The sequence below is a fragment of the Pseudotabrizicola alkalilacus genome, assembly GCF_003443995.1.
GTDB lineage: Bacteria > Pseudomonadota > Alphaproteobacteria > Rhodobacterales > Rhodobacteraceae > Pseudotabrizicola > Pseudotabrizicola alkalilacus.
In genome coordinates this window covers 1-56761 of sequence record NZ_QWEY01000011.1, presented here as the reverse complement: position 1 = coordinate 56761, position 56761 = coordinate 1, and the positions used below count along the sequence as shown (strand labels likewise).

Sequence of the window (56761 nt, the reverse complement as noted above, 5' to 3'; positions counted from 1 at the left end):
GCCGAGGCGGCGGTGGCCGAGGCCGGGCGCGCTTTGGGCAAAAAGATCGTCACGCCGGTTCTGCCCGCGAGCACGTTCTGGAAGGCCGAGGCCTATCATCAGGATTACTACAAAAGCTCTGATATCATCCTGACCCGCGCCGGGCCGAAGCAGAAGAAAAACGCCTATACGTTTTACCGTCAGGCCTGTGGGCGCGATGCACGGGTCAAGCAGATCTGGGGCAAACAGGCAGCTTTTGCCAAGTGATCAAAGGCCCGCCGATCCGACGGGCCTGTTGTTTTACTGACCGATCTTGCAGGCGGTCATCACCGCCATGTTCAGGATATCGTTCACCGTCGAATTGGTCGAACAGATCTGAATCGGCTTTTTCACGCCGGTCAGGATCGGCCCGATCACCGTCGCCCCTGCCATTTCCTGCATCAGCTTGACCGAGATGCTGGCGGAATGACGCGCCGGGACCACAAGAATATTGGCCGGGCCGCTCAGGCGGCAGAACGGGTAATGCTTCATCTGCTCCATGTTCAGGGCGACATCGACGGTCATTTCACCTTCGTATTCGAAATCGACGCCCATACCGTCCAGCACACGAGGGGCTGCATGCATCTTTGTCGCCCGTTCCGAGACCGGATAGCCAAAGGTCGAGAACGAAACAAAAGCCACCCGCGGCTCCAGCCCCAGTGACCGCGCCACGCCTGCCGAGCGGATCGCGATCGTCGCCAGATCCTCTGGCTCCGGCCATTCCTGCACCAGCGTATCGGCAATCAGCAGAATGCGGCCCTTGTGCAGCAGCGCCGTCACGCCCACCGCCCCATCGGCGGCGGTCGCGTCAAACACATGGTTGATCAGCGACAGGATATGCGCCGATTTCCGCGTCACCCCGGTCACCAGCCCGTCACCATGGCCATGTTGCAGCATCAGGGCTGAAAATACATGCCGGTCACGGGCGGCAAGGCGGTGGATATCCTCACCGTCATGGCCGCTGCGCTGCAGGCGTTTGTAGAGAAAGTCCTTGTAGGTCTCCAGATGGCGGGTGTTGGCGGCATTCACCACCTCCAGCTCGCGCACCGCATCGCCAAGGCCTGCGGCCTCCAGCTTGTCGCGCACATCGGTTTCACGCCCGACGACGATGGCTTTGCCCAGACCGGCGCGCTGATAGGCGACGGCGGCGCGCAGCACGCGCGGGTCATCGCCCTCGGCAAAGATCATCCGGGCTTGCGCCTGTTTGGCGCGGGCATGAATGCCCTGCAGGATGCTGGCGGTCGGGTCCATCCGCGATTTCAGGCTCTGTTCATAGGCTTTCAGGTCGATGATCGGCCGCCGCGCCACGCCGGTATCCATCCCTGCCTTGGCCACCGCAGGCGGGATCACATAGATCAGCCGCGGGTCAAACGGGGTGGGGATGATGTAATCGCGGCCAAACGACAGCTTGCGCCCGTAGGCCATCGCCACCTCATCCGGCACATCTTCGCGGGCCAGTGCGGCCAGCGCCCGGGCGCAGGCGATCTTCATTTCGTCATTGATGGCGCGGGCATGAATATCCAAAGCGCCCCGGAACAGGTAGGGGAAGCCCAAGACGTTGTTGACCTGATTGGGGTAGTCCGACCGCCCGGTGGCCACGATGGCATCGGGCCGCACGGCATGCGCCTCTTCCGGCGTGATCTCGGGGTCAGGGTTGGCCATGGCAAAAATAACCGGGTTTTCCGCCATGCCAGACACCATTTCCGGCGTCACAGCACCCTTGGCCGAAACGCCCAGGAACACATCGGCGCCCTGCATCGCCTCTTCCAGCGTGCGCAGCGGGGTGTTGGCGGCATGGGCCGATTTCCACTGGTTCATACCTTCGGTGCGGCCCTGATAGATCACGCCCTTGGTGTCGCACATGATGCAGTTGTCATGCTTTGCGCCCATCGACTTGAGCAGCTCCAGACAGGCGATGCCCGCCGCACCCGCGCCGTTCAGCACGATCCGCACATCGCCGATCTTTTTACCGGAAATTTCCAGCGCATTGATCAGCCCTGCCGCACAGATCACCGCAGTGCCGTGCTGGTCGTCATGAAACACCGGAATGTCCATGATCTCTTTCAGCCGCTGTTCGATGATGAAACACTCGGGCGCCTTGATATCTTCAAGGTTGATGCCGCCGAATGTCGGCCCCATCAGCGAAACTGCCTTGATGATCTCCTCCGGGTCTTCGGTATCCAGCTCGATGTCGATGGCATTCACGTCGGCAAAGCGCTTGAACAGCACTGCCTTGCCCTCCATCACGGGCTTTGACGCCAGCGCGCCAAGGTTGCCCATGCCCAGAATGGCGGTACCGTTGGAAATAACCGCCACCATGTTGCCCTTGACCGTATAATCATAGGCCAGCGCCGGATTGTCGGCGATCGCCTGCACCGGCACAGCCACACCGGGGCTATAAGCGAGGCTCAGATCGCGCTGCGTCGCCATCGGGGTCGAGGCGATCACCTCATATTTGCCGGGACGCGGCTCCAGATGATAGGCAAGCGCTTCTTCAGGCGTAACACGATTTTTCGAGGACATGGGCCATATGTTCCTTGATGGGTTTGATCCGTCATAACGAGGTGCCGCGCACCGCACAATCCGCACGTAACGCGGCTACAACAGCTGCTGTACCCAGTCGCGACCTTTGGCCAATTCCGCAATGCGGTCGGGAAACTCTGCCTGCAACAGCCGGATCGCCCAGACCTGCACTTCGGTCTTGCCCAGACGGCGCGCGCACCACAACACCTGCGCCAAAGTCTGCCAGCGGGTCGGGTCCGCCTGCCGGGCGGCATATAGCGCGATCAGCTCGGCCCCCCACTCCTCGCGCGCCTTATGCAGATCGGCCTGCATCAGACACAGATCGGCACTGCCCGACACCAGATCGCGGTGCCGGTCCAGGACCGCCTCTGCCGGGGTCAAATGGCCACTGCGCAACAGTTGCCCGCCCAGTCGCGCCACGTCTTCGGCCCGGTTCAACCGGGGCACATGACCACAGAGCGCGGCGACGAAAGCCATGATCCGGCCCAATCCCCGCTCGGTCAGATGCACCGGTACGATGCCCTCGGTGACAAACTCCGGCAGCTCCTCGGGCGCATCGCTGTGGTGATCGGCGATGAACGAGACATAGCGACAGCCAGAGGCATGGGCGAGCGGCCAGAAATCCCCGCCCCTGATCTGCGCCGTCTGCAGCGTGCCGATCTCGATCACCGTGGCCTTTGGGTTGGCAAACAGCATGTTGGCAAACCCCGCGCCATGCGCCGACACCACCACCTCGGCCTGCGCCATCAGCGCGATCTGCTCCAGCGGTGTCAGATCCTCAAACGCCAGCCGCACAAAGCCGAACGCCTCCAGCAGCTCTACCAGAGCCGCCTCACCCTGCATCGCCCTTGCGCGGGCCTGCCCCGGCGCGCGGGCGATATAGACCCGCTTGGGCAGATGGCTGAAGTCACCCCCCGCCACCGCCCGCAGCGCCCGCGTGCGCAGCGCCAGCAGGCTGCTTTCGACCGAGTTCATCGCCAGCACCGCCCGCGTTGTCCGCGACCCGCCGTGCCCGTGCCAGGACAGATCCGAAGGGGCCAGCCCATCCAGCGAGCCAATCACCGAGGGCGGCATCTGGAAATAGGTCCACTGAAAGCTGTAGGCCGACAGCACCGACGCGTAGTCTTTCGGCGCGCGCTCCAGCACCAGCCGCGCGGCCAGTTCGGGAAACACCGCCTCGACGAACCCGCGCACAAAGGCGCGCGTCTTGTCGGGATGGTTGGGGAAATGCAGAAACACCCTGCCCCGGAAATCCATCTGGTCGAGCACGGTCAGCTGCGGCAGCGTTTCGGTCAGAAAGTGGAAGTAGTTGAAGGTGTTGCGGCACTCGACCGCAAAATCCACCCCCTGCGGCACCGCCACCAAAGGCAAGCGTGCCGCACCATTGGCCGCCCGGCACCCGGCAAAATACCGGGCCAGAACCGCCTCGGCATCTTCCCCTGCCCGCTCTTCATAGCCAAAGCGGTTCAGGAGCCGCGCTCCCGCCGCACCGTTCAGCAGGCACTTGCCCCCGGCCATCGCGAACGACTTGCGGAACGCCGCCCCGGTCAGCAGCACCGGCACCACGTTGAATTCGGCCACCTGCGCAAAGGTCCGGTGGCGTTTCACCTGCCGCAGATGCGCCTCGATCCGCGTGCTCATCGCGTCCGAGCCCGAGGCGGCAAAGCCCTCGATCACCGCCGCCGGGCGCAGCCGCCACCAGTACGCCGGGGCCGTGACAAAGCCCACGCCGGCATCGCGCGCCGGGTCCAGGAACAGCGCCTCTGGCGCTGTCGCGTGATCCACCTGATTGCGCACCCTGCCCTCCACCGTCAGTCGCACCCTAGCACGCGCGCGAGGCAGGTCCAGTCGGGATAGGCCTTTCCCCCACCGTCCCGGTTTTGTAGGGTCAGGCCCGCAGCAGGGGGGCCGTGCGTGTCGCAAGACGATCAAGTGACGCCGATGATGGCGCAATATCTGGAGATCCGGCAGGCCAATCCCGGGGCCCTGCTGTTCTATCGCATGGGCGATTTCTACGAGATGTTTTTCGACGACGCCCTCGCGGCAGCCCAGGCGCTCGACATCGCGCTGACCAAGCGCGGCTTTCATCAGGGTGAGTCGATCCCGATGTGTGGCGTGCCGGTGCATGCCGCCGAGGGCTATCTGCTGACGCTGATCCGCAAAGGCTTTCGCGTCGCCATCGCCGAACAGCTCGAAGACCCGGCCGAGGCGAAAAAGCGCGGGTCGAAGTCGGTGGTGAAACGCGATGTGGTGCGTTTGGTCACCCCCGGCACGCTGACCGAAGATGCGCTGCTGGATGCCCGCCGCCACAATTATCTGTGTGCGTGGTCCGAAGTGCGCGATCAGGCGGCGTTGGCGTGGGCCGATATTTCCACGGGTGAGCTGCGGGTTATCCCCTGCCCGCTGTCGCGACTGTCGCCCGAACTCGCCCGCCTCGCCCCGCGTGAGGTGCTGGTCAGCGATCAGCACGACCGCGACCTTGCCCCGATTGCAGCGGATATGGGGGCGGCGCTGACCCCCCTGTCACGCGGCAGTTTCGACTCTGTTTCGGCGGAAAAGCGGCTTTGTGCGCTGTTTGCCGTGTCGTCATTGGATGCGTTCGGCAGCTTTGACCGGGCCGAGGTTTCGGCCATGGGCGCACTGGTCGATTACCTTGACCTGACCCAGCGCGGCAAACTCCCGCTGCTGCGCCCGCCCGTCCGCGAAACAGCAGGCGGCGCGATGCAGATCGATTTCGCCACCCGCCGCAATCTTGAACTGACGCAAGCGCTGTCAGGCGGGCGCGAAGGTTCGCTTTTGCTCGCTGTCGATCACACCGTGACACCGGCAGGCGCGCGTCTGCTGGAGCGCCGCATTTCCGCCCCGTCCTGTGATCTGCCCACCATCCGCGCGCGGCACGAAACGGTGCGTTTTCTGCTGGAACAGGGTCGATTGCGCGAGGATCTGCGCTGCCATCTGCGCCGTGTGCCCGACATTGACCGCGCCCTGTCGCGCCTTGCCCTCGACCGGGGCGGCCCGCGCGATCTGGCATCAGTCCGCGCGGGGCTGGCGCAGGCCAGCGCGATGCACCATCTGCTGCAAAACGCGCCGGATCTGCTGACCGAAGCCGCGACGGCGCTGCTCGGTCATCAGGATCTGGTCGATCTGCTCGATGCCGCCTTGGTGGCCGAACCGCCGCTGATGGCCCGCGACGGCGGCTTTATTGCCACCGGCTACGACACCGAGTTGGATGAGACCCGCGCCCTGCGGGATGAGGGCCGGTCGGTCATTGGCAAGATGCAGGCGGATTATGCAGAGGCGTCCGGCGTATCTGGGCTTAAGATCAAGCACAACAACGTGTTGGGCTACTTTATTGAAGTAACCACCACACACGAAGACCGGATGCGCGCCAAGCCTGACCTGTTCATCCATCGCCAGACCACGGCGGGACAGGTCCGCTTTACCACGCTGGCGCTGAACGCGCTGGAAACCCGCATTCTGAATGCGGGCAACCACGCGCTCGAGATTGAAAAACGACACTATGACAGCCTGAAACAGGCCATTCTTGCCCAATCCGGCCCCATCGGGGCGACCGCGCGTGCGCTGGCCGAAATCGACCTCGCTAGTGCTTTCGCTGATCTGGCGATGGCCGAAGACTGGTCCGAACCCACCGTCGATGACAGTCACGCCTTTAGCATCACCGGTGGGCGGCATCCGGTCGTAGAGCGGGCATTGAAACGACAGGGTTCAGGCCCGTTTGTAGCAAATGACTGCGCGCTGACCGATTCCTCTACCCCCGCCATCTGGCTGCTGACCGGCCCGAACATGGCGGGTAAATCGACCTTCCTTCGCCAGAACGCGCTGATTGCGCTTCTGGCGCAAGCGGGCAGCTTTGTGCCCGCGCGCGCCGCCCATATCGGTCTTGTCAGCCAACTGTTCAGCCGCGTCGGCGCCGCCGATGATCTGGCGCGCGGGCGATCCACCTTTATGGTGGAGATGGTCGAAACCGCCGCCATCCTCAATCAGGCTGACGCGCGCGCGCTGGTCATCCTGGATGAAATCGGGCGGGGCACCGCGACTTATGACGGGTTGTCGATTGCCTGGGCCACGCTGGAGCACCTGCACGAGACCAACCGTTGCCGCGCCCTGTTTGCCACGCATTACCATGAGATGACCGCGCTTGCGGGCAAGTTGGCGGGGGTCGAGAATGCCACTGTCGCGGTCAAGGAATGGGAAGGCGACGTGATTTTCCTGCACGAGGTGCGCAAAGGCGCTGCCGACCGCAGCTATGGCGTGCAGGTCGCGCGCCTTGCCGGGCTGCCGCAATCGGTGGTGGACCGCGCCAAGACCGTGCTGGAGGCGCTGGAAAAAGGTGACCGCGACGGCGGCAAACAGGTGGCACTGATCGACGACCTGCCTCTGTTCCGCGCCGCGCCCGCACAAACCGCCCCGGCCAGACCCGCCGCCAAAGCCTCGGCGGTGGAGGCGCGGCTGCAGGACATCCGCCCCGACGAGCTGACCCCGATTGACGCGCTGCGGCTGGTCTATGATTTGAAACAGCTGCTGTAGCGCGCGCCAAGCGTGACGGATCAAGTGCTGGACCATCCACAGGATGCCTGTACACAGGTGCGGTGTCTCTTCTTTCTTGCAGGTGCGATCCATGCTGTTTGCCTATCGTGTGATTGATATGAAACTGGACAGGCTGCCAAATGGTGGCCCGTTGGAAACAGCGGTCTGGATTGATCTTTACCGACCATTGGACAGTCAGATTCAGGCCGTGCAGACTCTGGGCGTAGAAGTGCCGACGCTGGCCGATATGGAAGAGATCGAGATCTCAAACCGGCTGTATCGCGAAGACGGCGTCGACTACATGACAGTGGTGCTGCCCGGCATGTCCGAAAGCAATGAGCCGGTCTCGGGGCCCGTGACGTTCATCATGACGCCCGAGCGGCTGTTTACTGTGCGCCACCATGCGCCGCGCCCTTTTGTGACCTATCCAGAGCGGGCCAATAAGGTTGGGCCCGGCTGCACTGACAGCGCAAAACTGTTCCTGAGCCTGATCGAGGAAATTACGGGCCGGCTGGCTGATCTGCTGGAAGGCTCAGGGCGGGCACTGGATGGCTTGGCACGTGAGGTCTATAGCGACAATGGCACCACCGACAGCACGCAACTGCAGGCCGCCCTACGTCGGACGGGACGGGAGGGGGAGCAGATTGCTCGGGTGCGGCTGTCCTTGCTGACCATCGAGCGGGCGGTGAGTTATTTTGGTCAGAGTCTCATCGCAGAACATCGGGGTACGGCCCTGAAAACCACAGTTAAAGGGCTGATGCGCGACCTGCATGCACTGGAAGTTCATGCCGACCACCTGTCAGCGCGGGTAGCACTGGCCAGCGATTCGACGATGGGTATGATCAACCTGAGCCAGAACCAGACCATTAAGATCGTGTCGGTTGTGGCTGTCGTGTTTCTGCCCCCCACCGTCATTGCGAGTGCTTATGGCATGAACTTTGAGGTGATGCCTGAGCTGAAATGGGCGATGGGGTATCCGATGGCACTGGGCATGATGCTGGCCTCGGCTATCGGCACATATCTGTTCTTCAAATGGCGGCGCTGGTTATAGCCGCAGTGCGGCACGTATCGCCATGGCGAAGCGGGTGGCCCAATGAGCCGGCCACCCGATGCCGGAGCAGGTCAGTTTGAGGGCGTGGACGACACGCCAACCTGCGCCGGACGGAGCAGGCGGTCATGCAGCATGAAGCCTTCGGTCATCACCTGAATGATGTGCCCTGCCTTTGTACCAGGGACCGGCGCCTCGAACATGGCCTGATGCAGCTGCGGATCAAAGGCATCTCCCGGAGCGGGGGAAATCGGCGTTACGCCATGCTTTGTCATCACATGTGTCAACTCCCGCAGGGTGAGCTCTACGCCTTCGATCAGCGCCGAGGCCTGGCTGCGGGTTTCATCGGTTGTCGCGTCCAGCGCCCGTTTCAGATTGTCAAACACCGGCAAAAGATCGCGGGCAAGCCGGGTGCTGCCATACTGCTCAGCCTCGCGACGGTCGCGGTCGGCGCGCTTGCGCGAATTCTCGGCATCCGCAAGCGCGCGCATGAAACGATCCCGCAGTTCGTCGCGCTCGGCGCGCAGAGCGTCCAGCTCTTCTGCTTCGATGAACTCCTCGATCTGGTCGACCTCTGTATTCTCGGGGCTCGGGTTTTCCTGCGCCATTTTTCGTCTTCCTTACACAAACCTTCTGACGATCATCCCTTGCCGCGTTCGGACACCATCCGCCCGACAAGCTGTGCCGTGTAGTCTACAATCGGAACGATACGGCCATAATTCAGCCGTGTCGGACCAATGACGCCAACGGCACCGATGATCTTACGATCAGCGTTCATATAGGGAGAGACCACCAGAGAGGAACCCGAAAGTGAGAAAAGCTTGTTCTCGGAACCGATAAAAATGCGTACACCGTCGCCTGCCTCGGTCAGTTCGAGAAAGTCGACGATGTCACGCTTGCGTTCGAGGTCATCGAAGAGGCTGCGAATGCGGTCAACCTCAAACCCTTCTGTCGCCGCTTCGAGCAGATTGGAGCGGCCGCGAACAATAAGACGCTCGCCCCGCTCGCCACCATTTTCCCAGATCGCAATGCCGCTTTCGACCAGTTCGCGCGCGAGCACGTCGATTTCCTGACGATGGCGGGCGATATCCTGAGTCATGGTGCGGCGAAGGTCCGAAAGTGTACGACCCTCGGCTAAAGCGTTCAGGAAGTTCGCGGCCTCGCGCATGGAAGACGGCGTTTGTCCAGCGGGAGGTGTAAACAGACGGTTTTCCACATGGCCATCAGCGAACACCAGCACAACAAGGGCGCGCTCCGGCGAAAGGCTGACAAATTCGATGTGCTTGATCGGTGCTTCGTGCTTTGGCGACAACACCAGACTTGCGCCACGGGTAATGCCGGACAGGGCTGAGCCAACCTGATCAAGCAAGGATGCCACATCGCGGTCGGAGTCTCCCAAGGTAGCGTCAATTTTCTCGCGGTCCTCTTGTGCCACCGTCCCAACTTCGAGGAGGCCATCAACAAACATCCGCAGACCGCGTTGCGTCGGGATGCGACCGGCAGAGACATGCGGGCTGTCAAGCAGGCCCAGAAACTCCAGATCCTGCATGACGTTGCGGATGGTGGCGGCGGAGACCTTTTCTGTCATGCTGCGCGACAGGCTGCGCGAGCCGACAGGGTCGCCCGAACTCAGATAGCCTTCGACCACACGCCGGAACACTTCACGAGAGCGGTCATTCATCTCGGTGAGCAGTTTTGCGCCGTCGGTCATTTGTGGCTCCTTTTATCTCGCCAGAGTATTCCGATCAGCGCAATGGTCAATCGGGGTTGCATCGCCCCCTTTGCCACGCATATCTGATTCAAATCCATTGAAAGGAAATATCCATGCGCCCTTCTGGCCGTCAGCTTGACCAAATGCGGTCGATTTCGATTGAAACGGGTGTGATGCGCCACGCCGAGGGGTCTTGCCTGATCAAGATGGGCGATACGCATGTATTGTGCTCGGCAACGATCGAGGATAAGGCCCCTTCGTTTTTGAAGAACACAGGTCTGGGGTGGGTGACCGCAGAATATGGCATGTTGCCGCGCGCCACGAACAGCCGGACGCGACGTGAAGCAGCTGTAGGAAAGCAGGGCGGAAGAACGCAGGAAATTCAAAGACTTATAGGAAGATCCTTGCGGGCTGGTGTTGACCGGAGTGCATTGGGAGAACGGCAAATCGTGGTAGATTGTGATGTGCTACAGGCGGATGGCGGTACGCGCTGTGCGTCGATTACAGGTGGATGGGTGGCTCTGCGTCTGGCAATTAACCGGCTGTTGAAAGCTGGCACAATCACCAGCGATCCGATCATTGATCATGTAGCGGCCGTGTCTTGCGGCGTTTATGCGGGGCAGCCCCTGCTGGATTTAGACTATCCAGAAGATTCTGTCGCTGGCACGGATGGAAACTTTGTGATGACCGGGCGGGGTCGGCTGATTGAAGTTCAGATGTCGGCCGAGGGAGCCTCATTTTCGCGCGAGGAAATGCTGCAGTTGCTGGATCTGGCTGAGATCGGATCTGGACTGCTTGTTTCGGCACAAAAAGCAGCCGTCGAATGAGGGGTCAGATCGGTTCTAGGTTGGTGATTGCGACCCATAATAAGGGAAAACTGGAAGAAATTTCTGGCCTGTTGCGACCCTATGGCGTTGAAGTGATCTCGGCCTCCGCATATGGATTGCCTGAACCAGAAGAGACTGAGAGCACGTTTGTCGGAAATGCCCGGATCAAAGCACATGCCGCGGCCAAGACAACGGGGCTGACTGCGCTTTCAGATGATTCTGGTATTTGCGTCGACGCCCTCGGGGGCGCGCCGGGGGTTTACACCGCAGATTGGGCGGAAACTGAGGCTGGGCGAGATTTCAATATGGCAATGGCTCGAACATGGGAGGCGTGTGAGGCTATACGGGCGCCGCATCCACGTTCGGCGCAGTTTTGCTGTACGTTGGTTCTCGCCTTTCCGGACGGGCGGGATATAGTGTTTGAGGGCAGTGTTTCGGGAACCCTTGTCTGGCCCATGCGGGGCGGCCATGGCCACGGGTATGACCCGATGTTTCAGCCGGATGGTTACCGCGTGACCTTTGCAGAGATGGACATCCAAGAAAAGGGACGCATAAGTCACCGTGCCGATGCTTTCCGCAAGTTTGTCGCGGCGTGTTTCACGTGAAACACGTTGAGTCGTCCAACCGGCCCACAACTGAAGGAGATTGCGCACTGGAACGGTGGCAGTTTGCTGGATTTGGTCTTTACGTCCATTGGCCGTTTTGTCAGTCGAAATGCCCATACTGCGACTTCAACAGCCATGTTACGGGTCAGATTGATCAGGATGTGTGGCGTGAGGCGTATCTTACTGAATTAAGGCGTTGCGCCATGGAAACGCCCAATCGAGTTCTGAGCAGCATCTTCTTTGGTGGCGGCACCCCATCCCTCATGCCACCAGCTACAGTTGCTGCTATTATTGACGAGGCCACTCGTCTTTGGACACCCGCGAATGACATCGAAATCACACTTGAGGCAAATCCAAGCTCTGTAGAGATTGAACGCTTCAGGGACTTTCGGGCAGCCGGGGTAAATCGGGTATCTGTCGGGATACAGGCTTTGAATGACGTTGACCTGCGGCGTTTGGGACGGCTTCACGACGTTCGCGAAGCGCGTGCGGCCATAAACATTTCGCAGGCTGTGTTTGATCGGACAAGCTTCGATCTGATATATGCAAGACAAGACCAAAGCGTAAGGGCTTGGGAGGCGGAGCTTTGCCAAGCGCTTTCAATGGCTGGCGATCATCTCTCACTCTATCAATTGACAATTGAGCCAGGTACGGCATTTGGAGCTCGCTTTGATCGAGGCCTCTTGCTTGGATTGCCCAGCGAAGATTTGGCTGCGGACATGTACGAGCTTACTCAGAGCCTTTGCGATGCATGGGACAGACCAGCCTATGAGGTTTCGAATCACGCGAAGCCTGGCGACGAATCGCGTCACAACATGATTTACTGGCGCTCCGGAGATTATGTGGGGATCGGCCCCGGTGCCCATGGCAGACTGACCAGTTCCAGTGGACGAAGAATCGCGACCATGCGCCCTGCCATGCCGGCTGCATGGCTGACGGCGGTGCAGTCAGCCGTGCAGGAAAAAGTGACCCCGCTATCACCGGAGGAGCAAGCGACAGAGCTTTTGATTATGGGGATGAGGGTTAATTCTGGTGTTGATCTTTTAGATTATCAAAGGTTAGCTGGAGAAACCCTTGACACAGAGCGCGTCTCCCAACTGATTGATCAAGGTCTGGTTGAGGTCAAAAGCGGTAAAATCAGAACAACGTCTGCAGGTCGACTTGTTCTGAACTGGGTTCTTAAACAGCTATTGCTGACATAAGCATTTAAATTACTTGGTAAAATCTCTCGGCACCACGGAAAGCACCTGACAGAGCATATCGAGCTGATCCAAATCCTTGTAGCGAATGCGAAGCGAGCCACCCTCCCCCGATGGATCATGATCAATATTGATCATCATTCCAAGATTGGCGCTGATATCGGATTCGATGGCACGAGTGTCAGCATCCTTCTCTGGTCTGGACGGCTTTCTTTGGCGTCCCGAGGAATTCGCAACAGTCCGGGCGAGCTTTTCTGTATCCCTCACTGAAAGTCCCGCGCCCACGACTTTCAGCGCAAGATTAATCGGGTCTGCAGATCCGATCAGCGCTCGCGCATGACCCGCAGTCAATTTTCCTGAGCGGATCATCGACAGAACATCATCCGGCAAACTCAGCAACCGCATCGTGTTCGCAACATGAGATCGGCTTTTCGACAAGGCTTCTGCCAGTTTCTCTTGCGTGTGACCAAAATTATCCATCAATTGACGGAACCCCAATGCTTCTTCAACAGCATTCAGGTCGGCGCGCTGGATGTTCTCAATAATTGCAATTTCAAGAACTTCTTCATCAGAAAAATCTCTGACGACGACTGGAACACTGTGGAGCTGGGCCATCTGAGCCGCACGCCATCGGCGCTCACCCGCAACGATCTGATAGGTTCGGCCGCCGCTCATAGCGCGCACCACTAAAGGTTGAATAATGCCTTTCGCTCTTATCGAAGCTGCAAGCTCCTCAAGAAGCGCAGGATCAAAGTCACGCCGCGGTTGATTCGGATTAGGAAGAACGCGCTCGATCGGCAGCATGGTGTCTGCCTGAGCCACTCGACCGTCCTGTTCATGAACATCGCCTTTTATAAGGTTCACATCCGCCATCAGCGCGGACAGCCCTCGTCCCAAACCCTTGCGCTCTTGCTTCTTTTCCATGACTATTCTTTCTACTTCAGGCGGCCTGACCATTAGATCTGCGAGAAATGATCTCAAGCGAAAGGCGTCGATAGGCTTCTGCACCTTTTGATGTGGGATCATACTGCAAAACAGGCAGTGCATATGACGGTGCCTCTGACACTCTCACATTTCGGGGAATAGTCGTAGAAAACACCATGTCTCCCAGATTGGCACGCGCGTCAGCCTCGACTTGCTGAGAAAGCCTGTTCCTACTGTCCGTCATTGTTACCAGGACGCCCTCAATTCTCAGTCGGGGATTGGCAGACTTCCGGATATCTCTGATTGTCAACATTAACTGGGAAAGCCCTTCTAGTGCAAAAAATTCACTCTGAAGAGGAATAAGGACCGATTCTGCCGCAACAAGGGCATTGACCGTCAAAAGGGAAAGTGAAGGGGGACAATCGATCAGAACGAAATCAAACCCTGCCGCCAGGAAACTGGCTTCCTGAACAGCATCAGATAACAGAAAGGAGCGTTTCTCGCTGGTAACAAGGTCGATATCGGCAGAGGCAAGATCAGCATTTGCCGGGCACACAAATATTCCTGCAACCGACGATTCTCGTATGAGATCCATCAACATCGCCTGCTCTAAAAGAAGATCGTAACTTGTTTGTGTGCGGGACTCGGGGGATACACCCAACCCGGTAGATGCATTGCCTTGAGGATCAATATCTATAACCAAGACTTTATACCCAAACTCTGATAGCCCAGCAGCCAGATTGATCGTTGTTGTCGTTTTGCCGACTCCCCCCTTCTGATTGGCAATAGATATAATTCTAGGACGCGATCCCAGTGGCGCATCAGACATGGCGAATGTTCCTGAATTCGAGTATCGCGGCAGTTATGTGAGTTTTGCTAGGATGCAAAGTTATGTCAAAAGCCCAATTTTTTCGAGCCTCATCTACCTCACACTGGTAGGTTGCGCCTTTGGGAAACAACGCGACTCCCTCGGCGGACAAATGACGCTCAGCATATCCGCATAACCTCGACAGACTGGCTAACGCGCGTGCGGATATAACAGTTGCGCCGAGAGGCTGCAAATCTTCAATTCTACTGTTAACGACCGTTGCCTCTATTTCAAGTTGCCGTATAGCCTCCCGAAGGAATGCCGCTTTACGGCCATCAGATTCTACAAGTTTCACCTGGAGTTGTTTTTTGGTCTCGTGTGCTAGTATAGCTACGACCAAGCCGGGGAAACCGCCTCCGCTCCCCAGATCGCACCAATTTCCCTTTGTAAAGTCTACTAAGCTGAAAATCTGGATAGAATCGTTGACATGACGGCTTCTGAGATAGGGCAAGCTATCCTTAGACACAAGATTTATGCTCGGATTCCATTTTCGTACCAGATGCTCAAGAAAATCTAACCGATCAGATGTTTCACGTGAAACACCCGAAACTTGCTGAAAGATTTCACTACCAGGCATCAGATCGCATCCTGTAACGATGCTGACTTGCGCAAATTTGCCAAAATAAGAACCAATGCAGCAGGCGTCATTCCTTCAATTTCTCGTGCCATCGCAAGAGATGTCGGTTTGAATCTCTCCAGTTTAACCCTTAGCTCCCCCGAAAGGCCGGACAGGCCAGCATAAAAAAAGTCTCGCGGAATCAAAGTGTCTTCTTCACGCTTTAATTGAGCAATCTGTTGATCTTGTCGATCAGTATAACGGCTGTACATGGCATCACAGATTACTTGCGCCCGAATGCCCGGCTCCATAACAAGCAAGTCAGGGAGCAAAGCCTCTTGCTCATTCGGCCCCATCGGAAAAGCACCCAAAACGTCCAATCCAGACCGGCGGGATCCATCAGAGCTTACCTGTATACCCTTCTCCAATAGGTCATGTGAGGTAAATGACATAGAGCCAAGAACAGCCTTCGCAGAAGACAGCAACTCCATCTTCTTTCGAAATTCATTTATTCGCGTCTCAGAAACGATACCAAGACCAATGGCCCTTTCCGTCAGACGTTGATCAGCATTATCTGCTCGCAGAGACAGTCGGTACTCGGCGCGAGATGTAAACATTCTATAGGGCTCTGTAACGCCTCTCGACCGAAGATCGTCCAGTAAGACACCAATATAGCTCTCTGATCTGTGAAAAACCACCGGTTCTCTGTTCTGAGCAAGAAGCGCGGCTGTCAATCCCGCCACGAGGCCCTGTGCCGCTGCCTCCTCATATCCGGTTGTGCCATTTATCTGGCCAGCAAGAAACAGTCCCCCGAGTTCAGGCAGTTCTAGACCGGAAGACAGCGCCTTCGGATCAAAATAATCGTATTCTATGGCATAGGCTGGTTGCAAAATCGTTGCGTTTTCCAACCCCTCAATTGATGAAACATATGCAGATTGCACATCAATTGGAAGAGATGAAGAAATTCCGTTGGGATAAACGGTATGATCGTTAAGTCCCTCCGGCTCCAAGAATATCTGATGACTGCTCTTATCTGAAAAGCGCACGATTTTATCTTCTATCGAAGGGCAGTAACGTGGCCCCACGCCCTCAATATGGCCGCCATACATTGCTGAACGCGACAAATTCGCTCTGATAATGTCATGCGTCCGCTCATTGGTGCGGGTAACTCCGCAGACAATCTGCCTCACGGCGGGTTTGTTGTTCAAGAAGGAGAACATGGTGGGAGACTCGTCTCCCACCTGAACATCCAGAACAGACCAATTAATCGTGCGCCCATCTAGCCGCGGTGGTGTGCCGGTCTTAAGTCGCCCACGCTTCAACCCGAGATCGAGCAAACGATGGGCTAGTCTATTAGAGGGGTCATCCCCCATTCTGCCGCCAGAGTGCCGCTGTTCACCAATATGAATTAAACCATTCAGAAAAGTACCTGTCGTAAGAATCACGGCACGGGCAGCGAGCTTCTGGCCATCAGCAAGCGTCACACCACTAACGCGGGATTTCTCTACTATCAGATCAATCACTTCACCTTCTACCAGGAACAAGCGGTTCTGACCCGCCAGTTCGCACTGCACAAATGTGCGATAAAGCTCACGATCCGTTTGTGCTCTTGGTCCTTGTACTGCGGGGCCCTTCCTTCTGTTAAGCAAACGAAACTGAATTCCAGCTGCATCGGCAGCCCTCGCCATGACTCCATCAAGGGCATCAATCTCGCGGACAAGGTGCCCTTTTCCAAGGCCTCCAATTGCAGGATTGCAAGACATCATTCCAATTGATTTCAGCTTCTGGGTAACAAGAGCTACGCTGGCGCCAGCACGTGCTGCTGCCGACGCCGCTTCAGTTCCTGCATGACCGCCACCAATGACTATGACATCAAAATGTTTCACGTGAAACAACCCCTACTTCCCGATACAAAAACTGCTGAATATTTCATCCAGCAATCTCTCAACCCCGATCTTACCGACCAAAAGGTCCAGTGCATGGCTCGCAGCACGAAGATCTGCAGCAACTAGCTCTAATGACACCTCATCAGTATACAACCATCCCCGCGCAGATGCCATGGATTCGCTTGCCAATCTCAGTGCAGACCGTTGACGGTCACGAATCAACAATCCCGATCCTGACACACGTTGTTCAAGGCGCACTTTTATTTCATTTATAAGCCACTGAAGGCCATAACCCGAAACCGCCGAGACACCGTTTGCCACCGGAAAGAGATCAGCCTTACTCCACGCAACGACATCATCATCCTCAATTTCCCAAGAATCAGGCGTACTGCCTGGTTCCAGAAGCAAAACACGCAGGTCTGCGAGACCCGCACGCTCTTTTGCGCGCGCGACACCTATTCGTTCCACTACGTCTTCTGTTTCTCGCAAGCCTGCAGTGTCTATCAGCGTAACAGGTAAACCCGCAATCTCCATCCTGACTTCAATCACATCGCGCGTAGTACCAGCGACAGAAGATGTGATCGCTGCATCGCGTCCAACCAAAGCATTCAGAAGGCTAGATTTTCCAACATTTGGCGCGCCAATGATCGCAACTTCAAAGCCTGCACGGACTCGCTCAGCCGACCTACTATCATCAACCTCTGCCCTAAATTCCGTGGAAAGGCGGGCTACAATATCCCGCACCTCAGGAATTACGTTTTCGGGAATTTCCTCATCTGCAAAGTCAATCGTTGCTTCAATCAAAGCCGCTGCGCGAATCAGATCCTTACGCCATTCTGCCGCACGCCGACCGATAGCACCCGACAACACCTTCTGCGCCTGTCGTCTCTGTGCCTCTGTCTCAGCATCAATCAGATCGGCCAACGCTTCAACCTGCGTAAGGTCAAGCATACCATTTTCCAGCGCCCGACGCGTAAATTCTCCTGGCTCAGCCAGGCGCAACCCAGGAACGCTCCCTAGAAACCTTAGCAAAGCAGCTACAACGGCTTCTCCACCATGTATTTGAAATTCAATAATTTTTTCGCCAGTGAAGCTTGCACCATCTTCAAAATAGAGCATCACACCGCTGTCAAGAATCTCGCCATCTGCAATCAATGTACGAAGCGCTGCCTGTCGGGCTGTCAAACCAGAAATACCCAGCGCAGCCGCAGCCTCCAAAGCCAAAGGCCCCGAGACCCGCACCACAGCAATGCCAGCCTTGCCACGCGCTGTGGCAAGGGCGAAAATCGTGTCAGTCATGGCTCTGCCTAATATCGGTCAGGTGTTCATCGATTCGAAGAATTCGGCATTCGACTTGGTCTGCTTCAACTTCGAAATCAGGAATTCAACCGCATCCGTGGTTCCCATCGGGTTCAGAATCCGGCGCAAGACATAGGTTTTCTGAAGATCAATCTTCTCAACCAACAGATCTTCCTTACGCGTGCCCGACTTCAAAATGTCGATGGCAGGGAACACACGCTTGTCTGCAACCTTACGATCCAGCACGATCTCGCTGTTGCCGGTGCCTTTGAACTCTTCAAAGATCACCTCATCCATCCGGCTGCCGGTGTCAATCAGCGCCGTTGCGATGATGGTCAGCGACCCACCCTCTTCGATATTCCGCGCCGCGCCGAAAAACCGCTTTGGCCGTTGCAGCGCGTTTGCATCCACACCACCGGTCAGAACCTTGCCGGACGACGGAACCACCGTGTTGAAGGCACGGCCGAGCCGGGTGATCGAATCCAGCAAAATCACCACGTCGCGCTTGTGCTCAACCAGCCGCTTGGCCTTTTCAATCACCATTTCCGCCACAGCCACGTGCCGCGTTGCCGGCTCGTCAAAGGTAGAGGCCACAACCTCCCCCTTCACAGACCGCTGCATGTCGGTCACTTCCTCGGGCCGCTCATCAATCAACAACACGATCAGATAACACTCGGGATGATTGGTCGCCACCGAATGGGCGATATTCTGCAACAGCACCGTCTTACCCGTCCGGGGGGGTGCCACGATCAACGCTCGCTGGCCCTTGCCGATTGGCGCCACCAGGTCGATGATCCGGGCAGAGCGATCCTTGATCGTCGGATCTTCAACCTCCATCTTGAACCGCTCATCCGGATACAGCGGCGTCAGGTTGTCGAAATGCACCTTGTGCTTCGCTCGCTCGGGATCATCAAAGTTGATCTTGGTCGCCTTGATCAGGCTGAAATACTTCTCGTTCTCACGCGGGGCCTGAATGACCCCCTCAATCGAATCCCCGGTCCGCAGGCTGAACTGACGGATCATCTCGGGGCTGACGTAGATATCATCCGGCCCTGACAGATAGTTCGCCGAAGGGCTGCGCAAAAAGCCGAACCCGTCCTGCAACACCTCCAGAACCCCGTCGCCGCCGATCTCAAACCCTTCTTCCGCATGTTCCTTCAGGATCTGGAACATCATTTCGCCCTTGCGCATGCTGGGCGCGTTTTCGATCTCCCATTCCTCGGCCATCGCCAACAGGTCAGCGGGTGTCTTGGCTTTCAGATCAGCAAGATTCAAACGTTCTACAGTCATGGAATGGTCCTTTGACCACCTGTCTCATCGACAAGCAGCGTCACAGCATCAGGGGGAAAAAACAAAGGCCGGACGGCCCCGTCTCGCGTCGCATAAGGCCAGAACAGTCAAAAGTCAAGAATTCAGAATTTGACGATGACCGAGATCACAATCAACAGCATCAGCAGCGTCGGTACCTCGTTCATCATCCGGTACTGCCGTCCGCTCACAGTATTCGTTCCAGCCACAAAATGCTTGCGCTGACCCGCCAGCCACATGTGAAACCATGTCATTCCCAGAACTGACCCGGCCTTGACCCAAGGCCAGGCCATCGACCAGTCCACGATGCCCGGCGTTGCAACCAGCGCCAGCCCCATCACCCAGGTCGAAATCATTGCAGGGTTCATAATGGCCCGCAGCAACCGCCGTTCCATGGTCTGAAACAGGGTGTCGGTGTCACTTCCTGCGGCAACAGCCTCGACATGATACACAAACAGCCGTGGCAGATAGAACAGGCCCGCCATCCAGGCGATGACGGACACCACATGCAGGGACTTCACCCAGAAATACCAGTCCACCAGAAATTCACTCATCTCGTTCTCCTGCTGCCCTCTTCTTTAAATAAAGAATTATAAGAAAGGAATGTAGTTGTAGGGCCTGTGGACAACAGAATGCACGGGCTTTTCCCGGAATCTATCCACATGAAACGGCCTTTGGATAACACGGGGGAAAACTGGGACATCCTGTGGAAAAGAACACAAAAATGTATTATTTTCAATAATTTACAGATATAAGACCATTCAGGTTTTTGTTCACCCATTTTCTTGGTTACACAAAATCTTCATCTTTCCTCAGCGCCTGATCCCCCTCATGCACAGCGGGATATCTCCCGTGGTCATCTTGACAAAAGCGCACTGCTGGCCACCCTTTGCCGGGTCTGACCTCCTGCACACAATTGGCACCGCGTGAACAAAGCAAGCATATCCACAGAGCTGTCCCCGGCAAAATGACCCTCATTCTGGCATCCACCTCACAGATCCGTCAGCAGATGCTGTCCGCCGCTGGCGTGCCCTTTACGGCTCAGCCAGCGCGGATAGATGAGGATATGATCCGCCGGGCGTTGCAGGCAGAAAATGCCCGGCCCCGCGATATGGCCGATACCTTGGCCGAGATGAAGGCCCGCAAAATCGCCGAGCGGCACCCCGAAAGCATGGTGCTCGGCTGTGATCAGATCCTCGATTTTCAGGGTAAGGTGCTGGCAAAGCCCGAAACCCCAGATGTTGCCTGCGCTCAGCTGCGGCTGCTGCGGGGCACGTCGCATAAACTCTGGTCGGCTGCAGTAATCTATCAGGACGCAAAGCCCGTCTGGCGCTTTGTGGCAGAAGCGCGCCTTGTGATGCGACCGATCTCGGATGCCTATCTCGATGACTATGTGTCGCGCAATTGGGACAGCATCCGCCACAGTGTCGGGGCCTACAAGCTGGAAGAAGAGGGCTCCCGGCTGTTTTCCGCAGTCGAAGGCGACTACTTCACCGTGCTCGGCCTTCCGCTTTTGCCGGTTTTGGGCTATCTGGGGGACAGAGGTCACATTCCGACATGACAGATCATCCGCGCATCCCCCTCGCCGGCGTTATCGGACACCCCATCGCGCACAGCCGTTCGCCTGCGCTGCATGGCTATTGGCTGAAGCGCTATGGCATCCGGGGGCATTATGTTCCGCTGGATATTGCGCCGTCCGATCTGCCCCAGATGCTGGAGGCCCTGCCTCGCATGGGCTTTGTCGGCGTAAACATCACCATCCCGCATAAAGAGGCGATTCTGCGCATCGCCGATGTCATCACCGATCGCGCAGCGCTGATCGGGGCGGCCAATACCCTGATTTTCCGCAAGGATGGGCGGATTCAGGCTGACAACACCGATGGTTCCGGCTTCATCGCCAATCTGCGTCAGAATGCACCCCACTGGAACGCGGCCTCCGGGCCAGCCGTGGTGTTTGGGGCCGGTGGTGCCGCCCGTGCCGTGGTCGCCGCTCTGATCGAGGTGGGCGTGCCGGAAATCCGCATTGCCAACCGCACCCGGCCCCGCGCCGATGCCTTGCGCTCGGATTTCGGGGCCAAGCTGGTGGTCAGCGAATGGATTCAGGCGGCCAATATGCTGGATGGGGCCACAACTGTAATCAACACCACCTCACTTGGCATGACCGGAAAATCCGATTTCCGGGTTCCGCTTGACGGGTTGCGGTCAGATGCCGTGGTCACCGATCTGGTCTATACCCCCTTGATGACCCAGTTTCTGATCGAAGCTCAGGAAAAGGGCTGCACTGTGGTCGACGGTTTGGGTATGCTGTTGCATCAGGCAGCCCCCGGTTTTGAGCGCTGGTTCGGCCAGCGGCCCGAAGTGGATGAGGAAACCCGCCGCGCCGTTCTGTCGGCATGAGCAGGTTTCGTCTGGGTCTGACCGGCTCGATCGGCATGGGCAAATCCACGACCGCCGCTTTGTTTGCGGCCGAAGGCATCCCGGTCTGGGATGCCGATGCCGCCGTTCATCGCCTGTATGCGCCGGGCGGCATGGGGGTGGCTCCCGTGGCCACTCTTTGCCCCAGCGCCTTGCGCGATGCTGGCATTGACCGCACCGCACTGCGCGACTGGATCGCCACCGCCCCCACCGCCCTGCCCCGGCTCGAAGCTGTGGTGCACCCTCTGGTCGCGGCAGACCGCGATGCCTTTGCGGCACAGGTCAGCGATGGGATTGTGGTGTTCGATATACCCCTGCTGTTCGAAAAGGGCACTGAAGCCCGGATGGATGCCACCCTTCTGGTCACTGCCCCTGCCGCGCTTCAACGTCAGCGGGTCTTGTCCCGCCCCGGCATGACCGAGGCGCAGTTTGCCCTGATGCTGTCGCGCCAGATGCCGGATGCGGAAAAACGCGCCCGTGCCACCCATATCGTCGAAACCCTGTCCATCGACCAGACCCGCGCCTATGTTCAGGCGCTGATCGCATATTTGCGGAGCGCACATGCGTGAAATCGTTCTCGACACTGAAACCACTGGCTTCGAGCCGTCAGAAGGCCACCGGATCGTCGAAATCGGCGCGGTAGAACTGTTCAACCACCTTCCCACCGGCAAGACCTACCACCAGTATATCAACCCGGAACGGCTCATGCCGAAAGAGGCGTTCGAAGTGCATGGGCTTGGCGATGACTTTCTGAAAGACAAACCGCTGTTCAAGGCCATCGGCCAGGCCTTTCTCGATTTTGTCGCTGATGCGCAGCTTGTCATCCACAACGCTGCCTTTGATATGAAGTTCCTGAATTTCGAGCTTCAGCGCGCCGGCTTTCGCCCCCTGCCCAATACTCAGGCCACAGATACCCTGATGATCGCCCGGCAAAAGTTCCCCGGCTCTCCTGCGTCGCTTGATGCGTTATGCCGCCGCTTTGGCGTGGATAATTCGGCGCGCGAAAAGCACGGCGCGTTGCTCGACTCCGAAATTCTGGCCGAGGTCTATCTGGAGCTGATCGGCGGTAGGCAGCCGGATTTCATGCTGGCAGCGGATTCAGCGCAAAACAAGAAATCCCAGACCACCGACACCAGCACAGACTGGCGGCCCCGCCCGCGTGTCGTGCCCCTGCCGTCGCGTGTGACAGAAGAAGAGATCGCGGCCCATGCCGCCTTTGTGGCGAAACTGGGCGGTGGAGCGATCTGGCTCAAACGCGGTTGAACGCAAAAGGCCGGCCCCAGGGGGGACCGGCCAGAACCACCGGAATGCCGGCTCAGTTCGGTTGCGTCTGCGGTGCCTGGGTCTGAGCCCGGCGCGCCAGTTCCTGACGGTAAAGCGCCAGATAATCCACGGTGTCGATGTTCAGCGCCGGGAAGCCGCCATCGCGGGTCACATCGCTGATGATGCGGCGAATGAACGGAAACAGCAGGCGCGGGCATTCGATCAGCAGGAACGGGTGCATCTGCTCGTCCGGCACGCCTTCGATATGAAATACCCCGCCGTAATCAATCTCCAGCAGGAACAGCGTTTCGTTATTGGCACGGTTTTTCGAGGTTACCCGGAACTTCTGGATCACCTCAAACTGGTGGTCTTGCGGACGCTTGCGCGCGTCAAGGCTGACGGCAACCTGAATGTCCGGCTGAACCTCGCCGCCGTTCAGTCCCTTTTGCGCGACGGCATTTTCAAAGGACATGTCACGGATGAATTGCGCCAGCACCTGCATCTTGACCTGCGGCTGGGCCTGTGGCTGCGCGTCTGCGCCATTTTCCTCGGCCATACTCTCTTGTCTCCCTGAGAAACGGTTCGGGTGCGTTCCTATCAGGTCACAGAAGCGTTCTCAATGCCGGGTCCACCCCGAAGGGCCCTTTGGCGGTGGGTTTTCATCGACCTCAAAGAACTCACCATCAATGACAGTCGGCCCCTCGCGACGTGATTGCGGCGGCGGCCCGCCAAAGGTCTGGATCTGGACCCGCGACCCGACAAAGGCGATCACCCCCTCACGCAGTTTGGGCACCATCAGCAGAAAGCCGATGGCATCGGTGAAAAACCCAGGCGTCAGCAGCAGCAACCCGGCCAGAACGATCAGTGCCCCATGGGCCAGTGGTGACAGCGGGTTTTTCAGCTGCCCCATGTCACCACGCAATTCAGCCAGCACTTTCAGCCCTTGCCATCGCATCAGGGCAGTGCCGACAATCCCGGTCAGCAGCACCAGCGCAAGCGTGGGCCAAAGCGTCAGCCAGCCGCCCACGGTGATGAAAAGCGCGATTTCAATCAGCGGAACGATCAGGAACAGGGCGAAAAGCCACATCTTGGCCTCCTTCATCGGTAAATGCGGGCGGACGGATGGTAGACACCGCCCCCTGCCAGCCCTACATAAGAGCCGATAGTGCAACTTACCAACCCCCAATACATGCCGGCCCTTTCACGGCGTCTGATCGAGGTTTTGAATGAACTCTTCCCTGATCCAGCTTCTCGTTCTCGCCGGGATCGCGATTTTCCTGATCCTGAAGCTGCGTTCGGTCCTGGGCACACGCGATGGTTTCGAAAAGCCACCGGTGCCGCTGGAAGACGTGCGGCCACGGGTCAAGCGTGATTTCGAGGTGATTGACGGCGGACCGGACCGCGATATCACCGATCATGTTGCCGACGGCTCCGATGCCGCCAAGGCACTGGCGGCGATGAAGCTGGCAGAACCGGGGTTTTCGGTGAACACCTTTTTGCAAGGTGCGCGTGGTGCTTACGAAATGATCCTGATGTCGTTTGAGCGGGGCGAGCTGGATCAGATCCGCCCGTTCCTTGACGATGAGATCGAGGCCGCTTTTGCACAAGCGATCAACGCGCGTGAGGCTGAGGGTCTGACCATCGAGGCCACTTTTGTCGGCCTGCGCGAACTGGCGCTGCATAATGCGACATTTAACCGCGATACCAAACGGGCGGAAATCTCGGTGCGCTATGTGGGCGAGCTGACGTCGGTGATCCGCAACAAAGCTGGCGAAGTGGTCGAGGGAAGCCCCAAGGAAATCAAGCGTCAGCGTGACATCTGGACCTATGGGCGTGTCATGGGTTCGTCTGATCCGAACTGGCAACTTGTTGCCACGGGCGATTAAGATTTCCGGTGGGGTGGGTCAGCCATGCAGTTCACGCCCTGTTTTTCGGCGCGGCCCTGATGGCCGCGCCCGCTGCCCCGGCGCAGGTGCTGGAGTTTCAGGATCTTGACGGCTGGGCGCAGGAAGATCACCGCGCGGCATTGGCGGTGTTCCGCAATACCTGTGCCCTGCTCCGCGATCCGCTCTGGTCACCGTTGTGCAAGCTTTCGGCGGATGCGGGTGACACCGGCTCCAGTGCGCGGCAGTTTTTCGAGCTGCTGTTTCGTCCGGTCATTGTCGGCACCCCGCCTGCCCTGTTCACCGGCTATTATGAACCCGAGCTGAACGGATCGCTGCTCCGTACCCCCCGGTTCGCCTATCCGTTGTATCGCAAGCCGCCGGAACTGACCGAAGGACAGATGTATCACTCGCGTGAGGCCATCGAGTCCGGCGCATTGCGTGGCCGTGGGCTGGAACTGGTCTGGCTGGATGATCCGGTCGAGGTGTATTTCCTGCAGGTTCAGGGCTCTGGCCGCATCCGTCTGCCGGATGGCAGGGTGCTGCGTGTGGCCTATGGCGGCAAGAACGGTCATCCCTATCGTTCTATCGGGCAAGAACTGATCCGCCGGGGCGCGTCAATGGCGGATGTCTCTGCCCAGGATATAAAGGCCTGGGTCCGGTCCAATCCTGGCCCCGGTCGGGCGCTGCTGAATTCCAACCCGTCTTTTGTGTTCTTTCGGAAGCTTGATGATCTGCCCCCCGAAAGCGGCCCGATCGGGGCCATGGGGCGACCGATTACGGGCATGCGGTCTGTCGCCATTGACCCGGCGCATGTGCCGCTCGGCGCGCCGGTCTGGGTAGAGAAAGAGGGGCGCCAACCCCTGCGCAGGCTGATGATTGCGCAAGATACCGGCGGCGCGATCAAGGGGGCACAGCGGGCTGATATCTTTTACGGCACCGGATTTGCCGCCGGTGAAGAGGCCGGAAAGATCAAGGATGGCGGCCGGTTGATCCAGCTTTTGCCCATCGACCGCGCCTATGCGCTTTTGTCAGACGGATGAGCCATGGCGCGTCGTCGTACCCTTCGCCCGGATGAAGCAGACCTTTGGCATGCAGTCGCCCGTACGGCGCGCGCCCTGCATTCCAATGGCGAAGCGGTCCTGCATGGCAAGGATGAGCCAAAGCTGACGGCCACCCTTCCTGTAAAAGATCCCGTTACCCCTTCGCTGCCGGTTTTTCGACTGGGTGAAAAGGCGCGTGGCAATCCGGGTCACAAGCTTGCCCCCAGCCTGCCTCAGGCTTTGGCGGATGCGCCTGTGCAGATGGACGCAAAAGCCTATGGTCGGATGACAAGGGGCAAGCTGCTGCCCGAAGCGCGCATTGACCTGCATGGTCTGACGCTGGCCGAGGCGCACCCGGAGCTGAACCGCTTTATTCTCGGCACCCATGCACAGGGGTTCCGTCTGGTTCTGGTGATCACCGGCAAGGGCAAGGCCAAGCCCGATCACGGTCCCATCCCGTTGCGCATTGGCGCGTTGCGTCATCAGGTGCCGCAATGGCTGCGCCTGCCACCGCTTGGCCCGCTGGTGCTTCAGGTGGCCGAGGCGCATGTCCGGCATGGTGGCGCGGGGGCATACTATGTCTACCTCCGGCGTGGCAGACAAAGCTAGCGCTGCAGCTCGTTCCCGATGGCGACAACCGGACTCAGGATGATCTGTGTGGCGCTTTGCACGGTCAGAACCGCACCCGGCAACAGGCCGGTCCGTGCAATACGATCTGCATCCAGCGAGGCATCCACCGACAGGATACCATCCAGCAACCGCAGCAAGCTGGGCGAGTTCCCCAGATTGAAATGACCCGACCCGCTGCTGAAAGCCGCCGTATCGAGGAAAGTGATCGGCAGATCGCCGACGCGCGTGATGTCATTCAGGGTGCCAAGCCGGTCCCGCTGGCCTGTCAGCGTGGCCGAAAGCCGCAAAATCCGGTCCCGCTCTGACGAAAACACGATAAACGGCTGTGGCAACTCGGGTATGGCCAGCGCCTGCGCCCGGAACACGTCCACATCAATGTCGGGTGAAATCAGGATAACGCCGCCAATGCGGTCTAGCACGTCGCTTTTCTGCCGGATAGCGATCTGGCGCAGCGCTTCCATCACCAGTGTGCTGCCCATCGAATGCGCCACCAGCACGACACGCTTGGCACCAGCATCCTCGACTTCGTTCAACAGACGCTCCAGCCCATCACGGGCAAACAGCGCGGAATCGCGGTCATAGACATATCCCAGCGGCTGCGCTGCCGAGGGCCAGGAGTAATGAACGATCGTTCCAGGCAGATCGAGGTCATGCGCCATCTGGGCGATGCGGTAGACCCCTTCGGAAAAGGTGTTGTTGAAGCCATGAACAAAGATGACCGCCTCTCCACCATTGGCGCGCAGCTCTTTGTTCAGACCGCTGCGGAAGTCACCGCTGGATTGGTAACGTCCGGCATAAGTGGTCAGAAACTGTGTCTCGGCGTCAATCTTTCCCGACCGTGGCGGCCATTTGATTTCCCCCGCTTCGCGTACGGGCGGAACCGAAACGCCATAGCGGCCAAAGCTGACAGCTTCGACCCGCTTGCCGGAGTAATTGCCATTTTCATCCAGACCGCGTGTTGTGGCGACAAAAACCTCACGCACCGAACCGATTTGTGCGGCATCGGGGGCATAGGCCATCTGCCCGCGCGGCGCACATGCGGCGAGCATGCAAATCAGCAGTGAAAACTTTACCGATCGCAGCACGATACCACCCCACGCCAAGCCATGCTCCCCCAATTGACGCTTAACCGTCAAGCGTCAAGCGGGATGATTCCGGCGCCGACGAATCCTTGCCGATCCGTGTTACAGAACGTAACGGGACAGATCGGCCGACCGCGCCAAAGCACCGACATTTGCTTCGACAAAATCGGCGTCAATGCTCACCGCTTCGCCCGATCTGTCCGGCGCCGAAAAGCTCAGCTCTTCGAAAACACGCTCCAGAATGGTGTAAAGCCGCCGCGCGCCGATGTTTTCGACCGACTGGTTCACTTCGGCGGCAATGCGGGCCAAGGCCGAAATGCCCTCGGTGGTAAAGGTCACCGTCACCTCTTCCGTCGCCATCAGGGCCGAATACTGCCGGGTTAACGCGTTCTCGGTTTCCGTGAGAATTCGCACAAAATCGCCCTCGGTCAGCGGCTTCAGCTCGACCCGGATCGGCAGACGGCCCTGCAGCTCGGGCAACAGATCCGACGGCTTGGCAATGTGAAATGCGCCGCTGGCGATGAACAGGATATGGTCGGTCTTGACCGGGCCATATTTGGTCGAAACCGTGGTGCCTTCGATCAGTGGCAGCAGGTCGCGCTGCACCCCTTCGCGTGACACATCCGCGCCGCGGGCATCGGAGCGGGCGCAGATCTTGTCGATCTCATCCAGAAACACGATGCCGTTTTCCTGCACCGATGTCAGCGCCGCCGTCTTGACCGCCTCATCATCCAGCAGCTTGTCAGCCTCTTGCCCGATCAGCAGATCATAGCTGTCAGCAACCGTCACCCTCTTGCGCACGGTCCGGTTGCCAAACGCCTTGAACAGGTCTTGCAACCCCTGCATCTGCATTTCCATCCCAGGCGCGCCCATCATCGGCAGCGGGCTGGAGGTGTCGGCGATATCAAGCTCGATCACCGTCGCATCCAACTCGCCCCGCCGCAGCTTGCCGCGAAACATCTCACGGGTTTGTTCGCGCGCGTCCTTGCCGGCCAAGGCTTCGATCACCCGCTCTTCGGCGGCGGCCTGCGCGCGGGCCTTTACGTCTTCACGCATGCGCTCGCGGGTGTCGATCATGGCGGCATCCACCAGATCACGGATGATGCTGTCCACATCGCGGCCGACATAGCCAACCTCGGTGAACTTGGTCGCCTCGACCTTGAGGAAGGGCGCTTTCGCCAGTTTGGCCAGCCGCCGCGAAATCTCGGTCTTGCCCACGCCGGTCGGCCCGATCATCAGGATGTTCTTGGGATACACCTCATCACGCAGATCGTCGCCCAACAGCTTGCGCCGCCAGCGGTTGCGCAGGGCAACCGCCACGGCCCGTTTGGCGTCATTTTGTCCGATGATAAAGCGGTCCAGTTCAGAAACGATTTCGCGGGGGGTCAGGTCAGTCATTTTGTGCTCGCGTAAGGGGGAAGGCGGTCCTTGTCGGGAAACTCCGGCAGGGCGCGCATCAGTGCAGAGCGCAGGCGATCCCACTGCGCTCCAAGGAAAACCAGGCCAAAGCCGAGGAACAGGATCACCAGCGCCGAGCCGTCAAACAGCGTCACGATCAGCCAGACCGCATACCCCGCGCCAGAGACCAGAAACGACCGCCGGTCGATCACCATGGCCACACAGGCGATGACCAACAGGAACACCAGCAGCAAAAGCTGCCCGGCCTGCCCGTTTGCCAGAAGCTGCAGGGCGGTGGTGTTCACGATAGCGGGGGCGGCAACAACGTGCAGCCAAAAGCCGGTGGTGCTGCGGGTGGACACGCGCAACGGGTCCGACATGTCAAACCGCATCGCCAAAGCAAAGGTCAGCAGGCCAAAGACCAGCGATAGCACCGACAGCGGCCCGGTCCCCGACAGATGCAGCAGCCCCAGACCATCCGCAGGAAGAATGCCGCCGCCCGCCAGCAGCGCCCAGACCGTTGAAAACACCGCCGTAGCAATGATCGCCGCATCAAAGGGCACGCGGAAGGTGCGGTAATGCAGCAGCATCACCCCGGCAATCACCGCCGACGACAGGGCCGAGGCGGCAAGCTCTTGCAGGCCGACCAGATCAGCGACCGCCAACCCAAGCACCCAGCCGGTAAGCGCTGTCATGACCGCCAAAGCGATAGATGGCGCAATCATCCGCCGCGTCAGCGTGAAATACCGCTGCACCGCTGCCAGTCCCGCAAGGGTGACAAGCGAAACCAGAACCGTATCCAACCCGCCGGGGCTGAAGACCTCGGCCCCGAGCGCGGCAGAAATGCCGATCCAGCCCATGAACAGGATTGACAGGCCAATGACGATGAAAATCTCATTGAAGCCCTTGAACAGCACAAACGGCTCTTCGCCCGGCTCCACCCCCGCCACCGCCTGCCTGCGCGCCTCGGCCATCGCCGCAAGCCCCGCCGCCTGCGCCTCGGTAATCAGCCCACGCTGCACGGCAGCGCGAAGGTCTTGTGGGTCGATCATGCTGCGCTGATCCGTTCCACTGTCAGATTGCCGTTCGTATAGACGCAAATACTGGCGGCGATGGCCATTGCCTTGCGGGCCACGTCCTCTGCCGTCAGATCGCTTTCCATCAGCCCGCGGGCGGCGGCCAGGGCGAAGTTGCCGCCGGATCCGATGGCGGCCACGTCATGCTCTGGTTCCAGCACATCGCCTGCGCCGGTGATCACGTACAGCTCGCGGCCGTCGGTGACGATCAGCATGGCCTCCAGATTGCGCAGGTATTTGTCCATGCGCCAGTCTTTGGCCAGATCCACACAGGCGCGCGCCAGCTGGCCCGGTGCCGCCTCCAGCTTTTTCTCCAGCCGTTCCAGCAGGGTAAAGGCGTCGGCGGTCGATCCGGCAAAGCCGCAGACCACATCATGCCCGCCCGGCGACAGGCGGCGCACCTTGCGCGCGGTGCCCTTGATCACGGTCTGCCCAAGCGAGACCTGACCATCGCCCGCCACCACGACCTCACCCCCGCGGCGCACCGCAAGAATGGTTGTCCCGTGCCAGCCGGGGAATTTTTCGTCTGCCATGTCAGAGCCTCCGTCACTTGCCCCCTTATATGGCGACCGCGACGCAAAACAAAAGGGCGGCCCCGCAGGACCGCCCTTTGTTGTCTGTCAGCAGCAATCAGATCGCCGACTGAATCCAGGTCGCCAAAGCCGCCTTGGGGGCCGCGCCGACCTTGTTCGACACAACTTCGCCATTCTTGAACAGGAACAGCGCCGGAATGCCGCGCACGCCCAACTGCGCCGGGCTGTCGGGGTTTTCGTCAACGTTGATCTTCACGATCTTGACCTTGCCGGCATATTCGGTGGCAAGCTCTTCGAGAGCCGGGCCGATCTGGCGGCACGGGCCGCACCATTCGGCCCAGAAATCCACCACGACAGGAATATCCGACTTGCGGACTTCGGCGTCAAAGGTGGCGTCGGTGACGGCAATGGTCGCAGCGCCCATTTCATATCTCCTGAATGGAATGTGTCAGCTATCAAAGCTAGGCACTGCGGATAGAAAGGTCAAGCGACCGGGGCACGCCCAAGCGCCGCAGTCACGGTTTCGGGATCAAGATACATGAGCTTTGGCGTGGCCGTCCACAAGATCGCCGTCTCGATCCGCCGGTCGGGGTAGATCTGACCAAGGGCATGGGCATAGGCCCCCATCTGCCGCAAGATCCCATCGGGCACCTGATCGGGCCGGTCCGGCACCACACGGTTCGATTTGAAATCGACTGCCAGCACCCTTTCATCCGTGATCACAACCCGGTCCAGCGTGCCTTCGATCTGCCGTCCGTTCAGGGTGGCGGTGACGGAGACCTCGGCCAGTGATCCGGGGGCGAACAGATGCGACAGCTCTGGCGACGACAACACTCCGGCAGCCTCCGACAGCATCAGTTCTGGGTCAAACGCCGCTGGCGTGACCGTGCGGGCGATGGCGGGCCAAAGGTCGGGCGCATGGGCGGGCAGATGCTCCAGCAGGTGATGCAGCACCGTGCCGCGTGACTTGGCCACCTCCACCATATCCCCCTCACCGGGCAGCGCCTTTGGCCCACCAAGGTCTGAGGGCGACACGGGGCCAAGCGCGCGCGGCACTTCGGGGGTGGGGTGTGCGATCCAAGGGGGCAGGGTGATGGCCTGCTCCGTCTGCTGCAACGCCGGGGCATTGGCGGGCCACACGCCGTAGGCGTGACGTAGCCGCCCTGCCGCATCGGGCCGCGCCCCAAGGGTCTGCAACCCGGCCTCGACCTGCCGATACCAGGCCCATTTCTCGCGCGGCTTTGCCTCTTTGCCGCTGGTCACTTTCGCCTCTCCCGCCCCGGCCACGATCAGCCAGGACCGTGCGCGGGTCAGCGCCACATACAGCAGGCGGAGGTTCTCTTCGGCCACCTTGGCCTTGCGCAGGCCAAGGGCGGTGGCGACATCCGGCGGGCTGTCTTTTTCCGGGGTTTTCCAGACTGGCAGACCATCTGACAGCTTGATCACCTCGGCATGGTCGCGCGGATTGCGGTCTGCGGTGTCGGGCAGGATCACGATCGGCGCTTCCAGCCCCTTTGATCCGTGCACCGTCATCACCCTTATGTTCGACCCTTCGCTGTCCAGCTGGCGCTTGACCTCCACCACGTCGCTTTCCAGCCAGATCAGGAACCCGGTCAGGCTGGGCACATCGTTGTTCTCATAGGCCAAAGCCTGATTGAGCAGTTCGTCGATCCCGTCCTCTGCCTCCGGCCCCAGCCGGGTCAGCAGGCGCTGACGGCCGTTGTGGCGCGTGAGGATGCGTTCCAGCATCTCATAGGGCCGCAGAAAATCGGCCTGATTGCGCAGGTCGGTCAGCACGGCCAGCGTTTCCGGCTCATCCGCGTTGCGCAAGGTTGCCCAAAGATGCCGTTCCGCCCGGCCATGCGCCAGACGGAACAGCCGGTCCTCGGACCAGCCGAACAACGGCGAGCGCAGGGTGGCAGCCAGCGACAGGCTGTCTTCGGGTGTGGCCAGAAACGACAGCAGCGCCACCAGATCCTTGACCGCCAGCTCTTCACCCAGTTTCAGCCGGTCTGCCCCGGCAATCGGCAGCCCGGCCTGTTTGCAGGCGCGGATGATCTGCGAAAACAGGGTGCCACGGGTCTGCACCAGGATCAGCACATCGCCGGCCTGCACCGCCCGGCTTGTCCCCTTTGCGGTCGGGATATGCACGCCGGAGTCGATCATCGTCCGGATTTCCGCGGCGATCATCCGCGCCAGTTCTACCGTGTGGTGGCTGTCGGAAATCAGATCGACCGGGTTCCAGCCATCTTCGTCCGAGGTGGTGTCGGCCTTGTCGATCAACGGCCACAGATCCACCCGCCCCGGCAAGCCATCAAAGAACGCCAGATGGCGCGGCGGATCGCCGAGAGCCGCCGGAAATTCGCTGCCAAAGGTGGCATCGACCACGTCCAGCACCGCTGGTGATGAGCGAAAGGAGTAGTCCAGCGTGCGATCCTGCATCGGCTGCGCGACGGCGGCAAACTTCGCGCTGAACTCCTGCCGTTTAGTGTCAAAGGCCGACAGATCGGCACCCTGAAACGAATAGATCGATTGTTTTTTGTCCCCTACGACAAACAGCGTGCGGATCTTGTCACTGGCACCCCGCCCTGCAGTAAATTCGGCGGTCAGCTTTTCGATCACCGCCCATTGCGCGGGCGAGGTATCCTGCGCCTCGTCCACCAGAATGTGGTCGATGCCGCCATCCAGCCGGAACAACACCCAGGCGGCAAGGCCGGGATCATTCAGCAGCTGCCCGGCCTTGCGGATCAGGTCGTCGAAATCCAGAAAGCCGCGATCTGCCTTTCTTGCCACGTAAAGCTGCAGGAAGACGCGGGCAAAGCGGTGCAATGCGAGGGTCTTTTCTGCCGCCTCCAGCGCCACCCGCGCCGCCCGTGCGCCCTCGACCCGGCCCATCAGCTTTTGCAGCCGCTCGCCCAGCGGGCCAAGCGCGTTGCGCAGGTCTTTGGCGGGGAAATCGTTGATCTTGGCCTGATTGGCCCGCGCCCCGGTGGCAAACAGGAACACGCCTTCCAACACCTGCAAGCTGCGCAGGTCGGGGGTGAACGGGTCCAGCGCCGACAGTTTGTTGGCGGCCTTTTGGTCGTTGACGCCACTGCCCGCCAGCCGCGCTGTCAGCTCGGCCAGAATGTCGCCCTCGTCCCCCAGGAACACCGCGTTCAGCAGGCGATCCAGCGTCAGCGTCTCTGGCTGGTCAAAGCGCGCGAGCGCTTCGGCGCGTGACAGCGGCCGCGCAAAATCATCGGCCCGGCTGCAAATCTCGCCCATCAGCGCGCCGAAATCTTCGGCGGTGTAATGCCGTGCCAGATCGGCTACCGCATCCGGTGCCAGGCGGTCGGCCATATCCTGCACGATGTCTTCGCGCAGGGTGCGGGCAGTGCGGTCATCCATTTCCTTGAAACCGGGGGTGACCCCTGCTTCCAGCGGATAGCGCCGCAGGAGGGTCGCGCAAAAGCTGTGGATGGTCTGAATACGCAAACCGCCCGGCGTCTCGATGGCGCGCGCGAACAACTGCCGCGCCAGCGCCAGCTGATCGGCATCCAGTGGCTCACCTTCGCCCAGATCGGTCAGATCGGCGCGCAAGCCGGCATCGGGTTTCATCGCCCATTCGCCCAGACGACGGAACAACCGGTTCTGCATCTCGGTCGCCGCGGCCTTGGTATAGGTCAGGCACAAGATATGCTGCGGCTGCACCTTGTTCAGCAACAGCCGCGCCACCCGGTCGGTGAGCACCCGGGTCTTGCCTGACCCGGCGTTCGCCGAAAGCCAGGTCGACAGGCCGGGCTGCGCCGCCGCCATTTGTGCAAGGCTGGCATCATGCGTCATGGCGTGTCCCCCGTCCCAACATCCTGCGGGTCAGGCTTGTCGGTCATCTCCCATTCGCCAAACCGGGCCAGATGGTCATAGTCGCCCGGAAACCGTTCGGTAAACACCGCCCGGCGCGAGGTATAGCCCTGACCCAGCCGCGCATAAGAGCCGATCAGGTGGTAAAGCCCGTCGCGCACGCCCTCCAGCTTTTCTGGTGTGATCTCATCTTCGGTGACCTTCCCGGCAGAGCCAAGGCCGACATAGGTGATCTTTGCCACTTGTTGCGGCCCCAGCCCCCTGAACCCACCTTCCTCCGCCAGCAGCGCGGCCAGATGCAGCTGTTTGGCAAAGGATTTCTGCTCTTTGTCAGAGGGCGGGCTGCCGGTCTTGTAGTCGATCAGATGCAGCTTGCCGCCGGGCAGCAGGTCGATCCGGTCCGGGGTGCCGAACAGCGTGAAGGTCAGGCCCTGTAACGCCAGCTCGCCTCGCCCCTCGACCAGCACGCTTTGCCCGCCTTCGGCCGCGTCAATGGTCAGGAAATGATCGGCAGCGCGTTCCATCCGTGCCGCCCACAGCGCGCGGGCGGCGGGCCATGGCACCTGATCCTCGAGCACGTCGGCGGTCAGCGCGAGCAGCCGGGCGCGGGCTGTGTCGCGGGTTTCTTCCGGGGGTCGCTCGCGCACAAACCGCTCCAGAATGGTGTGCACCACCGTACCCCGGTCGCGGGCATCGGGGGTCTGCCGGATCGGGTCCAGCGGGCGCAGGTTCAGCACCTTGTCGGCATAGATCGCGTAAGGGTCGCGGATCAGCACCTCGATCCGGGTCAGCGACAGCGCTGTCGGTCGGGCCGCCAGCGGCGGGCGCGGGGCAGGGCGCGTGGCCGGGATCAGCCCGGCGTCTGGTGCAGGCAGAGGCCGGTCCATCGCGGCGGCAAGGTCCAGCCATGTTTTCCCACGCGCCCGCATCTGGCTCAGGGCTTCTGGCCCGTTGCGGTCGGGCAGCCCATCCATCAGGTTGGTCAGCCGGTTGATCCAGCGCGACGGCACCGTTTCGGCCTCGGCATTGCGCAGCGCGCGCGACAGCACAACCCGAGGCGCGGCCACCGCCTGCTGAAAGTCATGCGCCGACAGGCCGATGCGCCGTTCCGGCAGCAACAGCCCGGCATCCAGCCGCATCCTGCGGTTCAGCCAGGGGTCGGGCGGGGGCAGCGCGGGCCATGTGCCATCGTTCAGCCCGGCCAGAATGACCAGATCTGCCCCCTGGACCCGCGCCTCCAACGTGCCCCAGATCATCACGCCGGGATGTGCGATCATCGGCGCGCGCACCTCTTCGCCCGAGATCAGCCCGTCAAGCAGATCGCGGAACTCCCCCGGCGACAGATCGCCGCCATGCACCGCCTCGGCCTCCAGCCCGGTCACAAATTCCAGCGCCTTCTCGCCCGGCGCTTCCTTCCACAACTCCCCGGTGCCCTCTGGCGCAGGCCCGCGCGACAGGCGTTCGGCCAGCCGGCGCAAGCGGGCGATGTGACCGGTCAGCGGGAGTGAACCGGCATCTTCCAGCCCATCCAGCGCTCCGGCCAAAGCGGTGGCCCAGCCAACGGCATGCGCGTTGGAATGCGCGCCCGCCCAGGCGATCAGGTCCGGCCCGGTGGGAAAGGCAGGCCCATCGCGCCGCAGCTTCAGCTCCAGATCGCGCGTCAGGAGCAGATGCTGGCCGCGATCCATTGCCGAGGCGGTCAGCGGATGCTTGAGCACGGTCAGCAGCGCGTCAGAGGTCAGTTTGTGACCGAACAGCCGCGCCACATGGCGCAGGAACCGGCCCGGCGCGGTCTGGTTCAGCGGAATGCCAGCGCTGTCATCGGGGCGGATGTTCCAGCGGTCCAGCGCTGCCGCGACCTGACGGGTCAGCACCCGGTCGGGCGAGATCAGGGCGGCGGGCGTGCCCCGTTCTGCCGCCTCGCGCAGGATCAGCGCGATCGACAGCGCCTCTTGTCGCGGAGTGGCGGATTCCATCAGCGTCACGTCCTGCATGGCAGCAGACAGCTCCGGCAGATCCGGTCCTTCGACCAGCCATTGATCGGTGACCGGGGCAGGGCGCAGCGCCAGCGACACTACCCGGTTGCGCGCGGCGCTGGGCGGTGCGGCATCGTGCCAGAGACGGACATCATGCGGCGTGGCCCCCATCAGCCCCATCAGCCGGTGGAACCTGTATTGCGGATGATCCTCCGAGGTCAGGGCATCATCCAGCCCGGCCCAGACCAGACCTGGCATGTCGAAATCATAGCCGGGCAGCACAATCGCGCCCTGCGGCAAACGGGAAACGGCCTGCATGAACAATGCTGTGGTCCCGCGTGATCCGGTGGACCCGGCTACGATCACCGGATCACGCGGCGGCGACGCGGCCCACAGATCGGACAACAGCAGCGCCAGACGCCGCTGGCGGCCCTCACTGTCCGGTTCCTCTGCATCGGTAAAGAACGGGGTGATGATGGTCAGAAATTCCCGCGTGCGGGCCCAATGTTCGGAATGGTCCGACACATCCAGCGCAGCGACCCGGTCGGGCCCCACGCCTTCGCCCTGCATCTCGGACATCAGTGCTGCCAGACTCTCGGCCAGATCGGTGAGGGCGGAACGTGGCGCCAGATCAGGCAGGGTGTCGAGCAGCCGCCCGATCAGCACGGTCAGCTGCAGCTTGCGCCGCAGCGCAGGGATGGCGGGCGGCAGATCGGGCACCACCATATCGGCGGCAAGGTCGCTGACCAGCCGGATGCGCGGCAGAAACCCTGCCCCGTGTGTTCCAAAGATCTGCACCACCCGCCGACGCATGCGTGTGGTGTTCAGATACAGCGTCACCCGCGCCATCGCCTCGGGCGGTTTGCCCTGCATCCGGGCGCGCAAGCCTGCGACCAGCGCGGCAGGAAAATCGACGCCCGGCGGCAGGGCAAAAAGCCGGGATTCAGTGGCGTCAAACATCCGGCCATTCCTTTGCGTCGCGCAATAGCGCTTCAGCCTCGGCGATGCCGCCGGGGTGGCCCACATCACACCAGTCACCGCGATGGACGATGCCATAGGCGCGCCCCGCAGCCATGGCCTGCGTCCATGGCCCATGCAAGGAAAATGCCTGATCCGTGCCGGTTAACAGGCGAGGGTGAATAATCTGCGCGCCAAGGTAAAGATAGCCGTCGCGCCCCTTGGCCCAATCCACCCGGCCCTGATCGTCCATCACGAAATCCGACCGGCCCGTGGCACTGCGCGCCTGCGCGGCGGGCAGCAGCAGGAACAGCTGGTCCATCCGCGCGCCGTCCCAAGCCTCCATCAACCGGGTCAACGGGTTCGGTCCGGTCCAGACCGCATCGGTGTTGAGTGTCAGCACCGGCCCGTTGCCGAGCAACGGCAAGGCGGCTTTCAGGCCGCCGCCGGTATCGAGAATACCGTCCCGCTCCCATGACAGGGCCACGCCGCTGCCTGCCAGATGATCGGCCAGTTGTTCGCCCAGGTAGTGCAGGTTGACGACCTGATGCGTCACACCCGCCTGTGCTGCGATGCGGCGGGCATGGTCGATCAGCGGCAGATCGGCCACCTTTATCAGCGGTTTGGGCTGCTTGGCGGTCAACGCGCCCATCCGGGTTCCGAAACCGGCCGCAAACAGCATCAGGGGGAAAGGGTGGCGCATTTGTCCCCTATCGTTTGCAGGAGGGCTGGCGTTGGTGCAGGCAGCAAAGGCGAACAGACCGCACGCAACCCGGACAGGGCGGGGTGCGCGAGATTGTCTTGCAGCTGCGCCCAGACCCTCGGGATCAGGCGCAGATAGCCGGGCTTGCCGCCAACAAGACAGAGCCGCGCAAAGATCCCCAGAATGCGCAACGACCGCTGCGCGCCCAGAACCGCACAAGACGCCTGAAACGCCGCAAGATCGCGGCCAGTGGTATCGGCAAAATGGGCGGTGATCTGGCTTACAACATCGACTGAGACATTGCGCCGCGCATCCTGTAGCAACGACACCAGATCATAGCCCGGCTGCCCCATTTGGGCGAGCTGGAAATCCAGCAGGCCAACCGCTGCCACACCCTGCCGTCCGGGCAGGTCCAGCAGGTTTTCCGCATGATAATCGCGCAGGATCATCACGCGCGGCCCATCGGCATGGCGCTGCAGTGCCTCGGTCAGGGTGACCCTGAACGCTGCGCTATCCGGTCTGTGACCCGTCGCCCCAAAGGCATACCAATCCAGCGCAAAGGCCGCTGCTTTGGCCCAGTCTTCCGCCGTCAGGTCGGGCAGACCAGCCGGGGCAGGGTGGGCGTGCAGATGCACCAGAACATCGGCAGCCGCGTGGTAAAGATGGACCTCCCGCTCCGGCGCGGTTTCGAGCACGCGTGCGAACAGGGCATCGCCAAGGTCTTCGATCAACAGAAACCCATGCTCCAGATCCTGCGCTAGCAGACGGGGGGCGGACAGGCCAATGCCGCGCAAATGCAGGGCAATCGCAACAAATGTCGCCGGATCATCACCCGTTCCGGGCGGGGCATCCATCAGGACAGCGGTTTCACCCGCAAGCGTCAGCCGGTCATAGCTGCGGTCCGACGCATCGCCCGCCAGAAAGCAGCGCTCCGCCTCGCCCCAGCCATGGGCGGCAAGAAAGATGTGTGAGGCAGCCTTGCGATCACGCATCCAGCGCTCCGGCCAGTTCAGGGCGACCGGAAAAGCAAACCGTTGCCCGGCGACCCTCATCCTCGGGGGTCAGGGACAGGCGGATGGCATTCTGTGGCGCATAGGCCCCAAGTCTTTCCGGCCATTCGACCAGACAAATTGCGGTGGCAAAGGCATCCTCCAGCCCCAGTTCCAGCACCTCATCGGGGTGGGAAAGGCGGTACAGGTCGGCATGCCAGATCTCGCCCGCCGGATCCTCATAGGTCTGGACCAAGGTAAAGGTCGGCGACGGCACATCCTCCATCCGGCCCAGCCGGGCGCGGATGATGGCGCGCGACAGATGGGATTTTCCGGCACCGATCGGCCCGGTCAGCAGGACCGTATCGCCCGGCACCAGATGGCTGGCCATCATCTGGCCAAGCGCATCGGTCGCCTCTTCCGAGGGCAGGAACAAGGAGTGACACTTCGGCTGCACCATATGCGCAGTTTTACCGTCGCAGGCTGCCGCCGCAAGCCGAACCCGTCAGGCAGAGCGTCGTTCGGCCGCAGAAAGTGGCGACGGCTCTTTTGTCGCCTGTTGTACCCGGAACCCCATCAGTGTTGCACCGCCGGAAAGCGGTGTAAACCGGCAGATGATCAGCCGCCCGTCGAGCATCCGCACCTCATCGCTCCAACCCTCTTTGTCGCCGATGGTGCCGACAAACTCCTCGGCCTCGGACCAAAGCCTGCTCGGCGCAGTCTGGCTGCGCCAATGGCGGGACAGCGAGGTAATGCCATCACTGGTCAGACTTTCCGCCGGATCATGGCCCCAGAGCTGCACATAGGCGGCGTTTGTCATCACCAGAATTCCGGTTTCTGAAAACACGGCCATGGCCTCATCCATCGAGTCGATGACGGATTGGCCAAGCTCCAGATCGGCGCGGTAGCGTCGGGTGCGGGTGATCTCGGTCGAAATATCCTCGATCATCAGGGCCAGGGCACCGTTGGGGTGTGGCCTGCCGATCACTTTGTAGGTCTGGCCACCCGGCAGATTCCAGGTTTCTTCATAGACGCCGGACGACGCCGCGCGTTCCAGATCGGTGATTTGCCTGCGCCAGCCACGATAATCCTTCGGTTCGGGCACCATGTTATGATCGCGCAGCGCATCCAGCACTGACAGCAGCGAGGGACGCAACGACAGAAAATCCGGTGGCAACCCTGTGAGATCCAGCAAGGCGGGATTGAACAGCTGCAGCTGACGTCGGCTGTCAAAAATCGCCAGCCCGATGGGAAGGTGCGCAAAGGTCTTTGTCAGGGTCTGCATGAAGTCGCGCAAGGTTGCCTCTGCTTGCACGGCAGAATCTGCAAGCAGGGCGTACACACGGCGGCCATCTCCATCAGGCATGCTGATCAGGTCGAACCATGATACAGACCCGTCTGGAAACTTCAGTTTTTGCCGCTGGCCGCTGGCACCTTGCACCGTTGCGGTGCGTTCGAACAGTCGTGGCAGGGGCCAGGTCAGTTCCTTTCCCGGAAAAAGATCGCCCGCCCGCAGCAGATAGGCTGTATTTGCCCAGACGATATCGCCGTTGTCTTTTTCCCGCCACGCAAGGAACGGGGCCTGTGACAGCATTGACCTCAGAAACGCCAGATCTTCGGTCATGGATCTGTGGGCCAGCGGATCGTTCCCAGGGCTCCGGTCCTTGGTCTCGGCGTCAATCAGGGTGATACGGGACAAGCCGCCGCGCTGTTCGGCCATCAACAAAAGCGGCTGACCATAGGAATCTTCTGATGCGAGGGTGACCACCCCTTCCTCTTCTAGCTTGGCCAGTTGCTGATCAATCTGGGGAAAGGCCGCTGAAAGATAGGCGAGCAGTTTGACCCATGGCGTGCCCGGAACATTGGAAGCCCCAAGAACCGCCTGACCGCCCGGCGTGCAATCGACCAGAGTTTCACCGTCGAACAAGAACAACGTGCCTTTCTGACGCTCATCAAAAATGCTGTCCCTCACGGGTTTCCGGTTCAGCTGAAACGCCACCATCAACAGCAGCCCGCCAAGCGCTGCCAGTATCGCGGTAAACCCCAGACCGAGACCTAAAACAACATGCGTATCCATATGTGTCCCGCTGCAAACAGCCCTAAAGTCAACCTAGGGTGTAGTTCGTTAACACAACGTTAATTAAAAGGCGGCTGTCAAATGGTGTATGCCCCGATTGGTGCGGCTGTGCTTCTATTCAGACCTGAATAGGCTCATTCTGCCCCAGTCCGTGCTCGACGACCTGCGCGAGGCGGTCCACGGGCCATACGACCTCGACAATGGCACCGCTGCGCTCCGGCCGTTCTTCGGGGGTCAGGAATGGATCGGAGGCGTTTGCAAAGGTCAGCTCTGCCCCGGTACGTTCCAGCAGGGTCTTGGCAATGAACAGCCCGAGCCCCATGCCCTCATACTCAGGACGCCTGGCAAGATCCTGTGAAGATCTCCGGCTGCGGACAAACGGATCACCAATCCTGCCAATGACATGCGACGGGAACCCCTCTCCATCATCGACAATGCGGATGGTTATGGTTTCGTCAGTCCATTCGCCATGAACCCAAACGGTTGTTTTTGCAAAATCAACTGCGTTCTGCACCAGATTGCGCAGACCGTGGATCACCTCGGGGCGGCGGCTGACGGTCGGTTGACGCTCGCTGCCCCCTGGTCCGGGCAGAAAAGTCAGCTCCACATGTTTGCCGCGCCCCTGATGCGGCTCGGCTGCTTCGGTCACCAGCATGGCAAGCGGTACGGTGCGCATGTGCAGATCATCTTTGCCAGCCCGCCCCATCGAATGCAGAATGTCGCGGCATCTGTCGGCCTGTTCGCGGATCAGCCGCGCGTCGTCCTGCAGCTCCGGCTGCCCCTCCAGCTCGTCCATCATCTCCGCCGACACCAGCTTTATCGTGGCCAGTGGCGTGCCCAGCTCATGCGCTGCCGCAGCCACCACACCGCCAAGATCGGTCAGCTTCTGCTCCCGCGCGAGGGCCATCTGGGTCGCAAGCAATGCGTCGGACATCGACCGGATCTCGGTGGCCACCCGGCGCGAATAAAGGCCGAGAAACAGAATGCCGATCACGATCGAGAGCCAGAACCCGAATTCGAACAGAACCGGAACCGACAGCACAGATCCGTCGGCGTAGCGCAACGGCACGTGTACAAACGAGATCAGCGTGATGAAGATGATCGACAGGCTGCCCAGAAACAGCGTCGTGCGCAGCTCCAGCGCCGAAGCAGAGATGGTGACGGGCGCCAGGATCAGCAGTGCAAACGGATTTGCCAGACCGCCGGTCAGATACAACAGGAACGACAGCTGCGACAGGTCGAACAGCAGCGTCAGCATCGCCTCGGTCTCTGACAGCCGCTTGTTTTCAGGAAAGACGAAAGCCGAGATCAGGTTGGCAATGATCGACGCGCCGACCGCAAGGTAACACAGCCCGAGCGGCAGCTGCATTTCGTAGTAGCGGTCGGCCACGGCGATTGCGGCCAATTGTCCCGCAATGGCCATCCACCGCAATAAAATGAGCGTACGCAGGCGAACCCAGTCGCTGCGCGTGTCACGGGAAAGCAGTCCGGCAGTTGGGGAAAGCATGGCATCCCTCGTCCAAAGGCATTATCACAGCCAGTGTTAGGCCTGCATGGTCCCGGGATCAATGCAGGGATCAACCTGGGGAACAGGCAGGAAAAGGTGGTGAAGATGACCAGGACGTATGCAGCACTGGCCGCCGCGGCTGTTGCCGGGCTTTTGGGCGGAACCGCACTTTATATTTTTCTCCAGCAGGGCGACGATGCCTTTGCCCAATGCCGCGGCGGGCAGGTCGGTGGCGGAGATATCGGCGGGCCATTTACGCTGGTTGATGACACCGGGGCGACGGTCACCGATGCGGATGTTCTGACCAAACCATCGCTGATCTATTTTGGCTACACCTTCTGTCCGGACGTTTGCCCGCTGGATGCCGCCCGCAACGCCGAGGCCGTGGATATTCTGGAGGAGTTTGGGGTTGATGTGACGCCTGTTTTCATCTCGATTGATCCGCAACGGGATACGCCCGAGGTCATGGCCGAATTCACCGAGAATCTGCATCCGAAAATGGTTGGTCTGACCGGATCGCCCGAACAGGTCAAAGCGGCCTCACAAGCCTACAAGACCTTTTATCGCAAACAGGATGGTGACGCGGATTTCTATCTCGTCGACCATTCGACTTTCACCTATCTGACCATGCCCGGAATTGGCTTTGTCGACTTTTTTCGACGTGAGGATACGGCAGAGCAGATGGCAGAACGTGTGGCGTGTTTCGCGTCAAATACACCTTGATGCAGAAAAATTGACCCCGCCCCCTATACACCCTACCTTCCCTCCAGGGTGGCAGACTTCAAAGAGGAAAACGATGGCAGAAGACGTGACGGCAGATCTGGGCCCGGACCGCTCGCTTTTGCTGGTTGATGACGACGAGCCTTTTGTCAAACGACTGGCGCGGGCGATGGAGCGGCGCGGATTCATTCCTGAGACAGCCGAAAGCGTCGCCGCAGGCAAGGCCATCGCGCAATCGCGCCCGCCCGCCTATGCCGTCGTTGATCTTCGGCTTGAAGACGGAAACGGGCTGGATGTCGTCGAAGCGTTGCGCGAACGCAGGCCAGATTGCCGCATTGTGGTGCTGACCGGGTATGGCGCGATTGCGACGGCAGTTGCGGCGGTAAAAATTGGCGCAACCGACTATCTGTCAAAGCCAGCCGATGCGAATGACGTCACCAATGCTCTGCTGGCAAGGGGCGCGTCAATGCCCGCACCACCGGAAAACCCGATGTCCGCCGACCGTGTTCGGTGGGAGCATATTCAGCGGGTTTATGAAATGTGCGACCGCAATGTGTCTGAAACAGCGCGCAGGCTTTCGATGCATCGCCGCACGCTTCAGCGGATTCTTGCAAAACGCAGCCCAAAGTAACGCGATTGCGCGCCTGTTTGTTGTACATTCAGAAATTTCGGATTATTGGAGAATAGAGAGTTCCAATAAGGATATGAAACGTGGACATCGATCTGAATGCACTGTCCCTTAAAGAGTTGAAAGATCTGCAGTCACAAGTTGCCAAAGCGATCAACGGTTTTGAAGATCGCCGCAAGAAAGAAGCTCTTGCAGAACTTGAAGAAACAGCGCGGGCTCGGGGCTTTTCGCTTGCGGAACTGACAGGTATCGCTCCTGTGCGCAAACGTTCGCCAGCGACGGCAAAATATGCCAACCCGACCGACCCGACGGACACGTGGTCCGGGCGTGGGCGGAAACCACGCTGGTTTGAGGCTGCGTTGAAAGACGGCAAGAAGCCCGAAGAACTCGCAATCTGAACAAAAAGCCATCCTTCGGGATGGCTTTTTCAGCCAAGCTCTGCCAGCAGATCAGCGTGACGACGGACGAAATCTGCCCGCACAACTGTGGGCGGGCGCAACTGAATCGCCAGCCCGGTGATCAGGGGTTCATTCAGTCGTCCGAACAGCTTGTCTGCCTCCGCCTCAGAGAAACCTGCAATGCTTACCGCCTCCATCCAGGCGGAGATGCGATCTGCCGCTTTGATCTGGGATTTGATCACAGCCGGCAATACCGCAGGCACACCAAACCGCAAATGCACGGCCGCCGTCAGACGCTCATCCAGCGCGCTGTAACCGGGGCCAATGGCAGCTTTTACCGGTGAAATCATGTCACCGATCACATATTCCGGCGCGTCGTGCAGCAAAGCTGCCATTTTCCATTTTGGCGCAATATCCCGGTTCAGACGGCTGAAAATTGCTTCAACCAGCAAAGAATGTTCGGCGACCGAATAGGCCCATTCCCCTTGGGTCTGACCGTTCCACCTTGCGACAAACGCCAGACCGTGGGCGATATCCTCGATCTCGATATCCATCGGCGTCGGATCAAGCAAATCCAGCCGCCGACCCGACAGCATCCGTTGCCACGCACGCTTTGGTTTTGCCACGCCCGGTCTCCTTTGTAATCTCTGTGGTCGTAACGCAGCGTCACGACGCGTTCAAATTCAAATGAGGGAATGCAAGGGAACTTTCAGCGCGCAAACCTCGTTGACCCGGCGATTGAAGTAGAACGGAAGAGACAAAATGTTCAATCCGCTTCCTATATTGGCTCTGGGGGCCGTTGCGGCCGGATATGCTGGTGCAATTGACCGCGTGGATCGCAGCTTTGACCTCGCACCTGATCCTGCGGTCGCGGCGTACACCGCTGCACCGGAGTTGTCGGTTCATGATTTCGTTGGTAAATTGCCGGAGACGGTTCAGGACCCGTTGTGTGATACCAAAGAGATGATCACCGTTTCCCTGACCGATGATTTCGCAGAAACACTGGAAAGCAGCTGGGTGCGGGAGCAACGCGTCAACGTGGAGCTTTGGACCTCCGACCTGATGGGCACATGGACTTTGCTTCATGTGGATCATGATGGCCTGACTTGCATTGTGTCGTCAGGTTTTGGCTGGACCGAGGAAATGAGCGCGGAAAGCATCGTCCGGAACCGGCCGATCAGCTAATTTTGTTCGCTTTTCCCGCGTTGTTCCAACCTCTCTTCGATGGTAAAGCCACGTCCAACAGACAGGAGATTTTTGGATATGGCTGACTATATCGTCAAGGATATCGGGCTCGCAGATTTTGGGCGCAAGGAACTGACCATCGCGGAAACCGAAATGCCGGGGCTGATGGCATGTCGTGAAGAGTTTGGCGCAAGCCAGCCTCTGAAGGGTGCCCGGATAGTCGGCTCGCTTCACATGACGATCCAGACCGCTGTGCTGATCGAAACGCTGACCGCGCTTGGTGCCGATGTGCGCTGGGCATCATGCAACATATTCTCGACCCAGGATCACGCCGCCGCTGCCATCGCGGCTGGCGGTACGCCGGTGTTTGCCATCAAGGGTCAGACCCTGACCGAACACTGGGATTACCTGGACCGTTCGTTCCTGTTCCCCGAAGGCGCGAACATGATCCTCGATGATGGCGGTGACGCCACGCTCTACGTCCTTCTGGGCGCACGGGCCGAAGCGGGGGAGGATATCATTCCCGTCCCGCAATCCGAGGAAGAGGAGGTCATCAAACTCCAGATCGCCAAGCGGATGAAGGAAACCCCCGGCTTCTTCACCAAGACCAAAGCTGCCATCAAGGGCGTGTCAGAAGAAACCACCACCGGCGTCCACCGCCTGTATGATCTGCACAAGAAGGGCCAGCTGCCTTTCCCGGCGATCAACGTCAATGACTCGGTCACCAAGTCGAAATTCGACAACAAGTACGGCTGCAAGGAATCGCTGGTCGATGGCATCCGCCGCGCCACAGATACTATGATGGCTGGCAAGGTTGCCGTGGTCTGCGGCTATGGTGATGTCGGCAAGGGTTCTGCTGCCTCGTTGCAAGGGGCTGGTGCGCGGGTCAAGGTCACCGAAGTGGACCCGATCTGTGCCTTGCAGGCCGCGATGGACGGGTTTGAAGTGGTTTTGCTGGAAGATGTTGTCGCAAGCGCTGACATCTTTATCACCACCACAGGCAACAGGGATGTGATCCGCATCGAGCATATCCGCGAGATGAAGGATATGGCGATCGTCGGCAACATCGGCCACTTCGACAATGAAATTCAGGTCGCAGCGCTGAAGAACCACAAGTGGACCAACATCAAGGAACAGGTCGACATGATCGAGATGCCAAACGGCAATCGCATCATCCTGCTGTCCGAGGGGCGTCTGCTGAACCTTGGCAATGCGACCGGCCACCCGTCGTTCGTGATGTCGGCGTCCTTTACCAACCAGGTGCTCGCGCAGATCGAATTGTGGACCAAGGGCGATGAGTATCAGCCGGGCGTCTACATTCTGCCCAAAGCGCTGGATGAAAAAGTAGCCCGCCTGCATCTGAAAAAGATTGGCGTAAAGCTGACCGAACTGCGCCGCGATCAGGCCGATTACATCGGTGTTCCGGTTGAGGGGCCGTTCAAATCAGATCACTACCGCTATTGATCTGACCAGACATGCGACTGGCCCTCATGATTTTGGGGGCCAGACTGTGCAGGAGTCCATCTTTCAGTGCCGGGTCTGTGGGGGGAGAACGCAGCCACTTTTCCCTTGGTCCCTTACCGATTTTCTGGCTAAAGTTTTTCACAGCCAAGGGAGCGGGAAACTTGGTGATTATAACCCAAGCCTGACAGGACAGTGAGCATGAGCAAACGTGACGATCTGATTGCAAAGTATGCGGAAGAGCTTTCCGGCAAGTGTAACATGACGCCCGATATGGCGCTGTTGACAAAAGTGACGATCGGCTGTGGCCCGGCGATCTATAATGATGACGCCTCTACCGTTGCTGGCAGTGACCCGGCCGAGCTTGAGACGATCAAGAACAACTTTCTGATCAAGAAGCTGGGGTTGGACGACAGCCCTCGGTTGATGGAGGCGATCAACGCTGTGATCGACACGTATGGCCGGTCGAACCGCAGCAAATATCGTGCTGTGGTTTACTACATGCTGGTCAAGCATTTCGGCAAGGAAGCCGTGTACGCTTGACCGTTACGTCGTGGACGAAGGGCTCCGCATTGTGGAGCCTTTTCAACACCTTGCGAAAGCCGAGACAGTTTTAGAGATGCGCCGCTTGCGGGCCTTGCCCGGTTTGCCCTAATGTCAATCGGACGGGCAGCATGCCTTGACCCTTTTTCAGAACACGTGTGGTGCTAGGGGACACGTGGGGTGGATGGAGGGTCCTTTGCTGATTGGGGCCCTCCGTTTCCATGGTTTGATCAACCTGCTTGTCAGGAGCCGATCCCTGCGAGTTTGCAGACGATCAACCATTCCGCCTCGGTCACCGGCTGAACAGATAGGCGAGTGCTTTTGACCAGCGCCATGTTTTCCAATCCGGGTGTCACCTTGCACTCATCCAGCGTCACCGGGCGTGTGACCGGCGCAATCGACTTGATGACCACGCAATCCCATCGCGGATCATCGGCTGTGCTGTCCGGGGCGCTTTCGCGAACCACTTCGACCACGCCGACAATTTCTTTGCCGACGTTTGAGTGATAGAAAAACCCCCGGTCCCCAACTTTCATGCTGCGCATGTTGTTGCGGGCCTGGTAATTTCTGACCCCTGTCCATTCTTCGCCGGTGTCGCCACGGGCGACCTGCTGATTCCAGCTCCAGGCGTCAGGTTCGGATTTGAACAGCCAATAGTTCATCCCACGACCTTTTTCCACTCGCGGATCGCCACACTTTCGAACAGCCCGGCCTTGGCATAGGGGTCGGCCTCGGCCCAGGCCTGCGCCTGATCCATCGAATCGACGGTCAGGATCACCAGACTGCCGATCATCCCGCCCGCAGCATCCAGAAACGGACCGGCCATTTCAACGATACCGCTGGACTGGATATGCTCCAGATGGGCGGCGCGGTTGTCGATGCGGGTTTGCAGGTGGTCGGGCTTGTCGATGCAGATCAGGGCGGCGCGCATGGGCTATTCCTCTTTCAGCGGGCGGGACATCAGGGCGTGGATGGCATCAGGAATGGTGGTCTTTCCCGTTGTAACCCGCGCAACCATGGCCGTCACTGGGATCTGATCGGCCACACCAAGATGAGCAGCCTGAGCAAGAATGGCTTGCGCCGTGGCCACGCCTTCGACGGTCAGCGAGGCATCCGGGCTGTCGCCGCGCCCAAGCGCCAGACCGTGCCGGAAATTGCGGGATTGATCCGAGGTGCAGGTCAGCACAAGGTCGCCAAAGCCGGACAGGCCCATAAGGGTTTCGGGCCGTGCGCCAAGCTGCGTGGCAAAGCGGACCATTTCGGCAAAGCCGCGCGTCATCAACGCCGCCCGCGCGCTTTCCCCCAGACCTGCGCCCATCACGATCCCTGCGGCGATGGCGATCACATTTTTCAACGCGCCGCCCAGTTCGGCCCCGATTACATCGCTGTTGCGGTAAATCCGCAGGATCGGCCCGGACAGGTCTTGCTGCACATGTTTCAGCGCAGCCTCATCCGTGCAGGCCAGCGTCAGGGCAGTGGCCTGACCCTGTGCGATATCGGCGGCGAAGCTCGGGCCCGTCAGGATCATCGGTGTGGCTTTGGGGCAGGCGCTGGCAATCAGGCCAGTCGGCCCGCGTTGAGTGGCAAGGTCCATCCCCTTGCAGCAAGCCACCAAATGCCGGTCCTTCAGATTGCCAGCATGCAGCGATAAAAACCCTCCAAGCGCTTGCATCGGCACCGAAAGCAAGATGGCGGGGCACAGGCCAAGATCTGACATATCCGCCGTAACAGAGACGTTTTCTGGCAGCACAGCGCCGGACAACCGACGAATTTCGCGGGTCGTTCGCATGTGATCGACCACCGCCGCGTCGCGCGCCCAGAGCCACACATCTCTGCCCTGCCGCGCCAAAGCAATCGCAAGGGCCGCCCCAAAGGCCCCAGCGCCAACAATGCCGACAGCCCCGTTCATGCTTTGGCCCCCTTTTTGCCCGACCCGATCATCGCCGGGGCGGTCTGATCCAGCGGCCAGCGTGGACGGGCTGACAAAGTTGCATCGTCGCGATGGCCAAGCCTGAACCGCTCGATTCCGGCAAAGGCAATCATCGCCGCGTTGTCGGTACAAAGCCGCAGCGGTGGGGCCAGAAATCTGACCGACATCTGGTCACAAACTGTCTCTAACGCAGCACGAATGGCCGTATTTGCGGCCACACCCCCCGCCACAGCAAAAGCGGGCGCAGTTGGGGCGCTCTCCAGATACAGGGTCAAAGCGCGCCGACTCTTTTCCTCCAGTACTGCCACCATTGCGGCCTGAAACCCGGCGCAAAGGTTGCGGCGGTCTGCCAATGTCAAACCGCCTTTGGCCGTAATCACCGCGTCACGTGTCCGCAGCAAAGCTGTCTTGAGACCGGAAAACGACATGTCACATCCGGGCCGGTCCAGCAGCGGGCGCGGAAAGGCGAAGCATTTGGCATCGCCCAATGCCGCCTCTGCCTCAACCATCGGCCCGCCCGGCTGCGGCAGGCCAAGCAGCTTTGCGGTCTTGTCAAACGCCTCGCCCGGGGCATCGTCAATGGTGCCGCCGATCCGGCGAAACATCTCCGAGCCATCGGCGATCAGAAACTGGCAATGTCCGCCCGAAACCAGCAGCATCAGATACGGAAAATCCAACCCATCTGTCAGACGCGGTGTCAGCGCATGGCCCGCCAGATGGTTTACGCCGACCAAAGGCAAGCCGGTGCCCGCCGACAGTCCCTTGGCCAGCATCACCCCCGACAGGACGCCGCCGATCAACCCCGGCCCTGCCGTCACGGCGATGCCATCCAGATCGGCAAAGCTGACCCCGGCTTCCTCCATCGCGCGCTCAACGCAGGCGTCCAGTCGTTCGGCATGCGCGCGCGCGGCGATCTCGGGCACCACGCCGCCATAGGCGGCATGCAGGCTGACCTGCCCCTCCACGACAGAGGACAGGATCTCGGTCCGGTTCCCCGCCCGCACCACCGCAGCCGCAGAATCGTCGCAGCTGCTTTCGATGCCCAAAAACGTCAGGACAGCGCGTTTTGGATCAGAGGGGGTCGGGCTTGTCTGCATGGTCCGCCGTTGCACCAAGGGATAACCGCAGGTAACACCATGGGCATGGTCCCGCAATCCCGCGCCCTTCCCGTGTTGATTACCCGGCCCGAGCCACAGGCAAGCCGCTTTGCCCGTGCGTTGCTGGATCGCTATGGAAAACGGGTTGCGCCGGTCCTGACGCCGTTGCTTGCGCCGGTCTTTTTGCGGCCTGACCTGCCGGACCGGCCTTTCACTTCGATTGTCCTTACGTCCGAGACGGGCGCAAGGGCGGCGGCGGCACTGGCCGATAGTCTGCCGCACCGTGCCTTTTGTGTGGGCGACCGGACAGCAGAGGTCGCCACAGCCTTGGGGTTTCATGCCCAATCTGCCGCAGGCGATGCGGAAAGCCTTTTCACGCTGTTGCTGGCGCAACGCGACGCCGCGCCGTTTCTGCATTTGCGCGGACGTGAGGCGCGGGGTGATCTGGTCTCACGGTTGAACGCTGAAGAAGTCGACGCGCAAGAGGCCATTATTTACGCGCAAGAGCCAAAACCCCTTTCGCCTGAGGCAATCAGCGTGCTGACAGGCGGGGGGGGCATTCTGGCCCCACTGTTCTCGCCCCGAACTGCCGAGCTATTTCGCCGCGCCCTGCGCGATCTGCCGCATAGCGCCAGTATGGCGGGCAGGCTTCGGATTGCAGCGTTAAGCCCTGCTGTTGCTGCAATCTTTGCCGATTTCCCGCCTGGACATATATCAATTGCCGCTGCCCCGACGCAGGGGGAACTGTTCCTTGCACTGGATCGTTTTATCTTCATTGCTTGATGCCCGAAGAGATGCGGGATTAGAATTGATTTGAGAGCGTCGCGCATGAACGCCCTCTCCCAACGTCACAGTCAGGAATGTCGCCATGGCCAAACGCCCCCCTTCCACCCCAACGGCCGAAGAGGAAGTGGTCAAAGCCCTCGACACGGTTGATCCCCAGACTGTTGATGCAGCGGAAAATGACGCCGTTGCCTCAGCGGTGACAGAACCCGCCGCCATGTCTGAACCTGTGATCATGGAAGAGCCCCGGCGCTTTGAGGCCGACCCCGCTGCACCGGCGCCGGTGGAGCAGAAGGCCGAGGCAGAGCCGGATTTTGTTCCGCCCCCGCCGACACCAATTGCAGAGAAAAAAGCGACACCAATTGCAGAGAAAAAAGGTGGCAGCGGCGCGTTTTTTGGCACCGTTCTGGGCGGTGTCGTTGCGGCAGCGGCGGGATATGCGCTTGCGACCTTTGTTCCGTTTCCCGGATCGGGTACTTCAGATGTGCCTCTGGCCACGCAGGCCGAAGTGCAGGCCCTTGCCGCCCGGATCAACACTCTGGAATCAGCCCCACCCCCGGATGATACGCTCGCTGATCGCATCGCAGCGCTGGAGGCGCGGCCGGTGCAGGATGCTCCGGCCGAACCTGATCTGTCGCCCCCGACCGAAGCGCTGGCCGCGCTGGAAGACCGGGTTTCCGCGATAGAATCGCAAGGACAGTCAGCACCGGGGGAGGGGCCTTCCGCCGATCTGGTCGCCCAGCTTGACTCGCTGCGTGCCGAGGTTGCCGAAATGAAGGCCAGCGGTGCCGATGCAAATGCCGGGCTTGAAGCACTGGCCGCGGAAACTCAGGCCCGTCTGACCGAGGCAGAGGCTCAGGCGAGCGCACTTCGGGCGGAGGCCGAAGAAACCGCCCGCAAGGCGGTCAGCGCCGCTGCATTGGCCCGCGTTCAGGCCGCTATGGATAGCGGAGCGCCGTTCGCGGCGGCTCTGGCTGATATTCCTGATGTCGAAATTCCTGATGCTTTGGTCGGCCTCGCTGATTTGGGTGTCCCGACCCGCGCCGCGCTGGAAGAGGCATTTCCCCCGGCGGCACGGGCCGCTCTGGAGGCGTCGTTGCGCGCCGATATGGGTGAGGGCTGGTCGGACAGGCTTGGCTCTTTCCTGCAAGCCACAACCGGCGCGCGTTCGCTGACCCCGCGTGAAGGCACCGATCCCGACGCGGTGCTGTCCCGCGCCGAGGCGGCGCTGCGGTCCGGTGATCTGGCGAAGGCCTTGACCGAACTGGAGGGCCTGCCACCCGGGGGTCAGGCCGAAATGTCGGGCTGGACAACGATGGCCCGTCAGCGTCTCGATGCGGTTTCAGCGACGTCTGCCTTGTCAGTCGCAGTGGAAGGGTAGGAAGAACAAATGCTCTGGACCCTGCTGAAAGTCATTCTGTTTGTTTTCTTCATCGCTGCGCTGACCTATGGCGCGGGTGTCTTGCTGGACACCGGCGGTGGTATCCGCATTGCTGTCGCCGGGTGGGAGATGACCCTCGGCCCCTTGCAGGCGGTCATCCTGTCCCTGGTGCTGGTGGTATCGTTGTGGGTATTGTTCAAGATTGTCAGTTTTGTGGTGGCGGTGCTGCGGTTTCTGACCGGCGACGAGACCGCGATTTCACGCTATTTCGACCGCAATCGCGAACGCAAAGGCTATCAGGCGCTGACCGAGGGTCTTTTGGCACTTGCTTCGGGTGAGGGACAGGTCGCCATGGCGCGCGCGCAGCGGGCCGAACGGTATCTGGCCAAGCCAGACCTGACCAACCTGCTGATGGCGCAATCGGCAGAGGCTGCGGGCGACACCAAACGCGCGGCAGACGCCTACAAGCGCCTGCTGGCCGACGACAAAACCCGCTTTGTCGGGGTGCGCGGGCTGATGAAGCAAAAGCTGGCTGAAGGCGATACGGATACCGCGTTGAAGTTGGCTGAAAAAGCCTTTGCCATGAAGCCGCGCCACGCCGAAACGCAGGATATTCTGTTACGGCTGCAGGCAGACCATGCCGACTGGAAAGGGGCCCGCCTGACGCTGGGTGCCAAGCTGAAGGCCGGGGAATTGCCGCGCGATGTTTACCGTCGGCGCGATGCTGTTCTGGCGCTGCAAGAGGCGAAAACCGTCTTCGACGACAGCGCCAGCATCGAGGCACGCGAAGCTGCGATCGAGGCCAACCGCCTGTCACCCGATCTGATCCCGGCCGCTGCCATGGCCGCCCGCAGTCTGGTCGGCAAGGGGGATCGCAAAGGCGCGACGCGGGTACTCAAAAAGGCATGGACCGTTCACCCCCACCCGGACCTGGCTGCGGCCTTTGCCGAGATCGAACCAGAAGAGACGCCGACAGCCCGTATCAAACGGTTCAAAGCGTTGACCGATGCGCATCCGGCCCATGAGCAGACCCGGTTGCTGCAGGCGGAGCTTTACGTCTCGGCTGAGGATTTTCCCGCCGCACGGCGCAGCCTTGGCGACATTGTCACCACCCATCCGACGCAACGATCCCTGGCGATCATGGCCGCCATAGCGCGGGGTGAAGGCGAGGATGACTCGGTCGTGCGTGGCTGGCTCACGCGCGCGCTGACGGCACCGCGCGGCCCGCAATGGTGTTGCGACAAGTGTCATGCAATCCACGCGCAATGGCACCCGATCTGCGACAATTGCGGTGGCTTTGATACGCTCAGCTGGCGCGAACCCCCTGAAACCTCAGGCCCAAGCGCAACGGGGACGGAGCTGCTGCCGCTGATCGTCGGACAACCCGCGCCGCCGCCAGATCCCGCCCCGGAGCCGTTGACCGCAGAAGATGCGGACATAGTCGCCACCCAACCAAGGCCAGACTGACACAAGCCAGCCGCGATCTGCAAAAACTCAAGCCCGGCCTTGGCAACCGGGCTTGACGGGGAAATCACTAGCAGCCTAGTAGATCCGGCAGGAAAGTGCCGCAGTAGCTCAGCTGGTAGAGTATTTCATTCGTAATGAAGAGGTCGGCGGTTCGAGTCCGTCTTGGGGCACGCGTTCGCATTCTGCGTCACTCTTGCAACATACTTGCAACGCCGAACTGGAAAACACTTAGTTTTCAATGTGGTTGGTTCGCAGCCCACGTCATTCGTAATGATGGCGAGCAGCCTCCAAACCACTTAAATTCGTTACATTTTTCGCGTCTGTGCAGCCATTTTACAAGGATGTCACAGGTTTCGCGGCTTATGATGCCAATCGCCACAATGTCGCCGAGGTCGTCTGGCACAAGGCCCAGAAACCAGTTGAGGACCACGACATGGAGCCACGCTTGAAACGCGAAGACCCAGAGGCATGAACCATGTGCTCGCCACATGTAACGGGTTTCCGTTGCCTTCATGAAGGCGTCGTCGGCAACTTGTCGCCCATTGCAGCTCACAGCATGTAGATGAATGAGCAACATGTTGAGATAAAATCGCTTGACTGCACCTACATCTTGACAATACAGCGAACTTTCGAATCACTGCAAACTAACCTATTGAAAGTTCTTTGGGGGAAAAGGAGAACTGCCTGTGTCGGTCATATTTGATGTTGCACTGTTGGCGTTGCTGGTTGTCGCCGCAAGCGTCTCTCTCGGTATTCTCTTCACAGTGCTCCACATTGGTCGAGACCGGTGGAAGGAGGCCGCGAACCTCTCAGGATCCGCAAGCGCAGTCCTTAAGGGCGAAGTAGAGACAGACAGGGACGGACTGCGCGACCCGCGCGTGAGCAAGGGGAAGGTCTGGGACAAGGCTACAAAACACTGGCGTAGTCAAGGAAAGCTGTCAGACGAGTATGTGAAGAACATGGTTGCCTAAAATTGAGAACCTTTTGTGGATGGGTGCCTACGATTACAGGCAATCTATCGTTCGCAATTATCGGGCAAGGAGCCCAGCCAAAGCGAGCATTTAAGGTTTCCCGAGCAGGTAATGGATTGCGTCACGTAGTAGTTGCGCAGAAACGCAGGACTACGGATACTCCGTTTGGTTTTCTTGGCGATCTCCTAAACCTAGCGCTGCGGCGTGAGGGATATACAGTTTACGTCCTGTTCGGCAAGTCAGTCCGGAACGAAGAATTTGAGACCTTGTCCGGCCCCTGCGTGGAATTGACTCCTGGGGAGTTCAAGTCCGCCATGAAGAAACTAACGCCACTTCTACAGCCCGACCAAAATGATCAAGAGTTTGACGAAACTTTCGATAAAGTCGCTGAGGAGTTCACCGATCTCAGCAATAGGCCAGGCTGCGGGCTATCTGCGGTTGTCCTTAACCGTAATGGAAAGGCAGAGATCAGCTTCGAAGGCCAATTGAGTGATCGAGAAGCCCAAGATGTTGCGTCTCAGATTTTATTCTTCTTGCGGGACGTGTGCCATGTCCACCAGCACCATGCGCCTACTTCCGACACTATCTTGGACGTCATTCCTTATGACGAGAGCGATCGAGCGTGGAAGCGAGAAACATTATACTCTTTGTACCGTTGGGTTATTCAGCAAAAGAGAACCAAGAACCCGGAAGCCTATATCGACGCGAAGGGTGTACTGGCCTACGCGCGCGCCTTCGAGGAAAAGCACTGCAGTAACAATAGTGCATCAAGTGGACTCCCTCAGTATCTTCGCGAAGCCACAATGGAATCTATAGACGCCGGGCTCGCACGCGCTGAGATCGAGGAAGAATCCAAGGGGCGGCTGACGTCAGCGTTTTTTAACAGAGTAGTACCACTGTTTGGATTAGTTTTGGCGTTTCTCACTCCGCTATACAGACCATCCGCGTCCAGTGGATCTACCAACCAAGCGGTTTTGGTCGAAAGATTCGCTCAGTGGGTCAACGATAACTTTATCAGCGTAGGTGCCACATTGGCGCTAATGGTGGTTTTGGCGAACGTTTCATTCATCTTCCGTGGTCGCATTTTTGGACGACGCATATGGTTCGATCTATTCCGCTCGATCTATCCTGCACCCTACTGGCTAGTGATCTCTGCGCTGTTCATACTGACCACAAGCTTGTTGCTGCTAATCCTAGAGAGATATATTGCTTTGACGATGTTACCACTAGGCTTTGCACCGTAAAGCCTAGGCATGAGCGTCGCAGATTTGGTTTATGAGAAGTGGTGCCGCCGAAAGGACTTGAACCCCCACCCCCGCATTACGAATGAGATGGTGAACCGCCTACCCCGCTGGTAACCAAACATTCTTCCTAGGCTCAGGACTCATTGATCATATCCAGAAGATGACGATGGCGGCTATGGCGATTGCGGACATGAAGGTGTGGGCGCAGCGGTCGTATCGTGTGTGAATGCGCCTCCAGTCCTTGAGTTTTCCAAACAT

General features: G+C 59.8%; 54 protein-coding genes, 1 tRNA gene and 1 pseudogene (1 of these 56 cut by a window edge). 25 read left to right on the top strand and 31 right to left on the bottom strand.

The window, feature by feature from the left end:
• Positions 1-246 carry the end of a peptide-methionine (S)-S-oxide reductase MsrA gene (gene msrA / locus D1012_RS17450; RefSeq protein WP_233517172.1) on the top strand. The gene continues 378 nt to the left of window position 1, outside the view, so only the last 246 of its 624 coding nucleotides appear in the window; its start codon lies beyond the left edge, outside the window; its stop codon occupies positions 244-246.
• A 33-nt stretch (positions 247-279) separates the two neighbouring features.
• On the opposite strand, the gene D1012_RS17445 is transcribed toward msrA, so the two are convergent.
• Together D1012_RS17445 and D1012_RS17440 are read right to left on the bottom strand one after the other, a co-directional pair.
• Complete coding sequence (locus tag D1012_RS17445; RefSeq protein ID WP_118155337.1) at positions 280-2541, bottom strand: NADP-dependent malic enzyme; 2262 nt, start codon at positions 2539-2541, stop codon at positions 280-282.
• Between the two features lie 75 nt (positions 2542-2616).
• Positions 2617-4338 carry a glycosyltransferase family 61 protein gene (locus tag D1012_RS17440; protein ID WP_147335729.1) on the bottom strand — a complete coding sequence of 574 codons (1722 nt, stop codon included), beginning with the start codon at positions 4336-4338 and terminating at the stop codon, positions 2617-2619.
• 144 nt (positions 4339-4482) lie between these two features.
• Here D1012_RS17440 and mutS point away from each other — a divergent pair, with 144 nt between their 5' ends.
• Positions 4483-7089 (top strand): DNA mismatch repair protein MutS, encoded by a 2607-nt coding sequence (mutS, locus tag D1012_RS17435; protein WP_118155519.1) that lies wholly within the window; start codon positions 4483-4485, stop codon positions 7087-7089.
• Positions 7090-7180: 91 nt separating this feature from the next.
• Positions 7181-8140, top strand: coding sequence for a magnesium transporter CorA family protein (locus D1012_RS17430; protein WP_118155333.1), 960 nt, complete (start codon positions 7181-7183; stop codon positions 8138-8140).
• A 71-nt stretch (positions 8141-8211) separates the two neighbouring features.
• Here the strand turns inward: D1012_RS17430 and D1012_RS17425 are convergent, their stop codons facing one another.
• The gene (locus tag D1012_RS17425; RefSeq protein WP_118155331.1) at positions 8212-8745 is read right to left on the bottom strand and encodes a nucleotide exchange factor GrpE; all 534 of its coding nucleotides are present in this window, start codon (positions 8743-8745) and stop codon (positions 8212-8214) included.
• Between the two features lie 32 nt (positions 8746-8777).
• Positions 8778-9848: a heat-inducible transcriptional repressor HrcA gene (gene hrcA / locus D1012_RS17420; RefSeq protein WP_118155329.1), complete on the bottom strand. Its 1071-nt coding sequence runs from the start codon at positions 9846-9848 to the stop codon at positions 8778-8780.
• A gap of 113 nt (positions 9849-9961) precedes the next feature.
• Here hrcA and rph point away from each other — a divergent pair, with 113 nt between their 5' ends.
• The 3 genes from rph to hemW are packed head-to-tail and all read left to right on the top strand — an operon-like array spanning position 9962 to position 12482.
• A complete protein-coding gene (gene rph, locus D1012_RS17415) occupies positions 9962-10675 on the top strand; it encodes a ribonuclease PH (RefSeq protein WP_118155327.1) in 714 nt (237 codons plus the stop codon).
• Complete coding sequence (gene rdgB / locus D1012_RS17410) at positions 10672-11280, top strand: RdgB/HAM1 family non-canonical purine NTP pyrophosphatase (protein WP_118155325.1); 609 nt, start codon at positions 10672-10674, stop codon at positions 11278-11280. Before rph ends, rdgB begins: the two co-directional genes overlap by 4 nt.
• 47 nt (positions 11281-11327) lie before the next feature.
• On the top strand, positions 11328-12482 hold the full coding sequence (gene hemW / locus D1012_RS17405; protein ID WP_118155518.1) for a radical SAM family heme chaperone HemW: 1155 nt from the start codon (positions 11328-11330) through the stop codon (positions 12480-12482).
• Between the two features lie 9 nt (positions 12483-12491).
• Here hemW and D1012_RS17400 read toward each other — a convergent pair whose 3' ends face one another.
• The 7 genes from D1012_RS17400 to hemJ form a co-directional block, all read right to left on the bottom strand.
• Positions 12492-13403, bottom strand: a complete 912-nt coding sequence (locus D1012_RS17400; protein ID WP_118155517.1) for a ParB/RepB/Spo0J family partition protein — start codon at positions 13401-13403, stop codon at positions 12492-12494.
• A gap of 16 nt (positions 13404-13419) precedes the next feature.
• Positions 13420-14232: a ParA family protein gene (locus tag D1012_RS17395; RefSeq protein ID WP_118155323.1), complete on the bottom strand. Its 813-nt coding sequence runs from the start codon at positions 14230-14232 to the stop codon at positions 13420-13422.
• Positions 14225-14848 (bottom strand): 16S rRNA (guanine(527)-N(7))-methyltransferase RsmG, encoded by a 624-nt coding sequence (rsmG, locus tag D1012_RS17390; protein ID WP_118155321.1) that lies wholly within the window; start codon positions 14846-14848, stop codon positions 14225-14227. The genes D1012_RS17395 and rsmG overlap by 8 nt, the downstream gene beginning before the upstream one ends.
• Positions 14848-16713 (bottom strand): tRNA uridine-5-carboxymethylaminomethyl(34) synthesis enzyme MnmG, encoded by a 1866-nt coding sequence (gene mnmG, locus D1012_RS17385; RefSeq protein ID WP_199489547.1) that lies wholly within the window; start codon positions 16711-16713, stop codon positions 14848-14850. Before mnmG ends, rsmG begins: the two co-directional genes overlap by 1 nt.
• Before the next feature lie 12 nt (positions 16714-16725).
• Positions 16726-18012 (bottom strand): tRNA uridine-5-carboxymethylaminomethyl(34) synthesis GTPase MnmE, encoded by a 1287-nt coding sequence (mnmE, locus tag D1012_RS17380; protein ID WP_118155317.1) that lies wholly within the window; start codon positions 18010-18012, stop codon positions 16726-16728.
• Between the two features lie 18 nt (positions 18013-18030).
• Positions 18031-19302 (bottom strand): transcription termination factor Rho, encoded by a 1272-nt coding sequence (rho, locus tag D1012_RS17375; protein ID WP_103335031.1) that lies wholly within the window; start codon positions 19300-19302, stop codon positions 18031-18033.
• Between the two features lie 122 nt (positions 19303-19424).
• Entirely contained in the window at positions 19425-19874 is a 450-nt protein-coding gene (gene hemJ, locus D1012_RS17370) for a protoporphyrinogen oxidase HemJ (RefSeq protein ID WP_118155315.1), read from the bottom strand.
• A gap of 413 nt (positions 19875-20287) precedes the next feature.
• Here hemJ and D1012_RS17365 point away from each other — a divergent pair, with 413 nt between their 5' ends.
• From D1012_RS17365 to dnaQ, 4 genes are read left to right on the top strand one after another with little or no spacing between them, the layout of a single operon-like run.
• Positions 20288-20881 (top strand): Maf family protein, encoded by a 594-nt coding sequence (locus tag D1012_RS17365; protein ID WP_118155313.1) that lies wholly within the window; start codon positions 20288-20290, stop codon positions 20879-20881.
• The gene (locus tag D1012_RS17360; RefSeq protein ID WP_118155311.1) at positions 20878-21717 is read left to right on the top strand and encodes a shikimate dehydrogenase; all 840 of its coding nucleotides are present in this window, start codon (positions 20878-20880) and stop codon (positions 21715-21717) included. The genes D1012_RS17365 and D1012_RS17360 overlap by 4 nt, the downstream gene beginning before the upstream one ends.
• Positions 21714-22304, top strand: coding sequence for a dephospho-CoA kinase (gene coaE, locus D1012_RS17355; RefSeq protein ID WP_118155309.1), 591 nt, complete (start codon positions 21714-21716; stop codon positions 22302-22304). The genes D1012_RS17360 and coaE overlap by 4 nt, the downstream gene beginning before the upstream one ends.
• Positions 22297-22998, top strand: coding sequence for a DNA polymerase III subunit epsilon (gene dnaQ / locus D1012_RS17350; protein ID WP_118155307.1), 702 nt, complete (start codon positions 22297-22299; stop codon positions 22996-22998). The genes coaE and dnaQ overlap by 8 nt, the downstream gene beginning before the upstream one ends.
• A 52-nt stretch (positions 22999-23050) precedes the next feature.
• On the opposite strand, the gene secB is transcribed toward dnaQ, so the two are convergent.
• A complete protein-coding gene (secB, locus tag D1012_RS17345) occupies positions 23051-23554 on the bottom strand; it encodes a protein-export chaperone SecB (protein WP_118155305.1) in 504 nt (167 codons plus the stop codon).
• A 60-nt stretch (positions 23555-23614) separates the two neighbouring features.
• Complete coding sequence (locus D1012_RS17340) at positions 23615-24085, bottom strand: FxsA family protein (protein ID WP_118155516.1); 471 nt, start codon at positions 24083-24085, stop codon at positions 23615-23617.
• A gap of 139 nt (positions 24086-24224) precedes the next feature.
• On the opposite strand from D1012_RS17340, the gene D1012_RS17335 reads away from it, so the two are divergent.
• From D1012_RS17335 to D1012_RS17325, 3 genes are read left to right on the top strand one after another with little or no spacing between them, the layout of a single operon-like run.
• Positions 24225-24884 (top strand): Tim44/TimA family putative adaptor protein, encoded by a 660-nt coding sequence (locus D1012_RS17335; RefSeq protein WP_118155303.1) that lies wholly within the window; start codon positions 24225-24227, stop codon positions 24882-24884.
• Positions 24885-24943: 59 nt separating this feature from the next.
• Complete coding sequence (gene mltA / locus D1012_RS17330; RefSeq protein WP_118155515.1) at positions 24944-25924, top strand: murein transglycosylase A; 981 nt, start codon at positions 24944-24946, stop codon at positions 25922-25924.
• A 3-nt stretch (positions 25925-25927) separates the two neighbouring features.
• A complete protein-coding gene (locus D1012_RS17325; RefSeq protein ID WP_118155301.1) occupies positions 25928-26533 on the top strand; it encodes a Smr/MutS family protein in 606 nt (201 codons plus the stop codon).
• Here D1012_RS17325 and D1012_RS17320 read toward each other — a convergent pair.
• The 12 genes from D1012_RS17320 to regB all read right to left on the bottom strand — a co-directional run bounded on the left by D1012_RS17320 (position 26530) and on the right by regB (position 42695).
• Positions 26530-27603 (bottom strand): alpha/beta hydrolase, encoded by a 1074-nt coding sequence (locus tag D1012_RS17320; protein ID WP_118155299.1) that lies wholly within the window; start codon positions 27601-27603, stop codon positions 26530-26532. The genes D1012_RS17325 and D1012_RS17320 overlap by 4 nt on opposite strands.
• A 135-nt stretch (positions 27604-27738) precedes the next feature.
• A complete protein-coding gene (gene hslU / locus D1012_RS17315; protein WP_118155297.1) occupies positions 27739-29034 on the bottom strand; it encodes an ATP-dependent protease ATPase subunit HslU in 1296 nt (431 codons plus the stop codon).
• Positions 29031-30086 (bottom strand): hypothetical protein, encoded by a 1056-nt coding sequence (locus D1012_RS17310; RefSeq protein ID WP_118155295.1) that lies wholly within the window; start codon positions 30084-30086, stop codon positions 29031-29033. Before D1012_RS17310 ends, hslU begins: the two co-directional genes overlap by 4 nt.
• On the bottom strand, positions 30083-30643 hold the full coding sequence (gene hslV / locus D1012_RS17305) for an ATP-dependent protease subunit HslV (RefSeq protein WP_118155293.1): 561 nt from the start codon (positions 30641-30643) through the stop codon (positions 30083-30085). The genes D1012_RS17310 and hslV overlap by 4 nt, the downstream gene beginning before the upstream one ends.
• 97 nt (positions 30644-30740) lie before the next feature.
• Positions 30741-31067 (bottom strand): thioredoxin, encoded by a 327-nt coding sequence (trxA, locus tag D1012_RS17300; protein ID WP_118155291.1) that lies wholly within the window; start codon positions 31065-31067, stop codon positions 30741-30743.
• 59 nt (positions 31068-31126) lie between these two features.
• The gene (gene addA, locus D1012_RS17295; protein WP_118155289.1) at positions 31127-34468 is read right to left on the bottom strand and encodes a double-strand break repair helicase AddA; all 3342 of its coding nucleotides are present in this window, start codon (positions 34466-34468) and stop codon (positions 31127-31129) included.
• Positions 34465-37422, bottom strand: coding sequence for a double-strand break repair protein AddB (gene addB, locus D1012_RS17290; RefSeq protein WP_118155287.1), 2958 nt, complete (start codon positions 37420-37422; stop codon positions 34465-34467). The genes addA and addB overlap by 4 nt, the downstream gene beginning before the upstream one ends.
• Positions 37415-38122: a nucleotidyltransferase family protein gene (locus D1012_RS17285; protein WP_118155285.1), complete on the bottom strand. Its 708-nt coding sequence runs from the start codon at positions 38120-38122 to the stop codon at positions 37415-37417. Before D1012_RS17285 ends, addB begins: the two co-directional genes overlap by 8 nt.
• Positions 38101-39114: an aminoglycoside phosphotransferase family protein gene (locus D1012_RS17280; protein WP_118155283.1), complete on the bottom strand. Its 1014-nt coding sequence runs from the start codon at positions 39112-39114 to the stop codon at positions 38101-38103. Before D1012_RS17280 ends, D1012_RS17285 begins: the two co-directional genes overlap by 22 nt.
• The gene (tsaE, locus tag D1012_RS17275; RefSeq protein ID WP_118155281.1) at positions 39107-39571 is read right to left on the bottom strand and encodes a tRNA (adenosine(37)-N6)-threonylcarbamoyltransferase complex ATPase subunit type 1 TsaE; all 465 of its coding nucleotides are present in this window, start codon (positions 39569-39571) and stop codon (positions 39107-39109) included. Before tsaE ends, D1012_RS17280 begins: the two co-directional genes overlap by 8 nt.
• Positions 39572-39616: 45 nt before the next feature.
• Complete coding sequence (locus D1012_RS17270) at positions 39617-41188, bottom strand: PAS-domain containing protein (RefSeq protein WP_118155279.1); 1572 nt, start codon at positions 41186-41188, stop codon at positions 39617-39619.
• A 118-nt stretch (positions 41189-41306) separates the two neighbouring features.
• Positions 41307-42695 carry a sensor histidine kinase RegB gene (gene regB, locus D1012_RS17265; RefSeq protein ID WP_118155277.1) on the bottom strand — a complete coding sequence of 463 codons (1389 nt, stop codon included), beginning with the start codon at positions 42693-42695 and terminating at the stop codon, positions 41307-41309.
• A gap of 105 nt (positions 42696-42800) precedes the next feature.
• Between regB and D1012_RS17260 the strand changes: the two genes are divergently transcribed.
• The 3 genes from D1012_RS17260 to D1012_RS17250 all read left to right on the top strand — a co-directional run bounded on the left by D1012_RS17260 (position 42801) and on the right by D1012_RS17250 (position 44441).
• On the top strand, positions 42801-43418 hold the full coding sequence (locus D1012_RS17260) for an SCO family protein (RefSeq protein WP_118155514.1): 618 nt from the start codon (positions 42801-42803) through the stop codon (positions 43416-43418).
• A gap of 73 nt (positions 43419-43491) precedes the next feature.
• On the top strand, positions 43492-44046 hold the full coding sequence (locus D1012_RS17255) for an ActR/PrrA/RegA family redox response regulator transcription factor (protein WP_118155275.1): 555 nt from the start codon (positions 43492-43494) through the stop codon (positions 44044-44046).
• Positions 44047-44126: 80 nt separating this feature from the next.
• Positions 44127-44441 (top strand): H-NS histone family protein, encoded by a 315-nt coding sequence (locus tag D1012_RS17250; RefSeq protein WP_118155273.1) that lies wholly within the window; start codon positions 44127-44129, stop codon positions 44439-44441.
• Between the two features lie 29 nt (positions 44442-44470).
• Here the strand turns inward: D1012_RS17250 and D1012_RS17245 are convergent, their stop codons facing one another.
• Positions 44471-45037, bottom strand: a complete 567-nt coding sequence (locus D1012_RS17245; RefSeq protein WP_199489551.1) for an HD domain-containing protein — start codon at positions 45035-45037, stop codon at positions 44471-44473.
• Positions 45038-45203: 166 nt separating this feature from the next.
• On the opposite strand from D1012_RS17245, the gene D1012_RS17240 reads away from it, so the two are divergent.
• The 3 genes from D1012_RS17240 to D1012_RS17230 all read left to right on the top strand — a co-directional run bounded on the left by D1012_RS17240 (position 45204) and on the right by D1012_RS17230 (position 47630).
• The gene (locus tag D1012_RS17240) at positions 45204-45626 is read left to right on the top strand and encodes a hypothetical protein (RefSeq protein ID WP_147335728.1); all 423 of its coding nucleotides are present in this window, start codon (positions 45204-45206) and stop codon (positions 45624-45626) included.
• Between the two features lie 78 nt (positions 45627-45704).
• Positions 45705-47090, top strand: a complete 1386-nt coding sequence (gene ahcY, locus D1012_RS17235) for an adenosylhomocysteinase (RefSeq protein ID WP_118155267.1) — start codon at positions 45705-45707, stop codon at positions 47088-47090.
• A 198-nt stretch (positions 47091-47288) separates the two neighbouring features.
• Complete coding sequence (locus tag D1012_RS17230) at positions 47289-47630, top strand: DUF2853 family protein (protein ID WP_118155265.1); 342 nt, start codon at positions 47289-47291, stop codon at positions 47628-47630.
• A 242-nt stretch (positions 47631-47872) separates the two neighbouring features.
• On the opposite strand, the gene D1012_RS17225 is transcribed toward D1012_RS17230, so the two are convergent.
• From D1012_RS17225 to tsaD, 4 genes are read right to left on the bottom strand one after another with little or no spacing between them, the layout of a single operon-like run.
• Positions 47873-48292, bottom strand: a complete 420-nt coding sequence (locus D1012_RS17225) for an EVE domain-containing protein (RefSeq protein ID WP_118155263.1) — start codon at positions 48290-48292, stop codon at positions 47873-47875.
• A complete protein-coding gene (locus D1012_RS17220) occupies positions 48289-48561 on the bottom strand; it encodes a YciI family protein (protein ID WP_118155260.1) in 273 nt (90 codons plus the stop codon). Before D1012_RS17220 ends, D1012_RS17225 begins: the two co-directional genes overlap by 4 nt.
• Before the next feature lie 3 nt (positions 48562-48564).
• Positions 48565-49539: an NAD(P)H-dependent glycerol-3-phosphate dehydrogenase gene (locus D1012_RS17215; RefSeq protein ID WP_118155257.1), complete on the bottom strand. Its 975-nt coding sequence runs from the start codon at positions 49537-49539 to the stop codon at positions 48565-48567.
• Positions 49536-50657 (bottom strand): tRNA (adenosine(37)-N6)-threonylcarbamoyltransferase complex transferase subunit TsaD, encoded by a 1122-nt coding sequence (gene tsaD, locus D1012_RS17210; RefSeq protein ID WP_118155513.1) that lies wholly within the window; start codon positions 50655-50657, stop codon positions 49536-49538. The genes D1012_RS17215 and tsaD overlap by 4 nt, the downstream gene beginning before the upstream one ends.
• Positions 50658-50696: 39 nt before the next feature.
• Here tsaD and D1012_RS17205 point away from each other — a divergent pair, with 39 nt between their 5' ends.
• From D1012_RS17205 to D1012_RS17180, 6 genes are all read left to right on the top strand, one after another.
• On the top strand, positions 50697-51440 hold the full coding sequence (locus D1012_RS17205; RefSeq protein WP_158569381.1) for a uroporphyrinogen-III synthase: 744 nt from the start codon (positions 50697-50699) through the stop codon (positions 51438-51440).
• Between the two features lie 85 nt (positions 51441-51525).
• Positions 51526-52821: a COG4223 family protein gene (locus D1012_RS17200; protein ID WP_118155251.1), complete on the top strand. Its 1296-nt coding sequence runs from the start codon at positions 51526-51528 to the stop codon at positions 52819-52821.
• 9 nt (positions 52822-52830) lie between these two features.
• Complete coding sequence (locus tag D1012_RS17195; protein WP_118155248.1) at positions 52831-54288, top strand: heme biosynthesis protein HemY; 1458 nt, start codon at positions 52831-52833, stop codon at positions 54286-54288.
• A 97-nt stretch (positions 54289-54385) separates the two neighbouring features.
• Positions 54386-54458, top strand: a tRNA-Thr gene (locus tag D1012_RS17190).
• A 516-nt stretch (positions 54459-54974) separates the two neighbouring features.
• Positions 54975-55259 (top strand): hypothetical protein, encoded by a 285-nt coding sequence (locus tag D1012_RS17185; protein ID WP_118155245.1) that lies wholly within the window; start codon positions 54975-54977, stop codon positions 55257-55259.
• A 116-nt stretch (positions 55260-55375) separates the two neighbouring features.
• Positions 55376-56503 (top strand): hypothetical protein, encoded by a 1128-nt coding sequence (locus tag D1012_RS17180; protein WP_118155242.1) that lies wholly within the window; start codon positions 55376-55378, stop codon positions 56501-56503.
• 147 nt (positions 56504-56650) lie between these two features.
• Here the strand turns inward: D1012_RS17180 and D1012_RS17175 are convergent.
• Positions 56651-56761: pseudogene (locus D1012_RS17175) on the bottom strand (IS5/IS1182 family transposase); the annotation flags it as partial.

Excerpts from the sequence above, each read along its gene's own strand:
- D1012_RS17270 (WP_118155279.1), bottom strand. The coding sequence starts at position 41,188 with ATGGATACGCATGTTGTTTTAGGTCTCGGTCTGGGGTTTACCGCGATA.
- D1012_RS17360 (WP_118155311.1), top strand. The coding sequence starts at position 20,878 with ATGACAGATCATCCGCGCATCCCCCTCGCCGGCGTTATCGGACACCCC.
- ahcY (WP_118155267.1), top strand. The coding sequence starts at position 45,705 with ATGGCTGACTATATCGTCAAGGATATCGGGCTCGCAGATTTTGGGCGC.
- D1012_RS17215 (WP_118155257.1), bottom strand. The coding sequence starts at position 49,539 with ATGAACGGGGCTGTCGGCATTGTTGGCGCTGGGGCCTTTGGGGCGGCC.
- dnaQ (WP_118155307.1), top strand. The coding sequence starts at position 22,297 with ATGCGTGAAATCGTTCTCGACACTGAAACCACTGGCTTCGAGCCGTCA.
- D1012_RS17310 (WP_118155295.1), bottom strand. The coding sequence starts at position 30,086 with ATGATCGACCCACAAGACCTTCGCGCTGCCGTGCAGCGTGGGCTGATT.
- tsaE (WP_118155281.1), bottom strand. The coding sequence starts at position 39,571 with ATGGTGCAGCCGAAGTGTCACTCCTTGTTCCTGCCCTCGGAAGAGGCG.
- hrcA (WP_118155329.1), bottom strand. The coding sequence starts at position 9,848 with ATGACCGACGGCGCAAAACTGCTCACCGAGATGAATGACCGCTCTCGT.
- D1012_RS17320 (WP_118155299.1), bottom strand. The coding sequence starts at position 27,603 with ATGCTCGCCGCATGTGCGCCGCGCGGGCAGATGGCCTATGCCCCCGAT.
- D1012_RS17325 (WP_118155301.1), top strand. The coding sequence starts at position 25,928 with ATGGCGCGTCGTCGTACCCTTCGCCCGGATGAAGCAGACCTTTGGCAT.
- D1012_RS17430 (WP_118155333.1), top strand. The coding sequence starts at position 7,181 with ATGCTGTTTGCCTATCGTGTGATTGATATGAAACTGGACAGGCTGCCA.
- rph (WP_118155327.1), top strand. The coding sequence starts at position 9,962 with ATGCGCCCTTCTGGCCGTCAGCTTGACCAAATGCGGTCGATTTCGATT.
- hslV (WP_118155293.1), bottom strand. The coding sequence starts at position 30,643 with ATGGCAGACGAAAAATTCCCCGGCTGGCACGGGACAACCATTCTTGCG.
- D1012_RS17445 (WP_118155337.1), bottom strand. The coding sequence starts at position 2,541 with ATGTCCTCGAAAAATCGTGTTACGCCTGAAGAAGCGCTTGCCTATCAT.
- secB (WP_118155305.1), bottom strand. The coding sequence starts at position 23,554 with ATGGCCGAGGAAAATGGCGCAGACGCGCAGCCACAGGCCCAGCCGCAG.
- hemJ (WP_118155315.1), bottom strand. The coding sequence starts at position 19,874 with ATGAGTGAATTTCTGGTGGACTGGTATTTCTGGGTGAAGTCCCTGCAT.
- D1012_RS17230 (WP_118155265.1), top strand. The coding sequence starts at position 47,289 with ATGAGCAAACGTGACGATCTGATTGCAAAGTATGCGGAAGAGCTTTCC.
- D1012_RS17400 (WP_118155517.1), bottom strand. The coding sequence starts at position 13,403 with ATGGAAAAGAAGCAAGAGCGCAAGGGTTTGGGACGAGGGCTGTCCGCG.
- mltA (WP_118155515.1), top strand. The coding sequence starts at position 24,944 with ATGGCCGCGCCCGCTGCCCCGGCGCAGGTGCTGGAGTTTCAGGATCTT.
- D1012_RS17260 (WP_118155514.1), top strand. The coding sequence starts at position 42,801 with ATGACCAGGACGTATGCAGCACTGGCCGCCGCGGCTGTTGCCGGGCTT.
- D1012_RS17280 (WP_118155283.1), bottom strand. The coding sequence starts at position 39,114 with ATGCGTGATCGCAAGGCTGCCTCACACATCTTTCTTGCCGCCCATGGC.
- tsaD (WP_118155513.1), bottom strand. The coding sequence starts at position 50,657 with ATGCAGACAAGCCCGACCCCCTCTGATCCAAAACGCGCTGTCCTGACG.
- D1012_RS17340 (WP_118155516.1), bottom strand. The coding sequence starts at position 24,085 with ATGTGGCTTTTCGCCCTGTTCCTGATCGTTCCGCTGATTGAAATCGCG.
- regB (WP_118155277.1), bottom strand. The coding sequence starts at position 42,695 with ATGCTTTCCCCAACTGCCGGACTGCTTTCCCGTGACACGCGCAGCGAC.
- rdgB (WP_118155325.1), top strand. The coding sequence starts at position 10,672 with ATGAGGGGTCAGATCGGTTCTAGGTTGGTGATTGCGACCCATAATAAG.
- hslU (WP_118155297.1), bottom strand. The coding sequence starts at position 29,034 with ATGACTGACCTGACCCCCCGCGAAATCGTTTCTGAACTGGACCGCTTT.
- D1012_RS17200 (WP_118155251.1), top strand. The coding sequence starts at position 51,526 with ATGGCCAAACGCCCCCCTTCCACCCCAACGGCCGAAGAGGAAGTGGTC.
- trxA (WP_118155291.1), bottom strand. The coding sequence starts at position 31,067 with ATGGGCGCTGCGACCATTGCCGTCACCGACGCCACCTTTGACGCCGAA.
- D1012_RS17225 (WP_118155263.1), bottom strand. The coding sequence starts at position 48,292 with ATGAACTATTGGCTGTTCAAATCCGAACCTGACGCCTGGAGCTGGAAT.
- D1012_RS17240 (WP_147335728.1), top strand. The coding sequence starts at position 45,204 with ATGTTCAATCCGCTTCCTATATTGGCTCTGGGGGCCGTTGCGGCCGGA.
- coaE (WP_118155309.1), top strand. The coding sequence starts at position 21,714 with ATGAGCAGGTTTCGTCTGGGTCTGACCGGCTCGATCGGCATGGGCAAA.
- D1012_RS17220 (WP_118155260.1), bottom strand. The coding sequence starts at position 48,561 with ATGCGCGCCGCCCTGATCTGCATCGACAAGCCCGACCACCTGCAAACC.
- D1012_RS17335 (WP_118155303.1), top strand. The coding sequence starts at position 24,225 with ATGAACTCTTCCCTGATCCAGCTTCTCGTTCTCGCCGGGATCGCGATT.
- D1012_RS17245 (WP_199489551.1), bottom strand. The coding sequence starts at position 45,037 with ATGCTGTCGGGTCGGCGGCTGGATTTGCTTGATCCGACGCCGATGGAT.
- D1012_RS17365 (WP_118155313.1), top strand. The coding sequence starts at position 20,288 with ATGACCCTCATTCTGGCATCCACCTCACAGATCCGTCAGCAGATGCTG.
- mutS (WP_118155519.1), top strand. The coding sequence starts at position 4,483 with ATGATGGCGCAATATCTGGAGATCCGGCAGGCCAATCCCGGGGCCCTG.
- D1012_RS17285 (WP_118155285.1), bottom strand. The coding sequence starts at position 38,122 with ATGCGCCACCCTTTCCCCCTGATGCTGTTTGCGGCCGGTTTCGGAACC.
- D1012_RS17255 (WP_118155275.1), top strand. The coding sequence starts at position 43,492 with ATGGCAGAAGACGTGACGGCAGATCTGGGCCCGGACCGCTCGCTTTTG.
- D1012_RS17195 (WP_118155248.1), top strand. The coding sequence starts at position 52,831 with ATGCTCTGGACCCTGCTGAAAGTCATTCTGTTTGTTTTCTTCATCGCT.
- D1012_RS17425 (WP_118155331.1), bottom strand. The coding sequence starts at position 8,745 with ATGGCGCAGGAAAACCCGAGCCCCGAGAATACAGAGGTCGACCAGATC.
- rsmG (WP_118155321.1), bottom strand. The coding sequence starts at position 14,848 with ATGCCTGGTAGTGAAATCTTTCAGCAAGTTTCGGGTGTTTCACGTGAA.
- addA (WP_118155289.1), bottom strand. The coding sequence starts at position 34,468 with ATGACGCATGATGCCAGCCTTGCACAAATGGCGGCGGCGCAGCCCGGC.
- D1012_RS17395 (WP_118155323.1), bottom strand. The coding sequence starts at position 14,232 with ATGTCTGATGCGCCACTGGGATCGCGTCCTAGAATTATATCTATTGCC.
- rho (WP_103335031.1), bottom strand. The coding sequence starts at position 19,302 with ATGACTGTAGAACGTTTGAATCTTGCTGATCTGAAAGCCAAGACACCC.
- D1012_RS17205 (WP_158569381.1), top strand. The coding sequence starts at position 50,697 with ATGGGCATGGTCCCGCAATCCCGCGCCCTTCCCGTGTTGATTACCCGG.
- addB (WP_118155287.1), bottom strand. The coding sequence starts at position 37,422 with ATGTTTGACGCCACTGAATCCCGGCTTTTTGCCCTGCCGCCGGGCGTC.
- mnmE (WP_118155317.1), bottom strand. The coding sequence starts at position 18,012 with ATGACTGACACGATTTTCGCCCTTGCCACAGCGCGTGGCAAGGCTGGC.